Below are 57,671 nucleotides of genomic sequence, written 5' to 3'. Positions count from 1 at the left end.
ACCTCCTGCTCGAAGTCGAGCGTGCGCCAGGCCAGCTCGCCCTCGGCGTAGTTGAAGTAGCGGTCGACGGGCCCCGTATAGACGACCGGCACCGTGCCGACCACGGCCGCCTTGTTGAGCGGCTGCGACTCGTCGAAGAAGTCGGTGTTCAGCCGCACCTCGATGTTCGGGTGATCGGCCATCTTCTCGAGCCACGCCGTGTAGCCGTCGACCGGCAACCCCTCGTGGGTGTCGTTGAAGTAGCGGTTGTTGTAGGTGTATCGAACCGGCAGCCGCGAGATGATCTCGGCGGGCAGCTCGGTCGTGGGCGTCTGCCACTGCTTCGACGTGTAATCGCGGATGAAAGCCTCGTAGAGGGGCCGGCCGATGAGCGAGATGCCCTTCTCTTCCAGGTTCTTCGCCGAGCGTGTGTCGAACTCCTCGGCCTGCTCGGCGATGAGGGCGCGCGCCTCGTCGGGGCTGTACGCCGCGCGGAAGAACTGGTTGATCGTGCCGAGGTTGATCGGCAGCGGGTAGACCTCGCCCCTGAAGTTCGAGTACACCTTGTGCTGGTAGTCGGTGAAGCTCGTGAAGCGGTTCACGTACTCCCACACGGTCTCGTTCGAGGTGTGGAAGAGGTGGGCGCCGTAGCGGTGCACCTCGATACCGGTCTCGGGCTCAGCCTCCGAGTAGGCGTTGCCGCCGATGTGCGAGCGGCGATCGATCACGACCACCTTCTGACCCGCGCTCGCGGCGCGCTCTGCAATGGTGAGGCCGAAGAAGCCGGAACCGACAACGAGAAGATCCATACCGATCAGTCTACGTAAGGCGCGGCTGAGTCTTCGTGCTGACGCGTCGCGTCGCGTGCTTCGGAGCGCGTTCACGTTTCCGTGAGAACATAGGCACGACCCGAACCAGATCGAACCGAATCGAACCACCAGGGGCTCATGTCTTTCTCCGTCACGACCGCAGGGGTCATTCTCCCTGTTCTGCCGGAGCACGTGCGATCGGTCGACCTGTGTTTCGGTGAGGATCGCATCTGGTCACTCGATCTCAGCGTCGAATCGCCCGGCATCCGTGGTCGCTACCGATGGCCGGCGCCGCTCGTTCCGTACCTGCGCGGGCACACCGAAGTCGTGCTGCGCGACTCGGGCGACGGACGCGAGATCGCCCGCACCACCGCGACGTTCAGCGACGACGACACCGTCACCCGGGTCGTCGACGGTGAGGGGATCCCGCTCGCCATCAACAAGTGGGGGCGCCTCGGCAAGACGCTCGAAGCCGGCAACGCCGGGGTGCAGCAGCGCATCCTGGATCGCACCGAAGAGCTCGTCGATCACCTCACGGGCATGGGCCTGCGCCCGTTCGTGGTCGGCGGCACCCTGCTCGGGGCGGTGCGCAGCAACTCCTTGCTTCCGCACGACGACGACGCCGACCTCGCCTACCTGTCAGAGCACACGAACCCCGCCGATGTGGCCCTCGAGGGCTTTCGCGTCGGGCATCGGCTCGAAGCCCTCGGCTACGAACTCGTGCGGCACAGTGCGACGCACATGCAGCTCTACTTCCGCGGCGAGCACGGTCAGCTCGACCACTACGTCGATGTCTTCGCCGCCTTCTTCACCGAAGACGGTCGCATCAACCAGCCGTTCCACGTGCGCGGCGAGATGCGCGAAGACCAGATGCTGCCCTTCTCGACCGTCACGATCGAAGACCGGCCCTTTCCGGCCCCCGCTGACCCCGGCCACTGGCTCGTCATCAACTACGACGAGAACTGGCGCACCCCGATCCCGGGCTACCGCCTCGCGACACCGCGGGCGACGATCCGCCGCTTCCGCAACTGGTTCGGATCCTTCCACTTCACCCGCGACTTCTGGAACGAGCGCTACGCGCAGGACGGTGTTGGCTCTGATTCCGATGTTGGCCCTGGTGCTGGTGCCGCCGGGGTTGGCGTCGCCGATCAGCCATGGCGCACGGGCGCCGCGTGGATCCTCGCGCAGGAACGCACGCTCACCTCACCGTGGCTCATCGATCTGGGCAGCGGCAGCGGAGCGCTCTCCGCCGAGCTCGCCCGCGACCCGAAAACCGGTGAGCGTCGAGACCGCCGAGTCATCGCCGCGGACTACTCCGTGTACGCGCGTGAGGCCGCGGAGCGCCGCGCCGGCGGTGTCGATCGCGGCGGCAGTACTGCCCGCGGCGGCAATATTGATCGTGCTGACGGCGCAGATCGGGCCGGCAGTACCGATCAGGCCGGCGGCGCCGACTTCGCACTCGCGCACGTGAACCTGCTGCGCACGCACTCGCTCGGCCTGCCAGTGTCTGCGGGCATCGACGGACCATTCGACCTCGTCGCCAATCACGTGATCGACCATCTCGGGCCTCAGGCGATCCCGAATGCCCTGCGGCTCATCAGGATGGCCCTGCGTTCAGGAGGATCCGCCGTCGCAACGCTCTACGGCGCACCAGATTTGAGCGCAGACCCCGGTGAGCCCACTTCCTGGGGGTTCGCGCCCGATGTGCTGCAGGCTCGCGCCGCCGAGTTCGGGATGGATGTGCGGCTTCAGAAGCTCCGCCCGGCATCCCACGAGAGGCGCCGCGCACCCTACGGAGCCGTCTTCACCCCGTCACGCGGGGCCTTCACCGACAAGGAGTCCTCATGAAACAGCGATTGAAGCGGATCGCTCGCCGCCTGTTGAACGCGCTCTCTTCCGGGTCGACGAAGGAGCTGCGGGCACGCGTCGACAACCTCGAACGAGAGCTCGACGAGTATCGCCGCGACAGTCTGAGGGTCGCTGAGCTCATGGATCTCGTTGAGCAGCAGCTCACCCCGGGTGCCGGGCAGCAGCTCACCCCGGGTGCCGAGCAGCGGCTCCCGCCGGGTGCCGGGCAACGCCTCACGCCTGGTGCCGAGCAGCAGCCGGCCCCGAGCACTGGGCAGCGTTCCTCGGGCGGCGCCCAGCACGCTGCGCATGGCACCACGTCAGATACCGAACCGTCGACCCTCGAAGACCGGTAGGAGTACCCGCGCATGGCAGAGTCATTCGACGAACAGCACCCGGACACCCACCCGGTTCCCATCATCACCGGCCCCGCCGCGAACCGTGGTTCGGATGCGCGCGTCGCCGCCGTGATCGTCACGTTCAACCGTCTTGCGAAGCTTCCCAAGACCATTGAGACCGTGCTCGCTCAGTCCCACGGCTGCGAGTGGGTCGTCATCGTGAACAACGCGTCGACAGATGGTACGCAGGAGTACCTCGACGGGCTCGATGATCCTCGAATTGTCGTCGTGAACCTGTCCGAGAACCTCGGTGGTGCCGGCGGGTTCGAGCACGGCATGGCTCACGGCTATAACCTAGGCGCTGATTTCGTCTGGATCATGGATGACGATTGCTATCCGGCACCCGACGCCCTCGAGATCTTGCTCGAACAGCGCGAAACTGCGTCGCACCACCTCGGCTACGAGGTGCCGTTCGCGTGCTCGCTCGTGAAGTTCATCGACGGGTCGCTCTGCGAGATGAACAACCCGATCACGACCTGGGATTGGCCGCGCGCCTACCTCGCGGGTGTGAACGCGCTGCTCATCGACGAGTGCACGTTCGTCTCGGTGCTTATTCCGCGCTGGGCGCTGAAGGAGCAGGGGCTTCCGCTTGGCGAGTACTTCATCTGGTTCGACGACAAGGAATTCACCAAGCGGCTGCAGCGCGCCTACGGTTCGGGGATCGTCTCGCTCGACAGCGTCGTGGTGCACGACATGGGCGTCAACGCCGGGGTGAACTACCGCATGGTCGACGAGTCGAACATCTGGAAGTTCGAAAAGGGCACCCGCAATCAGGCGTCGTACCGGCGTCACCACGAGAATCTGGCGTCATACTTGTTCTACGCGATTCGCGTGGTGCGGGAGATGCGGCGCGGAGGCGTTTCACGGCCAGTGCGCCGACGCATGCACCGAGCGCTGAGGGCCGGGCGCACGTTCAACCCGCAGAGGCGGTTCCCGAACGATCCGCGGTACGCGCAGCACGGATCGCACGGCCGCGCCGCCGAGTAAGCCCTTGGCCGGGACGTCGCCCGCCCGAGGGACGACCCGCTCAGAAGTTTCCCGCCCAAAGATCACCCGCCCAAAGATCACCCGGCCAAGGATCACCCGGCCAGAGTTTGGTGAAGTTTGGTGCATTATCCCGAGGGATGACGCACCAAACTTCACCAAACTCTGCCGCACCAAGACGACACCTGCGAGAACTTCCCTAGCCGCGGCGACGTCGTCGAGCGCGCGACCACGCGCTCGAACAGCACCTGACGCCTACTTCGTGATGTAGGTGTCCAGTCGTCGCTCGTTCGCCGTGCTCACCGCGCCCGTACCGCCCAGGATGACGATCTTCTTCGGCTTCATCCGCTTGAGGGCCGCAGCGGTCTGGGCAGGGACACCGTTCTGAGTCACGAGAAGCAGCGGTGAGTTCCCCTTCCACGCAGCCGGACCACCAGAGAGCGCATCAGGGAAGTCCATGCCGTTCGCGATGTACACGGTGTTCACCGTGCTCGGGTACTTCGCCTGGGCCGCTTTCACAGCGGTGCCAAAACGATCACTGTCGGCTCGCCGCACGACCTTCCCATAACTCCCCAGGGCTTTCGCAACGCTCGTATTGATGACACCGGTGCCACCAAGGATCACGATGTTTTTAGGTTTGATCCGTTGCAACTCTGCTCTCGTTGCCGCAGGCAGGGAGCTCTTGCCGGTCAGCAGCAGAGGAGCGGCATCCTTCCCCGCGATGGGAACGCCTGCGAGCGCATCTGGGAAGTCTGAGCCGCTCGCGATGTAGACAGTGGTGGCCTTTGGCGCCTTTGCTCGAGCAACCTTGGCCGCGGTCTCGTAGCGGTCTGCACCTCCGTACCTGGTGACCTTGCCATAGCTCTTCAGCTGCGTCGCAACAGTTCCATTCACCGAGCCGGTGCCGCCGAGAATGATGATGTTCTTTGGCTTCAACTTCTTGAGTGCGCTCACCGTCTGCGCCGGCAGGCTCTTGGTCAAGGTCAAGAGCACGGGGGCGTCATCGACTCCCGCGGCAGTTCCGCCGGCGAGCGCGTCGGGAAAGTCCATGCCGTTCGCGATGTACACCGTGTTCGCGCCTTTCGGGTGGGAGGCAAGCGCGACCTTTGCTGCCGTGCCAAAGCGGTCGTTGTCCCAGTACCGCTTCACCTGCCCCGACAACGGCGGGTACATGTACGACGCAACTTGACTGCGAATCGCAGGGAGCTTCGGGTAGAAGTACTTACCCGGGCAAGCCGTCGCCCAGGCGGTCCCGCTACCAATGTCTCTGTGGCCGGAGATCACTGGCACGCTGCGGCCGCGACCGTCACCCCCTGATACGCGGATATTGCCAGTTGCCGAGGTGATCCCCCATTTATTGAACATCCACGCGATCGCCTGCGCGGTTGAGTCCTGAGCAGCCTTCGGCAATGCCGCAGTCTCATAGTTGCCGAGCACGGAGATACCGAAGGTTTCGTAGTTCGCCCCATACGCCTGAGCCCCGACGAGCTGTCGCGACAGGGAGCCGTAGCGGCCTTCCCAGACTCCGCCGAACTTATCTACCAGCAGCTGGTAGCCCACGTCACCAAAGTTGACTGAGGGAAGCACGTGGTAGTCGTAGATGCCCTTGATGATGGCGGGAACGTCTTCGCGAGTGTAGTTGTTGTGACCTGCTGTGTGGTGCACCACCGCACCCCGGTAGGTCGTGTTCGGCGAAACCCACTTCCCGTTGGCCTTGGTGTGCGCGGGGCCGCCCCAGGAGCTGCGCGGATGAATCTTCAGCCCAGCAGCCGAGGCAGCCGCGACGACGTTCGCCTCGTCCTGATAGTAGGCGCTCGTGCGAACGGTCAGGTCAGAATCGGCAAGGACGTTATCGGATTCCGCGCCTTCTGAGGACTCCACCCTCTCCGCGGCCTCATCATCTGGGATCACCGGATCCGACACGGAGGGATCCTCGCCGTCTGGAGAACCCTCACCGGGTTCTTCGGTGGCATCAGGACCATAAGGCTGACCCGGCGTCGGCACCGGAACTTCTGCGTCACTCTCCTGCGGAGCCGGGGTCAGCAAGTTCTCGACCGGTGCCTCGCCTCGCGGGTCGACGACGGTGAGCGTGAGCCCTTCAACCGGGTCGCCTTCGTTCGTCAGAGCCAGAACCTCGACTGACTCACTGCCGGTCACAAAGACAGGCTCGGTGGCTTGAGAGGATGTCGGATCAACTTCCACCCCACTGCTTTGCGGCACCGAATCAGCGACCGGAGCAGCTTCGAGCTGATCCCACTCCGACCAGGCCCCGTCAGTAAGTGAACGATAGGTGATTTCAGTCGGGGCTGCGGCGTTGACGTCCCAGGTCACACCGATAACAGCGACTTCGGTGTCCAGATCGACTCGCGCTGCTCCATCGGCATCGTCATGATCCGCATCACGCAGTTGCTTCTGCTGCGCATCTCCAGTGGGTCCGGGAACTTCAGCCGAGGCCGTGTAGCCCGCCGGAACTTCAACCGGGATCAGTTCGACTTCGCTGATGGTCGACTTCTCGCTGATGCCCTCTGCTGGCTCTTCAGAGAGCACAACGTCATCTAACGAACCTTCGTCAGCGATAGCGGGCGTCGCAACAGGGACAGTCGCAACTAGCGCAGTGGCGACGAGCCCCGCAACGGTAACCCCAGTGATCCATGTGCGCGCTGCAGACATTCTGTGTTCCCCCGACTTTCGCCGCGAGCGGCGACATGACCTGCGTATCTTCGTGCCCATCGCACAGGTATTTTTTAGCATGATCTCCCGAAGTCATGCGCCGCGATAAGTGCCTTCCAGCATCTACTTCCGCACATTTCGCCGATTGTTCAGTCGCGCTTGATCGGAAGCTCCGCCCTTCACTTCTCATTCATGCAGTCGCGCCAGGCTGCCCGCACGGCGGGCGCACTGGCACCCGCCCAGACTTTGGTGAACTTTGGTGCGCCATCCGCCGGGATGCGACACCAAAGTTCACCAAAGTCTGCCGCCCGCGGCGAGCGCGCGGTCCACGCGCGGCAAACTTACGCGCGGAAGCAGCGAGCGCGCCCGGCCGATCCCGGAACCTACGCGCCGAGCCCGATAACGATGCGGGGCACGCCCGCCCAGGCTGCGGCGTCGGTGTAGTTGCGGCCGTCGGCGAAGAGGCGGAGGCCGGGAAAATCGGCGGGCCTGAGCTCCCGGTACTCGGCGTGGTCGGCTTGCAGGATCGCGACGTCGGCAGCGTCCCCAATGGTGTGGGCGGTGAAGCCGTAGCCGGCGAGCTCGTCATCCGAGAAGACCGGGTCGTGCACCGTGACGTCGGCGCCGCGCCGCTCGAGCTCTTCGACGGTAGGGAAGACGCCGGAGACTGCGGTCTCCTTGACGCCGCCACGGTAGGAGGCGCCGAGCACGACGACTCGCAGGCCCTTCAGGTCGCCGATGACCTGCTCGACGCGGTCGACGACGTAGGCGGGCATGGTCGCGTTGTAGTTGCGGGCCGTGCGCACGATGTCGGCGTCGGGGTCGGTCGAGAGGTACAGACGGGGGTAGACGGGGATGCAGTGGCCGCCGACCGCGATGCCGGGGCGGTGAATGTGGCTGAAAGGCTGCGAGTTGCAGGCCTCGATGACCTTGTAGACATCGATGCCGGCGGTGTCCGCGTAGCGGGCGAACTGGTTGGCGAGGCCGATGTTCACGTCGCGGTAGGTGGTTTCGGCGAGCTTCGCCATCTCGGCGGCTTCGGCGGTGCCCATGTCCCACACTCCGTTGGGGCGGGGTAGATCGTCGCGCTCGTCGAAGGTGAGCACGGATTCGTAGAACTCGATGGCCTTCTGCGTGCCGGCTTCGTTCAGTCCGCCGACGAGCTTGGGGTACTTGCGGAGGTCTTCGTAGACCCGACCCGTGAGTACGCGCTCGGGTGAGAACACGAGGTGGAAGTCGTCGCCCTCGGTCAACCCGGAGACCTCTTCGATGAGCGGCTTCCAGCGCCCGCGGGTGGTGCCGACGGGCAGAGTGGTCTCGTACGAGATGAGGGTGCCGGGGGTGAGGTGTTCGGCGAGGGATCGCGTGGCCGCATCCATCCATCCGAAGTCGGGCTGCCAGGTCTCCTCGTCGACGAGCAGCGGCACCACGAGCACGACGGCGTCGGCTCCCGGGATCGCTTCCGCGTATTCGGTGGTCGCGCGCAGCTTGCCGGCTGGCACCTGTTCGGCGAGCTTCTCGGCGAGACCGTGCTCGCCGGGGAACGGCTCTTCGCCACGGTTGATGCAGTCCACCAACGCGCGGTTCACGTCGACGCCGACCACTTCATGGCCCATCGATGCGTATTGGGTGGCGAGCGGGAGTCCGATTTTGCCGGTGGCAACTACTGCGATCTTCACCCGGTGAAGTCTACCCGTCGCAGCAGACGAAACGGCTTCGCCGTGCTAACTTTCACTCCATGATCGACAGTAGACCAAGATCTGCGCAGCGCCGCGCGATCTCAGGAGTTCTTCTCGCCTTCGGGCTCATTGTGAGTGGGCTCAGCCCGGCTTATGCAACGGATGATCTGCAACGTCAGGATCCCGGTGGCAATCGCGTCGACGGCATGGTCGACAACAACGTCAACGAAGGCGGTGTCGAGGACGGCAACGGCGATGTTGGCGGTGACGGGTCAGATGGTTCCGGATCCTCGACCGAATCCCCTGGCGGAAGTGGCGACGGTGATGACGAGACCGGCGGCAGCAGTGCCGGCGACGACACCAGCGGCGACGGCACTGCCCAGAACGGCGAAACCCAGAACGGCGGCACGCAAGACAACGGCACCGCACAAAACGACGCCCCCGCTGACGACGAGCCCCCAGCAGACGAGCACCAGACAGACGACGAGCGATCCGAAATCCCCCAGCCGGGAGAAGCGGCAAGGCTCGAGGTCGGAGCTGCCGCTGCCGCGCGGCCGCCGTCTGGCCGGCACCGCTACGCGGGCGATGACCGCTTCGCCACTGCCGCCGCGATCTCGCGCGGCGCGTATCCGAAGGGATCGCGCACCGTCGTCGTCGCGACCGGCATGGACTTCCCCGACGCCTTGGCCGCAGGCCCGCTCGCGGCCAAGTTGAAGGCGCCGCTGCTGCTCACGCAGCGCACGCAGCTGCCCGCGTCGACGAAGAAGGAGATTCGCCGCCTGAAGCCGAGTCGCATCATCGTGATCGGTGGCACGGGCGCGGTGAACGGCTCCGTGGCCAAGCAACTGCGCGCGCTCGCGAAGGAGGGCGTCATCAGGCTGCAGGGCAAGGATCGCTACGAGACGGCCCAGAAGATCGCGAGCTACGCCTGGAAGGGCGGGGCGAAGCATGTCGTCGTCGCGACCGGCACGAGCTATGCCGACGCGCTGTCGGCGAGCCCGTACGCGAGCCGGCTCGGGGCGCCGCTCGTGCTGGTGCCTCAGCGCAGCGGCAAGCTGCTCACGCCCGCGCGCACGGTGGTGCGCAGCACGAAGGCTGGCACTCTGCACGTTGTCGGCGGCTCGGGTGTCGTCCCGTCGAAGGTCGTGACCGCCCTCAAGAAGGGGACGAAGGTGACGAAAACGCCTCGCTACGGCGGGGCCGATCGCTTCGCGACGTCGGCGAAGCTGCTGGCGAAGTTTCCGAAGGGCACTCCCGCGGTGTACTGGGCGAATGGGTTCGGCTTCGCCGATGCGGTGGCCGGATCAGCGGTGGCCGGTGCCAACGGATCCGCTCTCGCGCTCTCCGCGCGGCACTGCGTTCCGGCTTCGGTGTCGAAGCAGGTCAAGCGCATCGCGCCTCGCAGCAAGGTCGCGCTGGGCGGCACCTACGTCATCACGAAAGACGCGCTCGCGGGTACGACGTGCAGGAAGAATGATCCTCGTGTGATCGACCCGGCAGCGCATAGCAACCCGCACAGCCCGCTGACGATCGTCAACAAGAAGCGGCCGCTCCGCCCAAAGGGCTTCGTACCGTCGAGCTTGACGTACCCCAAGGGGGTGCCGAACGCGAACGGGCAGCCGCTGAAGCCAGACGCGGCACGCGCGTTGGAGCGTCTGCGCACGGGTGGCAAGCGAGCGGGATATTCCTACACCTTGTCGAGCGGCTATCGCAGCTACAACACGCAGTCCGCCGTCTACAACGGCTGGGTGCGTCAGGATGGGCGCAAGGTCGCCGATACGTATTCTGCGAGGCCCGGCTTCTCAGAGCATCAGACGGGCTTCGCGGCCGACGTCTATGCCGCGGGGTACTGCCAGGGCACCTGCTTCGGCGGCACGTCAGCCGGCCGATGGCTGAACAACCACGCCCACAAGTACGGCTTCATCATTCGGTACCAGAAGGGCATGCAGAACGTCGTGGGCTACCAGTACGAGCCCTGGCACCTGCGGTACGTCGGAGTTCCGGTCGCCACCGACATGAAGAAGCAGGGATACCGCAGCATGGAGCAGTACTTCGGGTTCCCGGCGGCCCCGAATTACTGATGCGGCGCTACCGGGTCAGCACCACGACTCGGCGCTACTGCTTCGGCAGCGCCGACTCGTAGACCTGCTGGTAGGCCGCACGGCGCGCCTCATCGGAGAAGCGCTCGCGCGCATAGGCGATGATCTCCCGGGCGTTCCATCGCTCCGGATCGGCAGAGAGTTCTGCCACCGCTCCCGCGAGTGCTTCACCGCTGCGGGCAACGATGCGCGACGCTTGCGGCGGCAGAAACTCGAGATGCCCGCCCTCGCCGCTCGTCACGACCGGGAGGCCATGCCCGAGCGCCTCGGCGATTGCGACTCCGAAGGTCTCGCCGATGGTCGGCAGTACGAACACGTTGGCGCGCAGCAGAACCTCGGGCAGCTGCTCCGGGTCGACGTGGCCGAGCAGCGCGACAGCGTCTGAGACGCCGAGCTGCTCAGCTCGGGCCAGCACGTCGGCTTCCAGCGGCCCGGTGCCGGCCCATTCCAGCCGGGCATCATGCCCGCTCGTACGGAGCTTTGCCACCGCCTCGACTGTTTCGATCGGCCCCTTGCGTGAGATGAGGCCGCCGACCCCGACGATGCGGATCGGCCCGTCGGCACTCAGCGCCTCAACCGTGGGCACTGCGTCTTCGTCGGCGCAGCGCACGTAGTTCGCGATGAGCTCGGTCTGGTCGTCGCGGTATCGGTTCACCGCGGCGGCGAGCGCGCTGCCGACCGCCACGACGCGGTCGGGCTTCGCGAGCCCGCGGCGCAGCACGAAGCCGCCGACTCGGGCACGCAGGGTCGGGGCCTCGGTGACGAGCCCCGACCAGTGCTCGGTGTGCACCCAGGGCAGCCGCCCACGGCGCTCCGCACGACTCCCCGCACGACGCACACCACCCACCCGCGCGACCGACGCCGGCAGCAGCGCCGGAAAGGCCATCGTGTGCAGCAGGTCGGCGTGGGCCGACTCGGCCCTGATCCTGCGCACCGCAGCGCGCAGTAGGCCAGGATGCAGCGTCGTGAACGGCACCCGGAGCACCCGAATGTTCGGTGCGATCTGCTCGTCGCCACCTGCGCCCGCGAGGTCGGCTTCGCGCGCGGTGATGAGTGAGGGGGCGATGAGGTGGATGACCGCCACCTCGTGATCTCGCGCCAACAGTTCGACGTCGCGCAGGTTGAACACGCCCGACCCGGGGGCCGCCTCGCTCGGGAACCAAGGGGTCACTGCCAGCACGCGCATAGCGCTCATCGTATCGTCCGGCACGAAATAGGATGGTGGTGTGAAGATCATGAGCGTCGTCGGTGCCCGTCCGCAATTCGTCAAGCTGGCTCCCATCGCCGCGGCCCTCGTCGCCGCGGGCCACGAGCACGTCATCGTACACACGGGGCAGCACTATGACCCGATGCTGTCGGATGTCTTCTTCCGTGATCTCGGCATTCCTGAGCCTGATGCGCACTTGGGAGTGGGCTCCGGATCGCACGGTGTGCAGACGGGTGCGATGCTGGCGCAGATGGACGAGGTGCTCGAGCGCTTCACCCCAGACTGCGTGCTCGTCTACGGCGACACGAACTCGACGCTCGCGGCAGCTGTCAGCGCGGTGAAGCTGCACTATCCGGTCGCGCATCTTGAGGCCGGGCTGCGATCCTTCAACCGCGCGATGCCCGAAGAGCACAACCGCGTGCTCACCGACCACGCCGCTGACCTGTGCCTCGCACCCACGGAGGTCGCGATGGGCCACCTCGCGACCGAGGGGCTCGCGGAGCGTTCGGTGCTCGTGGGCGACGTGATGACCGATGTGCTGTTCCAGGTGCGCGACGCGGTGCTGGCCGGGGGAACCCCGAACCCGCTCGCCGACCTCGACGCCCCGAACGGGTACTACGTGGCGACGATTCACCGGGCTGAGAATACGAATGATCCGGATCGCCTGCGCGAGGTCGTCGCGGCGCTGGGCGCGGCGGACAAGCCCGTGGTGCTGCTCGCGCATCCGCGCGTTCGCGCGAAGGCCGAGGAGCACGGCATCTCGCTCGACTCGGGGGCGCTGGTGACCCGTGATCCGCTCGCCTACCCCGAGCTCATCGCCGCTGCGCTCGGCAGCGCGGGCGTTGTCACCGACTCGGGCGGCCTGCAGAAGGAGGCTTTCCTGCTGCGCGTGCCGTGCACGACGGTGCGACGCGAGACGGAGTGGGTGGAGACGATCGAGCTCGGGTGGAATGTGCTCGCGAACACCGCTGATGAGATCACGGCGGCGCTCACCCGCCCCGCCCCCGAGAGCACGGAAGCTGCACCCTACGGTGATGGTCGTGCGGCGCAGGCGGCGGTAGCGGCGATCGCGGATCGCATCGGCACACGCTGATCGCGGTTCGCATCGGCGTACATCGCGTTTGAAGGTGTAGACGGTTCCTGAATCCTCCCGCTTCGAGCACTGAGCGTGCGATGGTGAGCCAGAAAAGGGGTCTGCGGCTCCATCCGGCAGGGCGACGGCGAGAGCCGTTCCGCGTCTCGCCCGGCACTGCACCGGTCGGTTGCGGCCAGCGAACCACGCCGAAGGTAGAAGAACTCATCGAATCCCGCGATTTTTCATCAGTTTTTCTTCCCTCGCCGCACGGAGCGCGGCGCGGATCACAGCTCGGATCGCCGCACGGAGCGCTGCTCGTGTCGCGGCGCTTCGAACTTGGCGGGGTCTTTCTCCGGGGCTCCTTGGCGTGGCAGTCACGAAGAAAAAATCCGAAGCTCAGGATCACCTGCGACTCCCCTGAAAGTCGCGCGAATCAAAGAGTGGTAGCCGTCTCGAACGGATGCGCCGAAACGAAAGAGGGACCACTCCAAGACGTCGTCGATATCGGCTTGGGCTTCCTCGCCGAACTTCAGGCGGTACGTCACGCGACCCTGGCTGCTACCCGCTCAGTGGCCAACCGACTTCGCGCCGCCAGGCAGTCGTCAAGCTCATCCATCGAGAGTTCGATGCCCCGACCCGCGTCAAGGCTGGCGATGCCCTCGCCCACGGCTGCACGGAGTACTAAAGCTCGCAGTCCTTACGGCGTGAGCTCCAGGGCCACTGCGCGCGCCCGTGCCTCCCAGGTGTGCTCGTCGCGCACCTCACGCGCGCGACGAACCTTGTCTTCGAGCAGCTGCGGATCCGCGGCGAGGCGTTCGAGCAGCGCCTGCAGCGCGTCGGCGTCGTAGGGCAGCGCCCAGCCGATGCCGTGGGTCTCGACGAAGTCGCCCGCAAGGCTGCCCTCGGTCGCGATGATCGGCTTGCCGTGGCCGAGGTACTCGTACAGCTTCATGGGAGCGGCGAACTCGCGGTACTCGAGGGGCTCCATGAGCAGCACTCCGAGGTGCGCATCGGCGTAGAGCGCTTCGAGCTCAGCGCCCGAGCGGTGCACCACGGTGGTGGAGTCGCCGAGCACCTCGGCGTAGAGCGGGGCCGATTCTTGCCACTCCCCTTCGCGGGTGCAGATCGTGAGCCGCCCGTTCCGTGCGGCTTCCACGCCGCGCACGGTCTCCTGCATCCGGTAGTAGCCGCCGGTGCCGCCGACGTAGAAGAGCGAGATGCCCGTGGCGGGATCGGGCGACGGCGCATCGACGCTGTCAGACCCAGGCGGGAGCGGCGCTGCTTGCGGCTGATTGGCCTCGGGCAGGTACTCCGCCATACGCATCGACGGCAGGTAGATCTTGTCGACGGCGGTGCGGTATCCGCGCAGGTCCGCGCGGTAGCGCCAGCGCAGCACGCTCGTATACGGCTGGCCGACCCGTTCGGCGTACTCGTCGAACTGCCAGTAGATGTCACGGTAGAAGAGGCCGACCGGAATACCGGCTCTGCGGCAGAAACGCAGGAAGCGGATGTCTCGGGTGAGGCTCGTTGCGGTCGTGATCTTCTCGCCGAGCCCGGTCGGTGTGGTCGATGCCTCGGAGTACACGAAGTCGACCTGCAGCCCGTCACGAATGCGGCGCTTCAGCTCGCGCATGCGCGCACGCCGCTCGGGGTGCCGACCCGAGACCTCGAGCACCTCGTAGCCGTTGGATTCGAAGGCCCGCCGCAGTTTGACGGGGCGGATCCCGCTCGCGCTCGTCGCCTCGGGGTTGAGCGGGAAGGGCACGTGGAAGATCATCACGGGTCTGGTCATCCTTCGCCTCCTGCAGCGTTCTCGCCCGCGCCGGCATCCGCGCTACGCACGCCGCCCCCGACGAGCCGCTCGATGGCCCGCCCCCAGACGGCGTTCTGCGGCTCGGCCGAGAGCTCTTCCGCCACCGCGTGAGCGTGCTGCTTGTATCGCGTCACCTGCTCTGCCGTGAGCGAATCGATGGCTCGCGTGAGCGATTCGACCTCGAAGTCGTCGGTCACGACGCCGAGGTCGTGCTGACGCAGCAGGTCGGCCATCGACGCGGTCGGGCCGATGACCAGCGCGAGCCTCGCCTGCACGTAGTCGAAGAACTTATTGGGCAGCGCGAGCGCGTTGTTCGTGTTCGTCGGCGGGAGCACGTGAAGGCCTGCGTCGTAGCCGTTGAGCACGCCGACGAGTTCGTCCGGCCGCACGGGTGGGAGGATGCGGATCCGTTCGCCCAGCTCCTCAGCGAGCGCGACGAGACTCTCGTAGTAGGCGGTACCGCCCCCGACGAGCAGCAGGTCGAGCGTCGCGTTCCGGCTCGCGGCAACCGCACGCATCATGTTCTCGATGCGCCGGCTCGGCTGGCTTCCCCCGGAGTGCACGAGCCTGAGCGGCTCGCGCGCCTCGCTCGGCTTGATCACCTGGTACGTACTCGCATTCGCGACGACGCCGCTGTCGATGCCGAACTCGTCGCGGTATCGCTGGGAGATGACGTCGCTCACCGAGGTCGCCGAAGCGGCCTGCGTCGCGTGCTTCCGCAACTGCCAGGTGTAGAACGGCTTGCGCAGTTTCACCCAGGCCGGGTTGTTGTCGTGCAGGCCGAGCCAGTACTCGTGCAGATCGAGGTGGATCGGCGCCCCGCCGGCAACAGCGAGCGCGAGACCGGCGGTGTCCAGGTCATTGGCGAGGATCGCGTCGAACCGTTCACCCCGCAGTTCCTTGCGGGCGGCGCGAACCGCGGGGGTGATCCAATATGCCGCTGTGTACATATGCGCGCGGATGAGCGCGGCGCGGAACAACACGAGCGGCTTCGCTTCGTGCTTCTCCAGCGAGATGTGCCGCTCGACACCCTCGGGCGCCGGGCCGAATCCGCAGGTGACCACGCGGTGGGTACCCGCGAAGTAGCGCACCTGCTTGAGCACGCGCGCATCCGACGCGATGTTCGACAAAGAGATGATGAGGATCCGCGGGAGTTCGCTCATGCCAGCCCCGCCAGTTCTGCCTGCACCCGGAAGTCGGGCACCTGCTCCATGAGCTCGTGGAAGTTGCCCTGGCCGCGCACCCGACCGCGGTCGACGTAGCAGACCGAGTCGTAGTCCTTGATCGTCGACAGGCGGTGCGCGATGGTCACGAAGGTCACTTCGCCGGCGAGGTCGTCCATTGCTCGGGTGATCTTGTTCTCGGTCGCCGTGTCGAGCGAACTCGTGGCTTCGTCGAAGACGAGCACCATCGGGTCTGCGTAGAGCGCACGCGCGATGCCGAGGCGCTGCTGCTGCCCGCCCGAGATCGACGTGCCTCGCTCACCGATCGGCACGTGAATGCCGCGGTCGGCGAGCAGGTCGCCGAGCTGGGCACGCTCCAGGGACTCGATGACGCGGCCCTCGTCGAAGTCGTCGGTCCAGCTGAGGGCGACGTTCTGCGCGATCGATCCGTTGAAGAGCGAAACCTTCTGCGGTACATAACCGACGCGTCCGCGCCACTGCTTCAGCAAGGCCTCGATCGGGGTGTCATCGACGGTGATCGACCCGCCGGTCGGAGAGCTGAGCCCGAGAATCAGGTCGATCAGCGTGGACTTGCCCGCACCCGACGGCCCGACGATCGCGACGCGCTTGCCGAACGGCACCTCGAGCGAGACGCCGTGCAGCACGTCTTCCTCCGCCTTCGGGTAGCGGAACTGCACGTCGCTGAGCACGAGTGCACTCGGAGACTCGGGGAACTCGACCTCAGGTCGCTCCGAGGAGCGCAGCTGCACGTCTTGCTCGGCTCGGGTGACCTCACGGATGACATCGCGTGCGTAGACGATGTTCGCGGACGCGTTCGTGAAGCTGGCCTGCACGTTGTTCATGGCGGGGATCATGCGGAAGCCGGTTGCGGCGAACAGCGAGATCGCGACGACCGCGGCCCCCATACCGCCGCCCGGGCGCAGGTAACCGACCGCTCCGACGATGATGAAGCCGCCGATGAGGGCGGCCTCGAATGCGTACCGCGGCACGACGCCGAGGAACGACATGTTCGCCCGGGCCTTCGTCGCGACTCGGCGATACCCTGAAACGACTTCGCCCGCCTCGCGCAGCCGGCCACGGAGCGTGACCTCTTTGATCGCGTCGACCATCTCGGTCATGACGCTCGCCGCCTTGTAGGCGTACTCGCGATTCACGCGCCCGGCCTGCCTGGCCTTGCGCGAGACCACGAGCAGCATGACGGCCGAGACGATGCCGAGGTAGCCGACCGCCACGAACGCCGAGAGCGGCTCGGCGATGACGAGCACGGCGAGCATCGAGACGAACGTCACTGCGTTGTTCGGCAGCTGCGAGATCGGCAGAATGAAGCCGAGGTTGGTGTTCGCCATCGAGCTGTCGACGATGCGGGTGATCTCGGCGGTCGAGAGCGTCGAGCGCACCTCCCAGCTCGAGTGCGTGTAGGCGCGGAAGAGCCGGTTGCCGACTTCGAGCTCGTACTTCGCGAAGCGTCGGGTCGCCCGCCAGTGCAGGGTGAGGGCGAGCACGCTCTTGAGCACGAACAGCCCGCAGATGGCGACGATGACCCACGGCACGTTCTCGTCGGGGATCGCGCCGATCACCGGCAGCGTCGACGTGCCGCCGGTTGCGATCGGCGTCACGAGCGCCGTGATGAGACCGAGCGCGGCGACGTCGAGAGTCGCGAGCAGGCTCGTGACGATCGAGTAGCGGATGTAGAAGCCTCGGGCGCCTTTCGGCAGGACGTCGAAGAGGCGGGCGAGCGTTGTCCAGATGTCTCTCACTCGTGCTCCTCCAGCCAGTCGGCGAGCACCGCGCCGCTTCGGGTTCCATCGTGCCAGGCCCGCGCGAAGGCCGGCCCTTCCGCTGCTCGGGCCCGCGCCGCGGATCGATCCCCCAGAATACCCGTCAGCACTGATTCCAGTGTGTCAGGGGTCGCTTCGATGATCGGCAGGTCCGCTCCGGTAAGTTCGCGGGTGCGGGTGCGCACCTCGTCTGAGACGTGGGAGACGACGACGCGGCCGGCGGCGAGCGCCTCGCAGGCGGCCACCCCGTAGTTGCCGACACGGAACTGGTCGATGACGATGTCGGCCTCGCGGTAGATGCCGGGCATCTCGGCGTGCGGCACACCGCTGACTGCACGGTACTCGATGGTGCCCGCGGCGTGCAGACGTTCGAGCATCGGCTGCACCAGCTCGGTCCCCTTGACATAGGAGTCGGACGGGACGTGCACGACCCGCGGAATCCGGCCGTCGGGCAACGGGGGTGCGTCGACCGTCCAGGCGTCGACGTCGATCACGACGGGCAACCAGCGCGCGCCGTCGACCTCGCTCAGCAGGTCTGGGGTCGAGACGAAGACGGGCAGCCCCGACTGAGCGATCACCCGTCTACTGCGGGCGGTGACCTGTCGCATGCGGGTGCAGAAGTCGGGGTCGGCCCCGAAGTGGGAGTGGGCTTCGTTCGCGAGATGCCGGTCGGGATCGCGCAGGTCGCTGCCATGGAAGAGGAGCGCGCATGCGATGCCGGCGTCGCGCAGTTCGGCGATCTGGGCGACGGCGTCGAGCCCACGGTAGCGGGAAAATGGCGGTTGGGCCGACTCGATGATCGCGGCCCGGTAGTCGCCGATGAGTGCCGAGTGCTGTCGTCGTTGCCAGGCCGGCGAGTGCGCGGCGTACGCGCTGGGCACGGCCTGGTCGATGGGGTACGCGAAGGGGTTCTGTGTGCGTTGGAAGGCCATGCTCGTGACCCGTGTTCCCGGGCGCACGGCTTCGAGGGCGCGGGCCCAGCGGTATCCCTGCCCGGCGCTGTTCGCGGGTCCGATGAAGACGCGTTCAGATCGGTGCTCTCCGAATCCGTCGTCCGACGTCACGGGTGCGACGGGTGGGAACGGTGCACCGGCCCGCTTGAGTCTCGCGATGGCAAGCGCATCGGCGATCCTGCGTCGTATCGCCGCGATCACTGGGGGCCCTCCTCAGTGAGGATCCTCACGGCGCGTTCAGCGACGGCGTCGAGGCTGACATTCTCGGAGGCCCACTCGGCGGTTGCCGTGCGCTGCTTCGAGGAGGGCGCTGCGGCGAGGAGGCGGCCGAGCGCTTTCGCGACCGCCTCGGCGTCGTACCGGCATCCTTCGCCGAGTGCGGCTTCGGTGGCGTGCTCGTCGATGAAGATGCGCACCGGCCCCTCTCCGGCGAAGACGACCGGGGTGCCGACGGCCCAGGAGGCGAAGACCTTGGTCGGAAATGCGAAGTCGTACCCGGCGTCGGGCCGAATCGAGGCGACGCTCGCCACGGCGCCGCGAATCCAGGCTGCGGCGACCTCGGGTGGCACGGTGGCGACGAACTCGACGGCGCCCTCGGGGAGCCGCGCCGCATGCTCCTGCAACGCGGGCCAATCGGAGCCTTGCCCGAGGAACACGAGCTTGATGCCGGGGTGCTGCGGGAGCACGCGCTCGAGCGCATCGATGAAGATGGCGGCTCCCTGCCACTCCGACGCGGTACCCGAGTAGATCAGATATGGGGCGTCGTCTTGAATCGGCCCGTCGGCAGTGAACACCGCGGTGTCGATGCCGTTGCCGATGGTGTGCACGAGTGCGGCTGGGGCGATCTCGCGAACTCGGTCGCTAACGCCTGCGTTGACGGAGAGCACCGCGCGTGCTCCGGAGAGGGCGAAGCGCTCCATACGACGCACGACCGAGACCACAAGCCCGGAGGCCCCCGTCGACTCGGCGGCATCAGACCAGACATCGGCCGCGTAGTAGGCGTAAGGGGTGCGGCGCATCGCGCAGGCCAGCCGTACGAAGAACCCAGTGGTCGGGGGTGGCTCAGTGATCACGAGGTCGCGCTTCGGCCCGCACAAGATGCGGAAGAAGAGGGGAATATCGAAGCTCATGTACTGCACGTAACCGCGCACGTACCCGGTTGAGTCGCGCAGCACCGGGAAGCGTCGCACACGGTATCGGCGCTCGCTGTCAGCGTTCGGGGTGCCTTTCGGGGGCTTGACGGTGAGCACGGTGGCTTCGTGCCCGGCCGCGGTGAGGGTTCGCGCGAGCGCTCCGAGCCTGAACGAGGCCGCGCTCGGCTCGGGCTCGAAGATGCGACTGGTGATCGCGACGCGCATGCTGCCCCGTCTACGCGCCGGCGCGGGCGACCGCGGCGACTCCCGCAACGATGCGCTCGAGATCCCCCGCGCTCAGTGAGGGGTGCACCGGCAGCGAGAGCACCTCGCTCGCGGCGCGTTCAGTCTCGGGCAGTTCGAGCCCCGGCGCGAAATGCGCGAGCGAGGGGAGGCGGTGGTTCGGGATCGGGTAGTACACGCCCGAGCCGATGGCGTGCTCCTCTCGCAGCGCTTCCCTGATGCGGTCGCGCTCGGCTGCGTCGACGCGGATCGTGTACTGGTGGTACACGTGCACGGCTTCTTCTGCCACGGCAGGGATCCCGATCCCCTCGATGTCGGCGAGGCCCGCGTTCAGCACCGCGGCATTGGCCTGGCGCGTGCTCGTCCAGGCATCGACCTTCGAGAGCTGCACGCGGCCGATGGCTGCGTGGATGTCGGTCATGCGGGCGTTGAAACCGACGACCTCGTTCTCGTACTGCTTCTCCATGCCCTGGTTGCGCAGCAGGCGCACACCGCGGGCTAGCTCTTCGGTCGCGCAAACGACCATGCCGCCCTCGCCCGAGGTCATGTTCTTCGTCGGGTAGAGGCTGAACATGGCGAAGTCGCCGAGCGTGCCGACGGCGCGACCGTTCCAGCTGGCGCCGTGCGCCTGGGCCGCGTCTTCGTAGATGGCGAGCCCGTGCTCTGCGGCGATCACACCGATCTCGTCGGCGAGGAAGGGGTGACCGTAGAGGTGCACCGGCATGATCCCCTTGGTCTTCGGCGTGATCGCCGCGCGTACGGCTTCGGGGTCGAGAGTGAAGTAGCGGGGTTCGATGTCGACGAAGACCGGTGTCGCACCGGTCAGGGCGACGGAGTTGCCGGTCGCGGCGAAGGTGAAGGAGGGCACGATGACCTCATCGCCGGGACCGACGCCTGCCGCGAGCAGGCCGAGATGCTGGCCACTGGTGCCGGAGTTCACGGCGACCGTGGTGCGGCCGTTCGCGAAATGCTCCGCGAACTCCGTCTCGAAGGCCGCTACTTCCGGCCCCTGGGCGATCATGCCGCTGCGGAGCACGCGGTCGACTGCTTCGCGCTCGTCGTCGCCGATGATCGGTTTGGCCGCGGGAATGAACTCGAGAGTCATGCAAGACCTTTCACGGTGTCGCGCCGGTGTCACGTCGATGCCGACGCTCGACCAGGATACCGATCGGGTTCTCCACACCGCTCACTCCTCGGAAATAATTCCGAAATGACATACTGTGAACGACCATCTCCGCTCATTCCGGGAGAACGAGAACTTGCAACACCCAGTTCAGTCCCTCATCAAACTCGCTCTCGCTACGCTACTTCTCGGCGCAACCGCCTCCTGCGCCTCTCCCAGAGTCGATGAGGCGACCGTGAAGGCTGCCCCCGACGACGTCTCAACGATCTACGACACAAGCTGCTACGCCCAACGCGACAGCGCAGAGCTGTACGCCGACCCTGCTGAGTGCGTGCTTACCCACCCCGATTCGGACTTCAGCGTGTACCTCGTGGGCGACTCCCACGCGGCCCAGTGGGTTCCCACGGTCACGCCGATCGCGCAGGAGCACGGTTGGAAGCTCACCTTCATCGGTAAGCGCTCCTGCCCGATTCAGGCGGCCAACCCAGACGAAGTCGATGTCAGCACCTACCCGAGCTGCATCGAATGGCGCGAGAACCTTGAGAAAGAGCTGCTCGCTCAGCAGCCGGACGCCATCATCAGCGGCATGTACAACAACAGCAAGGGCCTGAACGAGTTCTTCGGAGTGGATGAGCTGCAGACCGGCAGCCCCGAGGAGGCCAGCATCGCAGAGGGGCTTGTTCGCGCCTGGAAGCCCCTGCTCAAGAACGGCACGCAGGTCGTCGCGATCGTCGACAACCCCCGTCTGCAGGAGAAGGGCCCCAAGTGCCTGGCGGAAAACCTCGCTGCCCCCGAAGCCTGCTTCATCACATTCAGTGAGGGCGTGACGGACCGGCCACAGCCTGAACTCCTCGCTGCCGAACAGCTTCCCGAGGTGGACCTCGTGGATCTGAACGATTCCATCTGCCGTGACGACAAGTGCTATGCGTCCGACGCTGCAACAGTGATCTATCGCGACAAGCACCACTTGACCGAGACCTTCGCCGCTCAGCTGCAGGGAGAGTTCGCTCGCCAGCTCAAGTCCGTCCCCTTGTTTGCAGAGCACATGCAATGACGAGAACGACATGCCTCGCAGGAGTGTGACGTCTTCCTCTCACATGCCTGCTACTCATGTGCGCTGCTCTCAAACGCACGCCCATGGGGGTCTGTCAGAATAGGCCCCATGAAATCTGCTGCCGGAGCGCCGTCGTCCGCGTTCTCGGGCAACCCCGATACATGGGTCGTCATCCCCCTCTACAACGAGGCTGCGGTGATCGCAGATGTGATTGCCGGGCTGAAGCCCGTGTTTCAGAACGTGGTCTGTATTGACGACGGGTCGAAGGATGGGAGCGGCGCCATTGCGCAGGCAGCCGGTGCCGCCCTCGTCACCCACCCGATCAACCTCGGACAGGGGGCGGCGCTTCAGACTGGCTTCGATTATGCGCTCGAACAGGGGGCACGCTATGTGGTCACGTTCGATGCAGACGGACAGCATCGGGTCGAGGACGCGCTCGCCATGGTGTCTCGAGCTCGAAAGGAAGATCTCGCGATCGTTTTCGGATCGCGCTTCCTCGACGAACGCACCAAGCCCGGCATTCTCAAGAAGATCGTCTTGAAAACAGCCGTCTGGGTCACCAACGTGACGACAAAGACTCGACTTACCGATGCGCACAACGGGCTGCGGGTCATTCGCAATGACGCGCTGCGTCTCGTCCGCCTCAAGCAGGATCGGATGGCTCACGGCACCGAGATCGTCGCCAAACTCGCAAAGACACGGCTGCCCTACGCTGAGCAACCCGTCGAAGTCATCTACTCCGACTATTCGAAGGCGAAGGGCCAGTCGCTGCTGAACTCGGTGAACATCCTCGTCGATCTGGTCATTCGGTAGGAGCGCAGATGTCAGTATTCCAGTTCCTGCTCATCGCAGCGGTCGTCATCGCGGCCGCGCTCGTTGGCAAGTTCATGCCGGGTGAGCGATCGCTCGCGCTCAAGCGGATCTACACGATCCTCTTCGTCATTGCCGCCGTGCTGGCGATCATCTTCCCCTCGATTCTCACGATCATCGCGAACTTCTTCGGCATCGGCCGCGGCACCGACCTGCTGCTCTACGTCTTCATCATTGCAAGTCTCATGTTCGCGGTGGCATCGGTGCGCAGCAAAGCCCGGAGCGAGGCGAGAGTCACCGAGCTCGCGCGCTCGGTTGCCCTCATCGAAGCCCGACTACTCGAACGACAAACGCAACAGCCTGACGACGATGGAGACGAGTCGACCCCGTGATCTCCTGGCTCTCCTTGATCGTGCCCGTTGCTGTGGCACTCGCCGTAATCGCGGTGCTCGGCCTGCCCTCTGCTCTGGCCCTTCGGTTGCGTGGTTTCGCGATCGTGATCGTGGCGGTTCCCGCTGCCTTTGCGGTTCTGGCCCTCTCCGCGATCCTGGCGGGCTTGGCTGGCGTGCCCTGGGGGCTACTGCCTCCGCTCGCCATCGCACTCGTGCTCGCCGCAATCCTGCTGGTCGTGCGCCGCTGGATCGGTGCCCCGGCCCCCGCTACCCCCTCTCGCAAAGCCTCTGCACGGAACCGCGGTTTCTGGATTCCAGTCGGGAGTGCTGCCATCGGCGGCGCCGCGATCGCGATGGCTCTCGTGATGAGCTTGAAGACCGCGGATGCGGTATCCCAGACGTACGACGCGGTGTTCCACCTGAATGCGGTGCGGCTGGTGCTCGATTCAGGCAGCGCCTCACCCTTCGAACTCGATCTCGCCACCCCCGGCAAGAGCACCTTCTACCCGGCCCTGTGGCACGGGCTCGTTGCGCTCGTCGTGCAGCTCACGGGCACGTCGATTCCCCTCGCGACGAATGCAGTTCTCTTTACCGTCTGCGCTGTCGTGTGGCCTCTGGGCGCCGTCGCACTCGGGCGCGCCATCGCAGGCCCCGGCCGCATCGCAACAGTCGTCTCTGGGGTCATGGTCGCCGCCTTCCCCAGTTTCCCACTGGCTCTGGCCGGCTTCGGTGTGCTCTACCCGAATCTGCTCTCGACGGCACTGCTCCCCTACGTCTTCGTCGCAGCGCTGCAGCTGCTCAACTTCGGGCAAGCGCGCCGCTCAGATCCATTGCCCTCGGGCACCCGGTGGTTGCTGCTCATCGGCGGGTTCGGGGCCGCAACGCTCGCTCACCCCAACGCGCTGCACGTCGCGTTGCTCTGGACAGCTTTCCCCGTGCTCTTCGCCGCCGTTCGCTCCCTTCGTGGCGCACCAACGCTCCAGGATTCGGGAGTGCTGGGCAACCCTCGAAGCCCCGGCCCTGCGCGGCGTATCGCGGTCGTCCTCGGGTTGGGTATTTTTGCGGTCATCACACTTGTCGCCTGGTATCTCGGCCGAACGAGCGACAACTCCTGGGAGGGGCGACGAGGGCCTCTCGGAGCTCTCATCGATGTGCTCGGTGCGACTCCGCATCTGGAGGGTCACGCATGGCCGGTCTCCCTACTCGTGCTCGCCGGCGTGATTGTCGCCTGGCGTCGCGCGTCTCTGCGCTGGACCGTCGGCACCGCGGTACTGCTCTCCCTCGCGTTCATCGTCGCGTTCGGCTTCCCGGGGAGCTGGTGGCGCACGCTGCTGCTGAGCCCCTGGTACAACGACCCGTGGCGTCTCGCTGCGCTCGCTGCGCTCGGAGCATTGCCGCTTGCCGTTCTCGGCGGCACCGCCGTCGCTTCTTGCTTCGCCTTCGGGCAACGCCGTCTGATCGTCGCGTCGGCATCGCCCCATCGCACACGTATCGCCTGGGTCATGACGGCATTCGGCATCGCCCTGCTTCTCGCAATGACCCAGGGCGCTGGCGCACACGCAGGCATCCAGTACGTGAGCACGAAGTACACGGCCAGTGACAAGTCGCAGCTGCTCAGCCCCGACGAACGCGCCCTGCTCGAGCGGTTGCCTGAGCATGTACCCGCAGGCGAGACGTTGGCGACGAACCCATGGAACGGTGGCTCACTCGCCTACGCCATTGCCGGCTACGAGGTATTGGTTCCGCACACCTCCGGCTCCTATGACAGCCGCTACACAGAACTGACGTCGGAACTTGGCGACGGGTCCGCCGAAGCCTGCGCGCTTGCAAACGAACTCGAGGTGAACTTTGTGCTCGACTTCGGCACCCGCTATGTGTTCAGCAAGACTCCTCGTGCCGAACCGTTCTCGGGCATTTCAGGCCTCACAGACCCTGATGTGCTCACAGAAGTCGACCGTGAAGGCGATGCCGTGCTGTACGAAGTCACCGGATGCGACTGAGGTGCTCCCGTCGAACTGACAGGGCTTCGACCGTAGACTGGCTGGGTATTTCGAACTTCTAGATGACCTGATAGGCGGGGAACAGCTATGAGCATCACGTACGGCCTGATCGGCCTCGGCATGATGGGACGGCACCATGCCCGGGTGCTGCGCGAGGTCGAAGGCATCGACCTGGTCGCGGTCGCCGACGCCATGGGTGATCCGCACGGCGTCGCCGGCTCAACGCCGATGTTCGACTCCGTGCAGGGGCTCATCGACGCCGGCGTCGATGCGGCAGTTGTCGCGGTGCCGACGAAGTTTCACGAAGAGGTTGGCCTCGCGCTCGCCGAGGCGGGCATCCACACGCTCATCGAGAAGCCCGTCGCACACAGCATCGAGGCGGCGACCCGTCTCGTCGAGGCTTTCGACAATGCCGGACGTATCGCTGCGGTCGGGCACGTTGAGCGCTTCAACCCCGCGCTCATGAGCCTGCGCAAGCGCATCTCGAACGGAGACCTCGGTGAGGTCTACCAGATTCAGACCAGGCGCCAGGGCCCCTTCCCCGCACGCATCGCCGATGTCGGAGTCGTGAAAGATCTCGGCAGCCACGATATCGACCTCACGGCCTGGCTCGCCCAGTCGCCCTACGCCTCGGTAGCCGCACAGACCGCATACCGCAGTGGCCGCGAGCACGAAGACATGGTGGCGATCACGGGAAAGCTCGCGAACGGCATCGTGGTCAACCACGTCGTGAATTGGTTGACCCCGTTCAAGGAGCGGCTCACGGTCGTCACCGGAGAGCGTGGCGCGTTCATCGCCGACACGTTGACCGCAGACCTCACGTTCCACGAGAACGGCACCACGCAAGGCACGTGGGAGGCGATGACGACCTTCCGGGGGGTGAGCGAGGGTACTGTCACTCGGTTCGCGCTCGATAAGCGGGAGCCGTTGCGGAGCGAGCACGAGGCTTTCCGTGATGCGATCCTCGGTACTCGCCAGGAGGCTGTCACGCTACACGAGGGACTCGAGACTCTGCGGGTTGCCGAAGCCGCCCTCGAGTCTGCGCGCACGGGTGAGACAGTTCACCTTGATCGAGTGAGCTAAGACGGTGCCCGAGAACCGCATCAGCCCCGCTGCATTCATTGGCGATGGCGTCGAAGTCGGTGAGAACGTCGCCATCGGTCCAGGGGCGGTAATCCTCGGTCCGTGCACCGTTGAAGACGACGTCTGGATCGGCCCCGGCGTCCAGATCGGAGCACCACCCGAGATATCGTCGCTGCCACAGAATGCAGCCTGGCATGGCGACCTGGCCCACGCAGGCGTTCGTGTTCGCGAGGGGGCCGTGATTCGCGAGGGCGCAATCATTCATCAGGGCAGCCACCGAGAGACTACGGTCGGGGCACGCAGTTGGGTGCTGAACCGCGCCTACCTCGCCCATGATGTGCTGCTCGGCGACGACGTCACAATCTCGGCCGGTGTGTCAATCGGCGGACACTGCACGATCGGCGATCGAGTGAACATCGGCATGAACGCGGTTGTGCACCAGCGCCGCGTGATCGCCCCCGGCGCGATGGTGGGCATGGGCACACCGGTCACTCGCGACGTGCCGCCGTTCTCGAAGGTCTATGGGACTCCCCCGCGTCTCACTGGCATCAACGCCGTCGGCCTCGAACGCGCCGGGTACGCCGAGAAGGTCGCGGAGTGGCTTTCCTTGCGCTATGCCGCCGGCGACCTGCTTATCGATAGTGTTGGAAGCTCGGAGCTTCCCGAAGAACTTGCTGCATTCCGCCCTGTGATCGCCTGGTGGCGCTCGCACAAGGGTCTCCGACCGGTCACTTCGAGCTATAGGCTGTTCTCGTGAGCGAGAACTCGGTGCTGCACGATCCGGAGTACACGACACCAGGCACCAGTAAGGGCCTGTTCGGCGTATTCCGGCATCGATATCTACTCAGCCTACTGCTGAGGAAGGGCATCACCACTCGCTACTACGGGTCGGCCCTGGGTTGGATATGGTCATACATTCGCCCCGGCGCCCAGTTCCTGATGTACTACATTGTCATCGGTGTGATTCTGCAGGCCAACCGCGGCCTCGAGTGGTTCCCGATCTACCTCTTCTCGGGCATCGTCGCGGTGAACCTCTTCAGTGAGGCACTGCGCAATACGACCAGCTCGATCGTCGACAACAAGTCTCTTGTGCGCAAGATCTACTTGCCCCGTGAGCTCTTCCCAGTGTCAGCGCTGGGCGTCGCATTTATTCACTTCCTTCCGCAGACCGCTCTGCTGCTGGTCGTGACGATCCTCTGCGGGTGGACCCTGAGCTGGTTGCAAGTGCTGACTTTCGTCGCTGGAGTGGCAATGATCCTGACATTCGCTCTCGGCCTGGGTCTCTTTTTCGGAGCAATCAATGTGGCCTACCGTGATGCGAAGAACTTCGTGGACATCATCCTCATGTTCGCGACTTGGGCTTCTCCCGTGCTCTATTCATGGACGATGCTCGCAGAGCGCGCTCCCGACTGGCTGATGCGTATCTATATGTCTAACCCTATGACCGGTGCCGTCGAGCTCTTCCACACCACCTTCTGGCAGTCGCTCCCCATGACGTCGGAGCCAGTTAGACCAGATCTCTTGACCTACGGCTCGATCGGCGGCGCGATAGCGATCGGCACGCTCGTGATCGGCCAGTTCGTCTTCCGAAAGTTGGAGGGTTCCTTTGCCCAGCGACTCTGACGCACACCAGTTCGACCAGAGGACGCCGGAGAAACCCGCGATCGTCTTCCATGATGTGAGCAAGACCTTCCAGATCAAGCATGCCCACTCCTTCAAGCAGGCGTTCATCGGCGCGATCAAGCGGAAAGAGTCTTCCTCCGACTTCCATGCAGTCGACCACGTCGGCTTCGAGGTGCCTCCTGGGCAGTCGATCGCGCTCATGGGGCGTAACGGATCGGGCAAGTCGACCACGCTGAAATTGCTGTCAGGGGTTATGGAGCCCGACACGGGATGGATTCGCACACGCGGCCGAATGGCAGGTCTGCTCGAGGTCGGCGCCGGCTTCCACCCCGACCTCACCGGCCGGCAAAACGTTTACCTAAACGCCGCCATTCTCGGCATGTCGAAGGAGGAAACCGACGCGCGCTTCGACGACATTCTCGAGTTCTCCGAGATCGGTGAGTTCATTGACACCGAGGTCAAGCGGTACTCATCGGGCATGTACTCTCGGCTCGGATTCTCCGTCGCCGTCCACACAGAGCTCGACACGCTGCTCGTCGACGAGATCCTCTCCGTGGGCGACGCTCAGTTCCGCAAGAAATGCGAAGCGAAGATGCTTGAACTGCAGAAGCAGGGAAAGACCATGTTCATCGTGAGCCACAACGCCAGCCAGGTGAAACGGCTCTGCCAGAGAGGCATCGTTCTTGAGCACGGTCGCGTCGTCTTCGACGGGCCGATCGATGAGGCCGTCGGCGAACTCCAACGCGTGAAATCTGATTTCTTGCAAACGCCCTTGGGTGATGAAGTTCGGGTAGCCGGGGTGATCCGCAAGACATACGACAAAGTTCCTGCAAAATTTGGTCGTCCACTCGGCAATGAGGTTGAAGTTACTGAGAACGGTGGGGGGAGCTACCAGGAGTTCGAGAAGGGACTCATCATGGTATCGCGCTCTTCCGGTCAAACTACCTCGTTGTTCAATGGCCCGTTCTTGCGCGTCTACAGGCTGTCAGGCGGGCCAGCCGGGCCCTGGGGCTTTCGTATGGGAAGGTCGTCGGGATCCGCAGACGAGGGCGGCATCAAGGAGATGCCATTCCAGAACGGCATTGCTGCCTACAGTGACCTCACTGGTGTCTACTTCGAGCAGACCATGAACAGGTAGAACGCTTCCGCCGGGCTCTCGATTCGCTAGTGAAGTGAGACGAAACACAAACGGAGTGTCACTTCTTACTGGGCGCCACCCCTAGGGACCTCCTGTTACCCTCGACGATGCGCACGAACGCGTCGATTTGGATCACGGGCTAAGGAGAACATGCATAGCGGACAGTCGACCACAGGTGCTTGGGGCCAAACTGCACGTCTAGTTGCCGTCATCGGCCTGCTCACCGCTCTTACTGCTTGCGGGACGACGGCAGATCCACTCACTGAAGATCAAGTAGATTCAGCACGCGACGACCTGCCTGAGATATACAACTCGGAGTGTTACGCGAGCTACGACAGTTCTGCACTCGGCGACTGCGTCCTCACAAATGACGACGAAGCGTTCGATGTGTATCTAGTGGGAGACTCGCATGCCGCTCATTGGGTACCCGCGCTTCAGGAGATTGCCGATGATCACAACTGGCGACTCACGTTCTATGGGAAGCGCGCTTGCAGTTTCTCAATCAATGAACAAAGCGACAATCAAGGCAATGATTACCCTTCATGTGAAGACTGGAACGACAAGCTACAAGACAAGATTCAGCAGGAGCGCCCCGAGGTCGTCATCACGTCTAACTACTCTCGCAACTATGTGATGGAAGGGGACGAGATACTCGAACGCGGGCCCGGCACACCAGGAGAAGCCGAGCTTGCAGATGGAATGGTTGCTGCTTGGGAACCGGTACTCGACGCCGGTTCGGAACTAATCGTCATCCGAGATACCCCGAAGCTAACCCACGACGTTCCCGACTGCCTTCTTGAAAACTTGAGTGATCCAGCCGGATGCGATGTCAGCTACAAGGAGGCCGTTGAGAATCTCCCACAACCAGAGCGTATGGCGGTTGAGAGGCTTCCCGGAGCCGAGACCATCAACCTCAACGAGGAACTGTGTCCAGGCAAGGACGGGTGCCTGCCAGTGAATGACGGCGCAGTCGTATGGCGAGACTCACATCACTTGACGGCCTCCTATTCCAAACAACTGCATGACGAACTTGCTGATGACCTATCTGGAATTCAGGTGCTCTCCGAACACATGTGACAACTCGGAGTAAAGTTCACGCCGCCGGGACTCGGAATCAGGCCAGGTCAGGCCCTCTTATCGTCTTGCGAGCTGTCGGATCTTGCGAATCAGCTTTCCAGGAATCTCGCGCGGCTTACTCAGAAATGCCTTCGCGCGCTTATCAAATGAAGCCTTTGGTACCCAACGTGCCGTAAGCACGGCAACACTCACATGGTTAACTGGGAGATGCGGCAACGCACCAAGTTCCTCAATAACAAGCTTCCGACGTTCAAGTCGTTTACCGTACTCGTCGCCTACGGCAATAGAGCCATCTTTGAGAACCCAGAACCACCGGTTGTCAACCCTGAAGCGCACTGTCCAACCTTCGAACCGGTAACCGGGAGCTACAAACTGGTTCGATAGCTTGACTCTTGAGGCCCCGTCATTGACGTAACGCACGCCGGGCTGCATATACTCGAACGAGCCATCCTCAAAGTGCTGTAGCTCAACACGCTGTCCGTTTCGGCGAGAATCGACTAAAGAAACGGCTTCGCCGCCATATCCGCTATGGAACAGGGTGGGGAACCGCAATGAATGACGACGCCTCTCATGCTTCTCTGCAACGAGACCATTCTCGGTGGAAAGCATGCTTTCTTCGGCGCGCCCCAGTGCTGACAGGATGAAATCCCTAGATACAAGTCGTTCCTTCTCAAGAACCTTCTTCGCAGTTCCGAAGTCCACATCTAGAGAGAACTCGCGTACATCACTGTCAGAACCGAAGCGTCGATCTGACAGCCCAAACATCGACAGGAAATTAGGCACCTTCTGCCCGTTCCGTGGTCCTGCAAAGAATGGAGTCTCGAATAGCAGCGAGAAGCAGCAACCATGAAACGAGTTCGTGAACACGCATTCCGCGTTCTCAATATACCCGAGCCATTCCTCAAGCCCCACGTCATATCGGGAAACATGCTTAACGTCAGGATCAGTGACCTTGCCGTGACGGAACGGCCGGTCAGAAAGCTCAACAATCGTTAGGTCATGCAGCTTCGCATAATCCACAGCCTTCTGAATCGTGTCCTTCGCCTGTTCCATTACGTAATAGAGTAACAGGTAGCGTTCCTCTTTAGGCTTAGTGGAAACTCGCTGCCAAAACTGCTTATCATGCAATAGGGTGGGATCGGCAACGACAGGTGCAGATAGACCGGAATTGTCTTCAATATATTCACTAAAATCGTGTTCACGTATACTGATGTCATCTATATCGGACAAATACTCGAAGAACAACTCGGCCTCAGACTCGGAGAAGTCCTTGGAAGCTCCTCGACTCGCCGCGTACGCGATTTTTTGCTTTCCTTCGAAAGCCTTGCTTCCAAGCAGAAAGGCTCGATCAAAAACATACTTTGGAAGCGACTGCCAAATGACATCAGTCACGCAAATATAAACGTCAAAGCCCGGATCTTGAACCTCGAGCAGATCAGAATCATAGACTTCTTCAGTGAACGACAAATGCTGATCGATGAAAGCTTCGAATTTATCATAACGTCGCTCTCTTTCAACATAAGCGCTTCGATAGCCCATAGCCAAATTTGCCCATTTAGCAAGGTCCTTACGTCGCGCCCGCTTTTCCTCGGGAGTTTTGGGATCACGAAGTAAAACCTCACGATAGGCAGCCTCAGCACCGCGAGCAGGATGCTTCATGTCGAAGTTTCCATAATACACGGGCTTGTAATCCAGGATCGTCGACTCGTACCCGTTCTCGGCGAGGAACTGCTGAAATGCGTAGATATGCAGATTACATGCGAAGTTTAGAAACTTCGCATATCGATTAATCCCGATCAAGCCAATTCTCATTAGATTCCTCCGCGGGGAGCCAAAGTCTCCACCAATATCGTTATTCAGATTGGTTTCCCAGCGACCGCCCCTCGGAGGCTGATGGGCGCCAGAGCTACATACATCCTACATGCTAGTTAAGCACGAGCCTCATGCACCTTACCTTCCGCATGCGCAAAGTATCCGAAACAAATACACCATTACTTATGCAGGTAAAGTGACACCCCACATCATCAGTGCCGCATTCAAGTAGATAACAGAAGCCTAGTTCAATGCTTCTTCTCTAGGCTCTTGACATGACTCCGATATAGCTTCTGATAGTTTTCATATGTACGCCGCATCTTTCGCCGCGCCTTCTCTTGGTACTCGGCGGGAGTTGTGCCTGGGTAAGGCGGAAGCTTTTCCCTGAGCTCGGCGTACGAGTAGGCAGTGCGTGAAGATTCCGGGGAAATGATTGACTTAAGTCCCTCGAACAGGGAATCATAAACAGTCATCATGAGGGCTTCATTCTTCTCCACTCCCTCCGACATTGCGGCTTCGAGTGTCGGCACCACGGAATCGGCAGTCCAGCGCTCCGACTCAAGGGCGCGTCGTCCGTAACCTACCGCTTCATAGAAGTACGGAACCTTAAAGTTCCAATTGAGGCCAACAGACGGAATACCGTAGGCAAAGGCCGTGATGTTCGCGTGAAGGCGGTATGCAATCACTCCGTCGCATGCAGTGAGTTCCTTGATCAGTCCCTCAGGTGTGTTAATGACTACCGCTGCTTCAGAGGCTGGCAGCCCCTTGTCCTTGACAAGAGAGTCAAGGAATACTTCATCTGAAAAGTGGCCTGTAGTAAGAAGCCTTACTTCGTAGCCCCTCTTAAGAAGCACCTTCCTCGTCGCGAGCCAGAATCTGCGCTGATCACTCTCCGAGAAGTCGATGCCATTGTCCTTGAAGATTCCCGCACGGGTGACCACTAGACCGATCCTCTTACGCTTCTCTGCCTCGGCGCCAACTATGTCCGCGCTTTGGGACGGTTGTGCCGTTGATCTGCCTAGAACTAACTTGACTATCCTAATGAGGCTCCGTTTGACACGTGACCGCATTCGAAGGATCGGCTCTGGCCGTTCACGGAAGACGATGTCTGCGAATACTGCAGGATCTGCTACATGATCAATCGGAGTGCCCGTTCCTTCGACGTATTTCTGCAGCGACTCAAAGTCGTCGCGCGTGGTGATCTGCTTCACGCAAGACATGGAAAGAGCCTTCTTCAGCTCAAGGCACTTCGGATTGTTCTCTTCGAACGCTTCAACACCGATGCTCGAGAAGATCACCGGAACCCCGTACTCTTCGGCGAGCTCGAGGGTCTTGATCGTTCGAAGGTAGAAATTCTGGTACGAATAATTAAACAGAGGTGCCCCGCCGAAGATCACAACATCGGCTTCGGAGATCGCCTTTCGAGCAGGCGCCAGCAACTCGGGCTCACGGGTACGCATGTACTTCTTCGAGATGATTCCCGCCGCACGACTATTGATCGAATAGCCATCGTCAGGTATCCCAAGATTCTCCATGACTCCCTTGATCAGAGATATCACAGTCGCCTCGATGATCTGGTCACCGATATTGTCCGAGTCTCGATTGGTCAGTAGCAGGATGCGAATCTTTGACACTATTTCTCCATTCATCGCAAAGATACCGCGATCGATTCATCTACGCCCGTTGCGCGAAGGGGGATACTTCCCATCGCCGCGATCACTCAACTAAATCAGCACTCCATCCTCATACGACCGAATCGCGCGGTCGACGCCCTGTGCGAGCGTCGTCGACGGCTTCCATCCAATCGACTCCAACCGCCTGGCATCGAGGCCGAGCGAAGGTACCGGTGAGAACGATCGGCTGTCATCAGGGTTCACGAAGTTGAGCTCGAGGCACTTGTCTGGTCTCGCGGCAGCGAACACCTCGGCAAGTTGCCTGATACTTACGTTACCCGCAGGGTCTGCGACGTTATAGACGGGCTGATCACCAAGCAAGTGCGCAGTAAAGGCTCCTAGGGCCGCGTCTGCTACGTAGGTATAGGTACGAGTCGCTGCGCCAGCGCTCATCATGCGCACGTTGCGTCCGTTCACCACATCGGCAAGAAAGTCCGCCTGTACGCGGCCGTCATCAAGGGCCATGCCTGGTCCATAGATGTGCCCGAATCGGAGCACCAACGGGGCAATTCCGAACTCCGCCTGGTACGCCGCGAGAGCTGTCTCCGCCACTCGCTTGCCCTCGGAGTAAGCTGCGCGCGGTGCAAAATGCTGAAGCCCGCCGATCGCATCCTCGTTGATCAAGTCGACGTGAGACACCGCCCCATACACCTCTGATGACGACAGCAACACGAACGAGCCACCGCCGGCCGCAACTTGCGCGTCGAGGAGGTTGATCGTGCCTAGCACGTTCGCCTTCAATGTGGTTGTCGGGGACTGATTGTGCAGCGAGGGGCGTGCCGGGGAGGCTCCATGAAATACGGTTGCGTACTCTGCATCGAAGCTACGGACCTCGCTGACATCTCCGACCTGCAGGGAGAAGTCTTCCCGTTGCAGAGCGCTGCCGAACCGCTGCTCAGCCTTGGCGCGGTTACGAACGAGACCTGCAACATGCAGGTCGAGATCGTACAGCTCGTTCGCGGCCAGAAGGGCTCCTACAAGGTACATCGGGATCATGCCCGATGCGCCCGTTACGAGGATGCGTTGCCCACGGTACTTCTCCCAAGGAAGCTCAGCATCGGCAATAGCCCGCACATCTTCCTGGAAGACCTGCGATTCGAAGAGGACGATGTCATTCGCCACCGAAGGCCTCCCGATCTTCAACCAAGGTCATGAAGGTGCGGCAGACGTAGTAGTCAGACGCCGTCGTGATCTTGATGTTCGTGCGGGGTCCCTCGACCCGATGCAGCTGATGACCGTAGTTACGCATGAGCGTGCACGAGTCGATGGAATCGTTCTCACCGTCAGCGACTGCCTGATCGTATACACCCAGGATATCTGCCAGCTTGAAGCTCTGCGGAGCCTGAGCCGTCCAGAGCGGATCGCGGGGAATCACCTGACCGATCCCCTCACCATCTTCGACCACCACGGTCTCCGTCATCTTGGTGCACGTGATCGCTGAACCGTGTTGTTGCACGGCGTGAATGTTGCGGGAAACGAGATCCGCGTCGATCAACGGCCTCACGCCATCATGGATCAGCACGACCGCGTCTTGTCCTTCGTCCGCAGCAACCGCGCTCAACGCTTTATGACGGGATTCCTGCCCCGTGGCTCCACCATCGACGATCCATCGAACTTTGTCGAGTTCGTAGCGGGAGAGGAGCCGTTCAAAGTAAGAGCGGTACTCGGGAAGGATTGAAACTGCAATCGCATCGATCTCAGGGTGTTCCTGGAACACCTCGAGCGTGTGCACGATCACCGGACGACCATGAATCTCGAGGAACTGCTTCGGGCGGGTACTGCTCTTCATCCGGGACCCTACGCCGCCCGCGAAGACTACTGCGATGTTCGTCATGCTCTCAATTCACCTGCGATGGGGTCGGATCTGACAAGATGAGCTGGTCGATCACCCGGTCCGAGTTGTTCGTATCAATGTAGTCGAAGTTCTCTGCCAAGAATGCTTCGGTCTTATCCAAGGAAAGATTCGGATCAGCAATCAGTTCCAAGAACTGCCCGAAGTCAGTCGCGATCTCTCCCGGCGCGGCCTCACGATAGTCACGATGCATGCCACGCGTGGCCGAGTACACCTCGAGGTCAGGCGCGAAGAACACCATCGGGCGCCGCAGCAGTGCGTATTCGTAGATGATCGAGGAATAGTCGGTAATGAGCACGTCTGAAACCAGAAGCAGATCATTGGTGTCAGGGAACTCAGAGACGTCGATAAGTCGATCCCGGAACTTCTCAGGGATCGGAGCCGGATCCAAGATGAAGTGATGCTGCCTGAACAGCACGACACTGTCCTCGCCGCAGGCGGCGTACAGGGCGGCGAAATCAAACGCGGCATAGGAGTAGTGAGCATCCCCCGCACCGCGGCCTCGGAACGTCGGAGCGAAGAGGAGCTTCCGCTTTCCGACCGCGGCAGGGTAGGACTGATCGAAGATCTGCCGTACCTCTTCCTCGCGCCCTTCTCGAAGGAACCCATCGATACGCGGAAGTCCGGTAGCAATTACCGCCTCCCGCTCGATGCCGAAGGCCTCACTGTAGACATCTCTGAGGTGCTGAGACCCGCAAATCGCGTAACTGTACAGTCGATGCGAGTTAGTGAGGTGCGGCGAGCCGTACTGCCCGAATCTGCTGTACCCGATGGATTTGAACCCGCTGCCGGCGTGCCAGAGCTGAATGACCTTCTGCTTTGAGGTGTCCGACAGGTCCATGAGCACCGGGAAATAATCATCGACAAGCACGATGTCGGCCTTCCCCATCTGCCAGCCGAGCCGAAACGCTGACGAACGTGATGTGGAATGGTGCGTTCGGAAGGAATACCGGAAGTCGAACTGCTGATCCAGGCCACGCTCGACCATACGATCGTGCACGGCTTTCAGGTTGCCCTGCATATTCGGCCGGGCTTCGGAGGCAAAGAGAATGCGCTTGCTGTCTTTCTTGCGCAGCCTCTGACCAAGCCGGAAGATCCTCCGCAGGACCGAACGCTTCCGCTTCCTCCACCATTTGCGAAGCTTCGCGATCCTCTTGGCACGCCAGTTGGGGGCCTTCGGACGTCCCCGCCCGAACGCATACGTCCACACCATGAGATCAGGAGCGTCTTCATCGTCGGAGATTCCAAACGTCACCGTATATGAGGAGTACCCCTGGTTATACACGAAGGCTCGTGATTGATCATCGAGCTCGCGCACGCGCGTCAGGTCGAAACGCGCTACCAGTTGCGTCGAGTCGTTCCTGGCGACGAGGCGCCATGCGCCGTTCGGAACCTGCTTGCGCTCATGAAATCGAGTGACGTTGAGGCGACCTTCGTAGCGTCCCGATGCAAGTACCGTGGTGTCGATCGGCAGCAAGGGCGCATCTGGGTCGTCAGCTGACATCAAGTAGAAGACGAAGTTCTCGTTCCGCGGCAGCTCTGCTTCGAAGCTCAGCATGACACGGTCCCATCGGAACCCTACGACCTCAAATGAGTCCTTCACCGACGCACCTCATCCCTACTTGGTTCAAGCGACAGCAGGGCTCTTCGGGTACGCCCAACTGCACCAACATCTGCCCTAGATTACCAGCGCAGCTTCTGCCCATACGCCCGAACCCATCTCGCGCACAGTTCAGAGCTTGTCGTATCTGTAGAGGAATGCGGCCATCGCCTGCCGCGTCACCTTACTCCCCGTCCGATAATCACGCGCACCCGAAGAATGCTTATACCCATTCGCCAACCCCGTCGAACGCATCCACGAGATCTCCCGATAGAACTGATGACTCTTCGGCACATCCCTAAACGGAGACGTCGCCGGCGCCTTATACCCCGAAGACCCCGAATCCAACCGGAACAAGAACGCCGCCATCGAGCCACGATTCACCTGACTCATCGGCCGATACTCCGGCTTACTCCCCGCCTTCTTATAGCCCTTCGCCAAACCCTCCTGATGCATCCAGACAATCTCCTTGTAAAAGGAATCGCCCCGCTTCACATCAGAGAACGGCGACTGCGCCGGCAACTTCACCGAAGGAGAACCACTCGCCCGATACAAAAACGCCGCCATCGCACGACGCGTCGTACCATCCATCCGGTTAAATCGGGCCGCTCCCCCAGCCTTCGGCACAGTACCGTTCGCGAGACCCTTGCTGGCCATCCATTCGATCTCGGTATAGAACTGGGAGGTCTGTGGCACATCTGGGAACGAAGTATTCGGCATTCCGAACCAAGACTTGTACAGAATGAAGAAATTGATGTTGCCGTAGGTTGAGCACTTATCGGCAGCGCCAAGGCCATCTTTGTAACGGATCGCTGCAGCGTTCGGGGTGTACGGCGTGTAATAGTAGAGCGCCGCAGTGGCCTTGTTCTCAATCGTGACACGCTTGGTTCCGCAGTTCTTCGCTGCCACGTTATAGCCGATGTTGAGAGGCTTCCCCAGGGGGAACCAATTGAAGGTCGCGGTATCCATGCCGTAGCGCTTGAGTCGCTTCGTTCCATGCCACACCTGATTGAAGAAGCCGTAGTAGGCCTTATCGCAGTTCGCGCTTCCGCCCTTGCCCGTGTCAGGGCAGGCGTACCCCATCGCACGGTCGTAGTTCTGTTTCGAAGGTGACGTAACGCTGACGAGACTCTGTTCCTTCTGCAACATCACGAGTACGACTTGCGGACTGATGCCGCACGCCTTTGAGACCTTGGCGATGATCTGAGCCGCCGTTTCGCCACTCCGACCTGCGTAGGCTGCGCAGTACTTATCCGCAGCCTTCTTCGTGGTGGTCTCCTTGTAATTGCGCAGGCTCTGGGCCGTCGGTTTCGGCACCCGCTGGTTCAGGAACTGCTGAATCTGCGCGGCCGACATCGCAGTTCCGTTGTAAAAATTGGCATCCGAAATGATGTAGCCGGCCTTAAAGCCCGTGGAGGGCCGACCTGCTGAGAACACTGCTCCGATTCCGGACAACGCAGTATCGGGAGCGTCGATCTGCTTGCTCTCCAGAGGCTCCCCAGGAGCCTCGCTCTCTGCTTTCTCGACCGGTTCGCTCTCTTCTCCCCCATCCACCGGTTCGCCCCCATCAATTGGAGGATCCTCTGCGTCCTCCGAGGGGTCAGATCCATCGGAGTCCTCTGCGCCGGTTTCGTCCTCCTCATCAGGTTGAGGAGTTTCCTCCGGAGCGGGAGTTTCGATAGCCGAATCGTCAGCGGATAGCGGTAGGGCGGCGACCGATACTCCTGCATCAGTCGCAATGAAACCGACAAGCAGCAATACGGCAGCGGAAAGCATGCCAAGTGCCCGCCTGATAACTCTGCCCTGTGTCATTCTGTTCTCACTTCCAGCCTCCAATGGCGAGATCTAGCGATGGGCGTCGCGGTAGAGGAATGCGGCCATCGCCTGCCGCGTCACCTTACTCCCCGTCCGATAATCACGCGCACCCGAAGAATGCTTATACCCATTCGCCAACCCCGTCGAACGCATCCACGAGATCTCCCGATAGAACTGATGACTCTTCGGCACATCCCTAAACGGAGACGTCGCCGGCGCCTTATACCCCGAAGACCCCGAATCCAACCGGAACAAGAACGCCGCCATCGAGCCACGATTCACCTGACTCATCGGCCGATACTCCGGCTTACTCCCCGCCTTCTTATAGCCCTTCGCCAAACCCTCCTGATGCATCCAGACAATCTCCTTGTAAAAGGAATCGCCCCGCTTCACATCAGAGAACGGCGACTGCGCCGGCAACTTCACCGAAGGAGAACCACTCGCCCGATACAAAAACGCCGCCATCGCACGACGCGTCGTACCATCCATCGGCGCAAAATAGGTGCCGTTTGCTTTCTTCGTGCCTTTCGTGATGCCCTGCTTAGACATCCAAGCGATCTCCGTTGCGAACTGATCTGTGGTCCAGACGTCGGAGAACGGTGCGACCAGTTTGCCTTGCAACTTCGACGCGTACGTGGCTACTTTGTTGCGGATCGCAGGAAGCCTCGCATAGAACGCGTCGCCCGGGCATACTGTGGGCATCGTCTGCCGGTGCCCCATGATCTTCGGAACCGTACGGCCCTTGTTATCGGCGTGCGGAATCCAAGTTGTGCCCTTCGGATCCTTGATGCCGTGCTTCTTGAACATCCATGCGATCGCCTTCGCGACGGAGTCCTGAGCCTTCGCCGTCGGCGCGGAACCCGTGTAGGTGCCGAGAACGGAGATGCCGAACGTCTGCCAGTTCGCGCCGATCGCCTGCGCACCGAACGGGGACTTCGTCAAGGAACCGTAGCGGCCTTCCCAGACCCCGCCGTACTTGTCGACGAGGAGTTGATACCCCATATCGCCATAGTTCTGCGTCACCGCATGGAAGTAGTAGATTCCGCGCAACAGTCCTGGAACCTGCGCCTGCGTGTAATTATTCGAGCCTGCAGTGTGATGCACGACCGCACCTGTGTACTTGATCTGGCATTTGTAGGTGCCGTAGGTGCACTCACCGGCGGAGTTCCCGAACTTCAGGCCTTCGTCGGCTCCCCAGGCCGCACGGCTCTTGATCGTCAAGCCGAGACCGGTATTCACGTTCGCAGCCGTGGTCACCGACGGTGCCGTGGCAGGTATCGCATCCTCCGACGCGTTCTCGCCCTTCACAGCGAGTGCGGGGTGCGCTGTCGTGCCATTCGTCAGCACTGCACCATCCGCCGTAGTCCCGGTGCCCTCAGTCACGGGCTCGTCACGGAACTCTTCGGTGGGAGCCTCGCTTCCATCCTCGGCCGGCTCCTCCGGAGCGACTTCTTCATCAGCCTCGGTACCCGGGGCGGAATCGGCATACGGGTCGGACGGCGGCGGCACCTCTGCCGGCCCACGATCCTGCGCAGCATCATCGTCGACGCCTTCGATCGCGTTCTCGACCGGATCCTCACCCCGCGGGTCGACCACCGTGACATCGAGATCTCCGACCAGCTGGCCGTCAGCAGTAAAAGCGACAACTTCTAGGGCCTCAGCATTCGCGATGAACACCGGCTCCGTGCTGCCTGCAGGCGCATCAGCGACCTCGGCCGGGCGATCCCCCATTGCCTCGCCGGTCGCCTCAGTCTCGATCTCCTGCCAGGCAGTCCACTCGCCCGCAGCCAGCTCACGGTACTCGATACGCACGGGTTCCGCGTCGCTGCGAGCCCAGGTCACACCGAAGACCGCAATGTCAGAGTTGAGATCGACCCGTGCAGCCCCCGCAGACGCAGCGTCGTCGCTCGTCACCTCTTCGGCGAGCGACTCCTGCTGCAGCTCACCCTCGTGCTCGGGAACCGCGGCGCTCTCCGTGTAACTCGCGGCCACATCGACCGGTGCGAGGCTCACCTCACTGGTGGTCGGATCAGCAACCGAACTCTCGACCGGCGCGTTCTCGATCTTCGCGCCATCGATGCTCTCGGCACCGCCTGTGCTGCTCTCGGCGAATGCCGGTGCGGCAACCAATGCCGACGCCAGCATCGCTGCGCTCATGACCCCCGCCAGACCTGCAGCGCGTACGTTCCGCTTCCCCATCTCTCCCCCGATCGACATCCCTCAACCTTACAGGGAGCTGAACGGCGCGCCTCAAGAGGTTTCGCGATTGTGATGCTAGGGCAAATGAGACTCACCTGTCGCCTGGGAGGCCTCCTCCGATGAAGCGCCGGAAGAGCACACGCTTCACCCAGGCCGGCATCAGGCGGTACGCGCCCTTCATCACGACGTTGCGCAGATACTGGCCGCGCGAGACGAACCCCATGCGAAGCAACTCGCGTTGCAACCGCCATTCGGTGCGCGCTTCACGCCACCCTCCGCGTCGGGCAAACGCCCCCGCCCCGACCCGATACGCGAGCAACGGATCGGCAATATTCTCCACTCGCGCTCCCGACGCGATCATTCGCACCCCGAGCCAGTAATCCTCCATCTTGCCGAACGCCTGGTAGTCGCCGATGCGCGCAAGCGCCTCCCGACGATACATCATCGTGGGATGGTTAAACGGGTTATGCGTGCGGGCATGCTCGCGGATCCGCTGGGCACCCACCGGAGGAATGCGGCGGGCGGCCGGTCGGTCAGGATCGTGCTCGAACTCTTCCATGCCCGTACCCACCAGGTCGTACCCCTGCGAGATCAGCGCCCACTGGCGCGCGAAACGATCCGGGCGCGACACGTCGTCGGCATCCATACGAGCGATCACCGGCTGCGAACACGCCCCCAGGCCGGCGTTGAGCGCCTCGGTGAGCCCGCGATTCTCGGGCAGGCGAACGATGCGGACCGGAATCAGACTTTCTGCCTCGATCCTGCCCAACTCTGCGGCGAGCGCCTCAGCCACCGGACCGTCCTGCACGATGACCGCCTCTGCCGGACGCAGCGTCTGCGCGTCGACTGAGCTCGCGAAGGCCTCCCGCAAAAACCGGGGATCGTCTCCCGCGTAGACGGGCAGCAGCAGCGAGAAGGCTGGTTCCACTGGGTCGGATGCGCTCGTCATAGTGCTCTCAGCCTAGCGAAGGCTTCTCGTCGTTCTCCGCTGTCGCAGATTGCTGCACCGGCTGCTTCCAGTCACTTCGGCTGTCGCAGATCGAGGGGAAGGGGCCGTCATGAACTTCATCTGCGCCAGCGGAAGGCTCGATCCTGCGAGAGACCAGAAGCAGTACTGCGCATTGCACCCGCACTGCCGACGCCCCTGTCAGCGAAGGATCGCGCCCGCTCACCCCGACCACCCGCGCTCTCGCAGAGCCCTCACCAACCTGCCCCGCAACACCGAAGCTCGGCGATACTGGAGATCGGCAGTCACCCGCACCACCTTCCAGCCGACCTCCTCGTAGTCGCCGTACTTGTCGATGTCACGGTTCCACTGCCCGACCTCACTGCGGTGCTGGTCGCCCTCGTACTCGGCGACCACACGGTACTCCGGCCAAGCGAGTTCGGAGCACCCCAGCAGGCGCCCCCTCGTATCGAAGATGTCGACGTCGAGCTCGGGCGCGGGCAGCCCCCAGTCAGCGCAGAGCAACCGCAGATGACTCTCGGGCACCGACGCGCTCGCTGTTGTCAGCTGAGGCAGCGCCTCTGCAAGCCGACGCGACCCCATCCACCGCATGGACGTCGCTGCTTCTCGCAGCTCGGCAATGGTGGCGAACGGAGGACGCTCCAGACGATTCGTGCCCGGGATCCGCGGACGTCTGATCACCGCATCGCCCAACGCGATCAGATCGTGAAGCGCCAGCTCGGAAGCGAGCATCGCCCACACCGCCGCCGGCGCGGGAACCGGCACTCCTCGACAGGTTCCCAGCGGCACCGCACTCTCGCGAAGCTGCCGCCCCCGCACCCCGACGCCTCGCGGCGCTCGATTCGGGGCAAAGCACGCAATATCGAGGTGATCCGTGTTGCGCGATGGTACTGGCAGACCGAGCAGCGCCGCAGCGGTACGGTGGCTGAAGAACTTGCCCTCGCCCAGTGCACGGGCAACGTCGAGCGCATCGCGCACCTGCTTGCGACGCCACGCCTCAGCCGGATGGAGTGGTGTCGCTGCGTTCGGGGTCGAGTTCGACCGCGGGACGACTCGCCGATACACCCCGTAGAGGATCCGCTCGACATCAGGATGCCGCAGACGCCAGGCCTGTACCCCCGCCGCGCGAGCCTCGGCACTCGTGAACACACGCCCGAGTACCGTGGGAAGCGGCGCGAGGGGTTTCGACATGAGTACAGCGTGCATCGCCCAGCGCCCCTGCGGGAGACCGAACGGTGAATCTGTGGATGACTCGCCAGATCTCAGTGCTTAGCGCATCGAACGACGGTACCCCGCATGACGTGCAGCAGCCTCGGTGCGGAAGCAATCCTCGGGAATCGTCCGCGTGTAGTAGGCACCTCCACGCACGTGATAGATCATCGAACTCGCGTTCCCCTTGATCGGCGCCCAAGCCGGGCAGTCCCACAGTGAGGCGGGCGCCGCGCGGTTCGGGTACTTCACAACCTTTGTCTTCGCCGACGTGCGCACCTCAGAGGCGTAGCCCTTCTTCATGCCCTTCACGGTCAACGTGATGCGCGCGTTCAGGTCGGCTGCCTTGACCTTGTAACTGGACTTGGTCGCGCCCTTGATGCTCTTGCCGTTGCGCTTCCATTGATACGAGAACTTGGTACCCGACGTCCAGGTTCCACGCTTCGCGACCAGCTTCTTACCGACCGCTACCGATCCGCTGATCTTCGGCTTCGCGGCCTTCAGCACCTTCGGCACCTTCTTGGCCGCCGACGTCTTCGTTACCGAGACATACCCGCTCTTTGCGCCACGCACCTGCACGGTGATCTTCTTACCGGCATCGGACTTCGTCAGGCGGTAAGTCGACTTCGTCGCACCCTTAATGGCCTTACCGTCGCGATACCAGCGGTACCCGAGCTTCACCGGTACCGGCTTCCAATTGCCCGGCTGCGCCTTGACCACGCTGCCCGCTCTGACCGTGCCAGTCACCTTGGGCTTCGGAGTCGCAGTCAGCGTACGCAGCACCGCTGCGGTGGCCTTCGACGTCTTCGCAGCCGTCGTGTAGCCGGTGAGCTTGCCCGTGACCGTAACGGTGATCTTGGCCTTTGCGTCGGCGGACTTCAGTTTGTAGCTGGACTTGGTCGCACCCTTGATGCTCTTGCCATTGCGCTTCCACTGGTACGAGAACTTCGTACCCGCGGTCCAGCTGCCCGCACTGGCCTTGACGGTCTGGCCGACGATCGCTTTGCCACTGACCTTGGGCGTAGCTGTCTTGAGCACTCCTGCGGCGATCGCCTTCGTTTGCGCCGAGACAACTGTTCGCTCTGCATACCCGGGGTGAGTACCCGTGACCCGCACCGAGATCTTCTTGCCCAGATCACTCGCCTGCAGTTTGTAGGTGATCTTGATGGCGTCGGGGATGAGCGCCCCGTTGCGCAGCCACTCGTAGCTCAGCTCAACTCCAGCAGGCTGCCACCCTTGGGTTTCCGCCTTCAGCGTTTGGCCGACCGTAGCCGTAGCCGGGATCTTGACAGTTCCAGCGATAATCTCGGGGGCCGGAGGTTCTGTTTCATCGGGGGCTTCTTCGTCGGGGACCTCTTCTCCTGGTGCTTCTTCGCCCGCGCCCTCTTCACCGGAGTCATCTGCATCGATGTCATCTGTGTCGGCGCCGCCACCTGCCAGGTCGTCAGTGCCGATGACTCCGATGCCCTCGCTTGGCGCAGCATGGGCCGGCGTGGCTGCACCCGTTTCGACAGCGACGGCGCCTCCCAGCACCATCGCCGCAGCCATCAACAACCCCAGTGCGCGCCGCATCAGTTCTCCCCGTGGTTCCGTCGAAGCATTGAACCGTCACGCTCGTCGCAATAGTCCACACTCGTTAATGACAATAGTCGATAACTGTCGATTATTACACGAGTGTGGAATCGATGGCACGCTCAGCTGACGCAGAGTGCACTCATTCAGGCCTTTTCGTCACACTCTGCGACAGCGGAACCGTTGATCGTGGCCGACAGGACAAGAGTGACGATAGCTGCCACCCCGTGAGCAAGCCGCAGCGTCAGTGCGAAGCACCCTCAGCGTCAGCGCGAGGCACCCAGCATCAGCGCGAAGCACGTTCAGCATCCGCGCGACGCGAAGCTTCACGGCCAAGAGCAGCGAAGCCCGCTCAGGCTCAGCGCCGAGTCTCACCAATCGTGAGGTCATCGATCGAGACACGCACATCCACCGGAACACCGGCTTTGCGCAGCACCTCGCGAGTCGGCCTCGGTGGTCGACCCCAAGCTTCCTTCCACCCTCGCCGCAGGCAGTCGCGCAACTGTGCCCGATCATCAGATGCCCGGAACGTGCGCAGCCAGCGACGTGCCGTCGCAGCGCTATAGAGGATCTTCTCCCAGGGGTAGAGCGCAGAGCTGCGGCGGAACACCCAGAGCTTGTTGCGCACCTCGAAGAAGAAGCGCGGGCCCGGGTCTGCGTCGCTCGACCCGCGCTTCGCGGTCTTGTGCATGACGACCGAGGCAGGCGCGTACAGACCGCGCGCACCTCGCAGCAGTCGAGCCGAATACTCGAAGTCGTCGTTCCAGAGGAAGTAGTCGGCGAGCGGCAAGCCGAGCTCGCGCACCCGCGCCGCACGCAAGAAGGCCGACACGAACGAGATGGAACGAATCTCCATCGCTCCGACCGCTGCAGCACGGTCGCGTTCGCCCTGCGAGGCACGAATTTTCGCCTTCGGCGTGTTCATCGGGTGGTCTTCACCGTCGGTCCACACCACACGCGACCCCATCACGGCGAGGTCGTCGGGCCCGGTCGCCCGATAACGCTCATGGGTCTCAAGTGCCCCGGCGAGAGCGTCAGGGCCGGGCACGGTGTCGTCATCCATGACCCACACCCAGTCAATGTCGGGGTCGACCACGGCAGCGGCGATCCCGACAGCGAAACCGCCTGCACCGCCGGTGTTCTGCTCCAACCGAATGAGCCTCGCCCGGGTGCCCCACGGTTCGAGCAGCGTCTCGGCCACCTCGGCCGACCCGTCAGTCGACGCGTTATCGACGACGATGAGGTGGTCGACCGGACGGCTCTGCGCAGCGAGCGCAGTCAGCGCCTCACGGAGCAGTTCCTGCCGGTTGTAGGCGACCAGCACCGCGGTCACACGCATTCGGGACTCCCATCCGGGCGCCGCTCAGACGCCCACCCCAGTGTAGAACAGCCGATTTCAGCACGGCGGCACAGAGCCGCCACTCAGCGCAACACTGTGGGCACGCTCACGACATTCCGGTCGTCCGGCGAGCCCAGTATCCGGGTCGGCGCTTCTCGTGTGCGTAGGCGATCAGGGCCACTACATCGCCTCGGGAGTAGTAGACGACACGGTAGGGGAAGTTCCCGATTCGACGGCTGCGAATCAACGGCGGGGGCTCCCAATGCGCGACCGGTGGCCATGCGTTCGGAGTCTCGCCTGCATCGTTGCGGGCCCTCTTCGCGGCAACAGCGAACACTTCCCCAGCTCCGGCCCGATCTTCATAGTGCTGGATCGCGTCAAGAAGTTCTTCTGCCGCCTCGGGATGCACGCGAAGCAGAGCGATCAGCCCCGGAACTTCGCCAGCAGGTTGTCCACTCGAGCGTCAACGTCGTCAGTGGTCAGGAGCTCGACTTGCCCCGACTCCACCTCATCGATGCGACGGCGGAACTCCGCATTCCACGCCGACTCGACTTCCGTCTGCGATACTTCCGTATCGCTCTCATCGAGAGCCTGAATGCCGCGATGGATCAACGCCGCGAGGTCGCGCTTGTCCAGCGCGAGCATCGCCTGCTCGACCTCGGCAACATTCATGGACATGCCCCCAGTGTACGCCGGAGGTTTCTCATCTGCCCAGGAACCCGGGCACAGCACGACCGCTCTCGCCGCCACTCAGCGCAACACAGTAGGCACGCTCACGACATACCGGTCGCCCGGCGCCCCCAGATGTCACGGAAGAAGTCCGACGACCGCGACCGCACCAGGTCGAGGTACTCCCTGTCAGAAAGATCGAGCACGGTGCCGGAGCCGATCTCCTCCTCGGTCGCGAGCGCGGAGACGCTGATGCCGGCCCGGTGTCCCTCGAGCTCGAAGCCGAGCAGTTCGATCAGCGTCGGGTAGAGCGCAAACTGATCGAAGTCGTCGCGCGCGAACTCCGTCCCGTTTTGCTGCAGCCCTTCGGGCACGTGAATGCGATTGAAGATGGTGCGACCCTCGCGGTCTTCCAGTTCATCTTGGAACGCATTCCAGTCGGCGAGCGTCTTCAGGTGGTCTCCCATGACGACCACGACGGTGTCATCGAGGTAGCCCTTCTCATCCATGAAGCCGAGAAAGCCTGCGACCTGCTCCATCGAGCAGTAGGTGATGTCGACCATGTCTTCGGACTCGGCGGGCCCGCCCGATCCCTCATCATCGACTGCACCGTTCGCCGCTCCTGTCGGGCAGTACCGGTGGCGGTAGGCGCTCTCGTGCGTGTCGAGCGTGAGCATGGTGAGGTTGAAGGGCTCCCCCGACTCATGCAGCTGCGTGATCTTCTTGCGGGCCTGCGCCATGAGCTTCCGGTCGCTGAGCCCCCAGTCCGACCGCACCTCGGTCTCGCCTTGCTCCCGCCACTCCTGCAGCCCGTTGACCTCGTCGTAGCCGTGCTCTTCGAGGAAGTCGCGCTTCGACGCGAACGAGGTGTCGGCACCGCCCAAGTAGACGTTGCGATACCCCTGGTCGTGCAGCACCTCTCCGAGACATGTCGCACCGGGCATATAGCGCGCGTCGCCGATGCCGAGATTGAGCTGACTCCGATCTGAGAGCGATTGCGCCGAGCGCAGCGGGATTCCGCACTGGGTCGCGACGATGCCGGCCATGGTCCAGCCGCCGCCCTCGTATTCCCGCAGGGCCGGGATCTGCTCCCAGTCGGTCGTGGCCTGCTGCACCGGCCGCAGCATGTTGCTCCCGAAGAGCTCTTCATCAGCGAAATCGTTCTCGATGGACTCGAGATAGATAAGTACGAGATTGGGGCGGTCGATATCGGGGCCGCCGGGATCGGAGCGATCACGCTCACCGCCCGCAGGACGCTGCCCCTCGGCATCGCTCTCCACGACTCGCGGCGCGACATAGACATCGGAGAGATCAGCGTCGGTGGTGAGCGATGCGATGTACTCCTCGACGCCGGTGGCATCACTGAGGATCGCGCCGCCGCCGAGAGGCACCAGCACTGCGAGCAGCATCGCACCGCCGCGCAGCGCCCACCGCTTCCAGCCGCGCAGCAGGTCGGCAGCATGGAGTTCGCGTCGCGACTTCTCGACGAGCAATGCGAGCAGCAGGGTGATCACGAGTGGTACGACCACGATCATGACGACCGCGCCGCCGACGAGACCACCGCCGCCCGCGCCTTCCCCACCGACACCGTCGAGATTCGCGAGCGCCTGATCGACGCTCACCCTCCCGAACGCGCTGCGCACCCAGATTCCGGCGCCCGCGAACATGAGGCCGGCGAGCACCAGCACCCAGAGGCCGACGATCGCGACCGCCCACAGCGCGCGCCGCAGCTGACTGCTCGTCATGGCCTACTCGCCCTCGGTTTCCTCCTGGGGCGACGACGAGGCGACGCCCTCGGCGACCAGCTCTCGCACGGCCGCATAATCGGGGCTCTCAGGGTCGACCGCGGGAGGCGTCAGCTCGACCGTCACCGGCGTGTGCTCGCGGGCATCGTCGGCGAGGTTCACGAAGGCACCCAGCATCGAACGGGGAATGTCGGTCTGCACGAGCGCCGTACCGGCTTCGAGGATGTCTTGGAAGCGCAGCAGCACGTTCTGCGGGTTCATTTGGGCGAGGATCGCCGCCTGCAATTCGCGCTGACGCTCCATACGGTCGTAGTCGCCGTTCGCCGACCCGTAGCGCGAGCGCGCGTACCAGAGGGCGTGCCACCCATCGAGGTGGTGGTCGCCTGGCTCGATCCACTCGTCGACGTTCACGAGCTCGCCCGTGTACTCATCGATGTTGCCGCCGACGGGCAGGCGCTCCTTCACCGTCATGTCGACGCCTCCGAGGGCGTCGATGAGCTTCGAGAAGCCGTCCATGTCGATGAGCACGTAGAACTGCACTTCAAGTCCTGTAGCTCCGGTGACAGCATCCTTCGTCGCTTCGATGCCAGGCGTCGAGCCGCGTGACACCGCGTCGGGGTAGAGCGGGTTGCCGTACTTCTGCGATGCGTCGTTCGGCGACAGGAACTCCGACATCTCGGTGTTCAGCGCGTTCAACCGGCAGAACGGAGCATCGCCCACGTTGCAGCCACCCCATTCGCCGAACTCGTTGGGCGCGACGCCGTAGCCGTTCGGGTGGATCTCATGCATCGGCGAGCTCTCGGGGAACGGCATGGAAACGAGTTCACGAGGAAGGCCGACGATCATCGACTGGCCCGTCTCGGCGTCGACGCTGATGAGCGAGATGCTGTCGGGGCGCAGACCCTCGCGGTCGTCGCCCGCGTCAGCACCGAGCAGCAGAATGTTGTAGCGACCATCGACCGGGTCGACCGGGGGCGCCCCTGCGAAGAGGTCGAGGGCCGGGCGTGCGGCGGAGATCACCGACGAGGCCCACGCGGCACCGGCGACGGGCACCAGGGTGAGAATCGCGGCGAGCATGGCAACCGGCACGCGCCAGTTCTTCGAGACGCGCACGAGCCGCGTGATCACGAGTGTGTTGAAGCCGAGCACGAGCCACAAGACGGCGTAGGCGAGCACGAGCCACTGGGCGACCAGCAGCACGATGCCGTTGGTCAGTACCGAGATGGTGAATGATCGCGCGAACACCACGCCGAGCAGTGCGAGGATCGCGATCCCGATCAGTGTGAAGGTGGCCGCGAGACCGAAGCGCCCCAGCTTGCGGTTGCCCGCAAGCACCTGGGCACTCCCTGGCAGCAGGAACCCGAGCACCACGAGCCACCGTGCCCGCTTGCTCATCAGCGGAGGCGACTCGAGATCGGGGTTGCGCAGCGGCCGTTCGAGGTCGAGGGTCATGCGCGGTAGCCTTCCGGGTTCGCGGACTGCCAAGTCCAACTGTCTCGGCAGGCATCGGCGAGGGTGCGCTCAGTGCGCCAGTCGAGTTCGGTGTTCGCCAGTGACGGATCGGCGACGACTTCGGCCACGTCACCATCGCGGGGTGGAACAACGTCATAGGGTACCGGCTTGCCCGAAGCCTCTTCGAAGGCGCGCACGACCTCGAGCACGCTCGAACCCGTGCCCGAGCCGAGGTTGTACGCCGCGACCCCCGGGGTGAGCCGCTCGAGCGCGGCCACGTGCCCCTCCGCGAGATCCATGACATGAATGTAGTCGCGTACCCCCGTGCCGTCGGCAGTGGGGTAGCCGTCACCGAAGACGCTCAGGCGCTCGCGCTTGCCCACCGCGACCTGTGCGATGAACGGCATGAGATTGTTCGGGATCCCTGAGGGGTCTTCACCAATGCGCCCTGACGGGTGCGCCCCGACCGGGTTGAAGTAGCGCAGCAGTACCGCTGCGAGCTCGGGACGGGCGCGCTGCGCGTCACGAATGATCTGCTCGTTCATGAACTTGGACCAGCCGTACGGGTTCGTGAGACCGACGCCCACCGGGTGACTCTCGTCTTGCGGCAGGTACTGCGGGTCGCCGTAGACGGTCGCCGACGAGCTGAAGACCATCCGCGTTACACCTCGCCGACTCATCTCATCGAGCAGCACGAGCGTGGAGGCGAGGTTCACCCGGTAGTACCGGGTCGGCTGCGCCACCGATTCGCCGACCGCCTTCAACCCGGCGAAGTGGATCACCGAATCGAATTCGACGTCACTGAGCGCTGCCTCGGCCGCGACGCGATCCGCCAGATCCGCCTCCACCACCGGGATCTCTCGCCGCGTGAGCTCCTCGACTCTGCGCACCGCTTCGACGCTGCTGTTCGAGAAATCATCGAGCACCACGACCTCGTGACCGTGCTCGAGCAGCACGAGAGCCGTGTGAGATCCGATGTAGCCGGCACCGCCGGTCAGGAGAACACGCATGGAGACAAGGTTACGTCGACCCACCGGCTCAGGCTCGGAACCCGCCGAGAAGCGCGAGGTGCAGCCCGTCTGAGACGCGGCCGAAGGATGTCAGCTTCGGGGTGGCCACCGCCCTGACCATCGACCCGAGCATCGACGCCTGACGAATAACCATCGTTCGCGTAAGAACCGGAGCGAATGTGTGGCTGATTTATCGTGTTTTCGCCTATTTCCCAAGCTGGGGTTCAATAGACTCTCAAACAACACTCGAAGGCGACGGGAGGTGGCACGTGACGACGCTCACTCTGATCGGCGAACCCTTTCCCGACTGGGAAGCCTCCTTTCAGCGTTCAGCTCTCGAGGACCTCACGACCGCACTCGCGGAGACGGCCCCCCGTGCCTGCAGCACACGACTGCTGATCGGACGCGGCAGCGAAGAGCCCACCGGCATCACGAACCCGCGCGCCCAGGTCGCCGCCCTGCCGATGGCCGCCTCGGTACTCCCGGTGATGTGGCAGAGCGGCACCACCGCCCGTCCTCTCGACGGCGAGTTCGTCCACTCGCTCACCCCGATGATGCCGCTCCGCGCCCGCGCCGGTGACGACGGCACGCAGACCTCCGTGACCGTCACCCACACGCTCGCGTGGGAAGCGCCGGCGCTGCTCGGCTCCACCCACGCACGGCTGTACCGAGCGTTCGTGCGCCGTGCCATTAAACATGCCGACGTCATCGTCACCCCGAGCTACGCCGTCGCCTCAGTACTGCAGCGGCGCTACGGCTCCGACATTCCCGTGCAAGTGCTGCCGCTCGCCGCACCGACTGCCCTGCTGCGCCCGGCGGATCATGCGGAGCGCCGCGCAGCCCTCGGCCTGCCGGAGAAGTACTTCGTCACCACCGCGACGCCGAGCGAGACCGGGCGTCTCGACTGGGTGCTCGAGGCTCTGCGCGCCGATCCCTTCGGCCCGCACGTCGTCGTGCTCGACGGCTGCAGCCCCACGGCAGTCGCACAGGGCAGCAGCTCGAAGGATTCCAAAGAGTCCAAGGACGCGAAAGATGCGAAGGGCAAGACCGAGTCGCAGACCACCTCGAACGTGACCGAGGCCATTCCGGAGGAATTGCGTTCGCGCGTCACCGTCGTGCAGCCCCGCGACCTCGCCGATATCGGCGCCGTCATCGCGGGGGCCGATCTGCTGCTGCAGCCCGAAGCCCTCGCCGACAGCGGATACCTGCTGCACGCCGCACTCGCGGCGGGAGTACCGGTGCTGCACGCCGACTGCGCGGTCGCCCGCGAGATCACGCTCGACGCCGGTGTCTCAGCATCGACGCCCGAGGAGTTCCGCACGGAGTTCGCGCGGCTCTCGGGCGACGGCGCGCTCACCTGCCTCTCGGTGCAGGCGAACGACCGCAGCCGCTCGTTCGGGTGGCGCAACACCGCCTGGCAGCTCTGGGAGCTGCACGCGAACCTCTAGGCGGATCGAGCTACTCGACTCGGTCGGATCTCCACGCAGTCGGGTCTCCACACAGTCAGGTCTCTGCACACACGCCCTACTAGACCGCAGCCATGCCGAGTTCTTCGGCCAGATCACGCTGCTGCCGGGAGCGGATCGCCTCCCAGTTCTCTCGAACGGTCAGCGATTCCAGGAAGTTGACCGTGTCGGGCACGTTCAACACCTCGATTCCTCCACGGCGAACCGAGAGGTACTCCCGAACCGGCAGCTGTTCGCGCACGATCAGCCCGGGAACCCCCCGTGCCGCACCCTCCAAGAGTGCCGACGACCCCACTGACACCGACGCGTAGACCGGGTTCGGCAGGGTCAGCCGCATCGGATGCGCAAGCTCCCGCTCCCAGTCGGCAGCACGGCCCACGATCTCCTCGAGCCAGCCCTCGAACTCTCCCGAGAGCCCCCGGGGCTTGAAATACACCCTTACTTTCCCTGCTCGCACGAGGCCTTCCAAACCGGTGAAGAGGTCACGATACGCCTGCTCGTGCCGCTCGATCGAGAGGATCGGCAGGTTGCGCATGACCGGCCTTCCGCCCATCACCACCAGTGAGACGGGCGCACCCTCCTGCCACTCCACACGTTCCGCCTGTTGCGAGATCATCAACGACGACTCGTGCCGCACATCGAGGCCCGAAGAGCTCTCGCGCCAGATGCTCGCCCCGCTCTCAGTGATGCAGTGCACCGTCGCGAGCTCCTCCGGCGCGTGATACTTCACGTGCACCGGATTCGACGAGTGCGGCCAGACGTGCACGCGGCCGCCACGTGATCGCATGCGATCTGCGATGAGCGACGGCTCGGCGTACAGGTAATCGCCGATGTGCACGTCAGTGACCCCGTGCCGCTCGAAGAGCTCGTCGGCACCCCGCACGAGCTCAGCGAAGTACGGGAGCATCGCCTCGGCGAACAGCTTCTCCCAATCGCGCGTATCGACGGTGCCGACCGAAAGCCAGGCATCCATCATCGCCCCCGGCGTCGGGTCGATGCGATTCCAGGATCGCCGCAGCTCGGTCTCGAACACGAAACCCGGCAGCGTCGAAGTCGCCGGGTGCAGCGAGGTGTGCACGTCGTACGAGATGCGATGGGTCTTCGTGCGGTCATAGGCGTACTCCGAGATCACGGCGCCGGAGTTCAACACGATTGGCGCTTCGTCGAGGCGGTCGATGAGCCGAGTCACCGAACGAATGCCCGAGGGCACGATGAGGTGCTTCGACGTTTCGGGCGGTTCGACGAGGGGGGTTCTGCGCGGGCGTATCTCGGTCACCTGCGGCTTGGCGCGCAGGGCCATGGGAACCGGCTTCTCCTGCACGAGACGCCCCAGCCCCTTGTGCTTTGCCTGATGCACGAAGTGAACGAACTGCACGTTCGCGCCGAGTGCGCGGAGCGCGTCGTACAGGTAGAAGACCTGCATCGGGCTGCTCGGGTAGCTGACGAGGTAGCGCAGGGTGAGCGACTTGAGTTCGATCAGGATCGGCCGACCCCCGCTCTCCGCAACGATCTCGCGGGCGAGACGATCGACTGGCAGTCTCAGCACGATCTCGTGCTTCACGAAGTGGAACACTGCCCGGGCGAGGGCATCGTCGCTCACCCCGACCTCGCGACCGCGCCCACGGGCGAAGCGGCGGGAGGCGAGCCAGGCGGCATCGCTCACCCGATCGGTGGGAGACTCGCGTTCCGGCCAGTTGTCGCGCTCCGCGAGCTTGCGAGTGGCGTGCCTGATGCGATGCTCGCCCCAGATGTTCCCCGCGCGCACGATCGTTTCGTACGAGCTGCCCTTGCGAACGGTCAGCATCCGCAGCTCGGTCTCGGAGGTCGGCCCGGCCACTTCGAGGTCGTCGAGCAGGCGCTCGGCGGCGTCGAGGCGTGCCAGCAGGTCTCTCGGGAGCGGCGAGGTCATCCGCTTCTGCGCAGCGTCGATGACGGCCCTGATCCCGCCTGCCCCACTGTGGTCTGCGAGGCTCGGGAGCATCTGCAGCAGGAGTTCGTGGTTCTGCGGGTAGTCGCGGAAGGCGAGGAGCGCGATCTCTGCCGCTCGCCGCTCATCGCCGCAGACCTGGAGCACCTTGAAGACACGGAGGTAGGTCACCGGGAGTGGGCTGGCCGCGGCTTCCTTCCACCACTGATCCCAGCCCGCGACGATTCTGCGCCAGGCCAGTTCGTACCAGTCGAAATCGGTGCCCCGCTGCGGCAGCGCGCCGACCTTGCTGGATCCTGTGCCGTTCTGTTCCGGGGCGTCGAGCGCACGTTGCCAGTAGCCGAGTGACTCGCTCCACCGTTCGCGCGACATCGCGAGCTCGGCCGCGCCGCGCAGCAACACCTGGCTCCAGGGGAATCGTGCGATCCCCGCCTCAAGCGTCTTCGCCGCGTCAGGGTTTCGTCGCAGCCTCGCGTACCCCTGCGCGAGCCGCAGATAGTTTCCGGGGTTCGCCAGCGTGATCGACGTGCGCATCGCCTCCGGCACGATATCGACCACGCGCTCCCAGTCGCCCTGGAGATAGGCCTGTTCGATCTGCCGGCGCCACTCGGTGGCGCGAGGCTGAAATACATCAGCGACGATCCGCACGTAGGTACGCACGGTGTCGTTGCGGATCAGGTTCGACAGGCCCGCTTTCACTGCTCCGCCTCGGTGCTGCTCGGGTGCTCGGTGCTGCTCGGGTGCTCGGTGCTGCTCGGGTGCTCGGTGCTGCTCGTATGCTCGGTGCTGACCAGGTGGTCCCACGCCACGGGCGTGCCCAGAGGAATGTCATGACGGGCGGTCATACCGAGCACGTCTTCGAGGTGCTTCGGTGGGAGCCCCCGGTTCGGCCGTATGCTGCGCACGTGCTCCTTCGTCAGTACCGTGCCTGCAGCGACATCCGCGACGAAATAGAGCGAGCGGCGGCGCTGCAGCGCACCGGCTTCACCCGCAGTCGGGCCGTAGCTCACGCCTCCGAGCGCGGTGCCGGCGCGCTCGGCTTCTTCGACGAGCGCGCGCAGCTCATGCGGCTCCAACGAGAACGCCGCATCCACACCTCCTGCGTCGCGGGAGAGTGTGACGTGCTTCTCGATGACCACGGCGCCGAGCGCGATTGCCGCGAGCGGTGCCCCGATACCGAGCGTGTGATCCGACAGGCCGACCTCGACACCGAAGCGCTCGCGCATATCCGGGATCGTGCGCAGGTTCGACTGCGCGGGGTCGGTCGGGTAGCTGCTCGTGCACTTCAGGATGACGAGTTCGTCGCACCCGCCGTCCCGCGCCGCGGCGATGGATTCCGCGATCTCTTCTTCGGTCGCGAGCCCCGTTGAGATGATGAGCGGCAGTCCGGTACGTGCCGCGTAGCGCACGAGGTTGTGATCCGTGCTCTCGAGCGAGGCGATCTTCAGGCAGGGAACGCCGAGCTCGACGAGAAAGTCGACGGCCTCCTCGCTGAACGGCGAGCTGAAGCACTGGATGCCGCGCGCAACGGCCCGCTCCATGATGGGTGCGTGCCATTCCCAGGGAGTGTGCGCCTGTTCGTAGAGATCGTGCAGTCGGCGCCCGAACCACAGCGACTCGGGGTTCTCGATCACGAAGTCTGGGTGGTCGAGGTTCAAAGTCATCGAGTCGGCCGTGAACGTCTGCAGCTTGATCGCATCGGCACCGGCCTCTGCTGCCATGTCGACGATTGCGAGCGCGGTCTCGAGTGAACCGTCGTGGTTTCCCGACATCTCGGCGATGATGTAGGGCTTCTCATTCCGACCGATTCGGCGATCTCCGATATTCATTGCCCGTTCTCCTGATCCTTCCATGCCGCGGAAGCGATGTCCTCGGCGCTGATGCGGGGTTCCCACTTGAGGATCTCCCGCGCTACTTCTTGCCGGAGGGCGTAACAGCTGCGATCCTCGCCCGCCACGGACTCGTGCACGACGCGTACGCGATCCGGGCCGGCTGCGACGCACACCGCTTCCGCGAGCCCCGCGATCGTCACCGGCTCGGGCCCCGCGATGTTGATCGGTCGCCAGGCGCCCCGATACCTGAGCGCCCGCACGAACGCTTCGACGACCTCGTGCACGTGCACGAGGTGACGCACCGCCGCCCCGGCCCCATGCACACGGATGAGGCCGTGGTTCGCCGCCTGCCGCACGAAGGCGTTCACCACCCCGAGACCGGGATGGTCTCTCCCGGTCACCTGGCCGAGCCGCAGACTCAATCCAGGTGTGCCGGTGCGCTCGCAGTGCCAGCGCACCACGTCCTCCGACCACAGCTTCGACAGCCCGTAGGGCGTATCCGGTCGGGCATCCGCCTCGGCCGCAGGCTCGGTCAACGTCGCCGGGTACACGAGTCGGGTCGAGGCGTGCACGACGACGCCGACCCGCGCCTCGGTCGCGGCCCGCATGACCTCGTCGGTGAGCACCACATTCGCGTCGAGGTAGTCCCCGACCTGGGCCCGAGGGTTGCTGACCAGCATCCCCGCGAGGTGCACCACTCCGTCGGCGCCGGCCATATGTTTTCCGAGCGCGCCACGCTCACCGCTCTCCCGACACACGAACTCGCCGGCCACGTCTCCTCGCGAGAGCGCCACGACACCCATTCCGAGCTCGCGCAGTCGGCGCACGAGCTCGGTGCCGATGTACCCACTCGCTCCCGTGACCACGACCCGCATCACGGTGTTCCCTCCACAATCTCGTAACCGAGCCGGGCAACGATCGGGTTGGTCCGCCGCGGCAGATCGCCGGGTTCGAGCTGCCACTCGACGTACGCTGCGCCCGGCGTCTGATGGGAGGCGCGGTACGCGGAGTCGGCCTGCATGTCGGGGGAATCGAGGAAGAACCGCAACGAGGTCGGACGGACCTCGAGCTGCGAGGGAGCCTGCGGCGGCGTGTGCGGGGTCTCCTGTGTGGCTACCTGCAGTTCCGTCTGCCTGGCAGCCTGCCACTCGTCACCGCACAGCCGCCCGAGCACATCATCGAGCAGGTCGTAACCGGTGGCCTCGCGCACCATGCGCCACAGGTGGCAGCCGTCGAGTCGCGAGGCGATCTCGATGATGCGCGGGCCGTTGTCGGTCAGCATCATCTGGAAGTAAAGAGGTCCGTCGTGAACGCCGAGCGCAGCGACGGCCGCTCGCACTAGTGCGTTGATCTCGCCCGTCGCGCTCGCGGTCTCGGGCC

44 protein-coding genes (2 of these 44 running past the window's edge) are annotated in these 57,671 nt (G+C 63.8%); 15 read left to right on the top strand and 29 right to left on the bottom strand.

The annotated features are described in order from the left end of the window. On the bottom strand, positions 1 to 788 hold the 5' portion of the coding sequence (gene glf / locus ACUYV6_RS02635; protein WP_449277089.1) for a UDP-galactopyranose mutase. It extends 352 nt beyond the left edge of the window; 788 of the gene's 1,140 nt are visible here — the first part of the coding sequence; the start codon lies at positions 786 to 788; its stop codon lies beyond the left edge, outside the window. A 138-nt stretch (positions 789 to 926) separates the two neighbouring features. Here glf and ACUYV6_RS02630 point away from each other — a divergent pair, with 138 nt between their 5' ends. The 3 genes from ACUYV6_RS02630 to ACUYV6_RS02620 are packed head-to-tail and all read left to right on the top strand — an operon-like array spanning position 927 to position 4,021. Then, the gene (locus ACUYV6_RS02630; protein ID WP_449277088.1) at positions 927 to 2,636 is read left to right on the top strand and encodes a hypothetical protein; all 1,710 of its coding nucleotides are present in this window, start codon (positions 927 to 929) and stop codon (positions 2,634 to 2,636) included. Further along, complete coding sequence (locus ACUYV6_RS02625; protein WP_449277087.1) at positions 2,633 to 2,992, top strand: DUF6752 domain-containing protein; 360 nt, start codon at positions 2,633 to 2,635, stop codon at positions 2,990 to 2,992. Before ACUYV6_RS02630 ends, ACUYV6_RS02625 begins: the two co-directional genes overlap by 4 nt. Before the next feature lie 12 nt (positions 2,993 to 3,004). Next, positions 3,005 to 4,021 (top strand): glycosyltransferase family 2 protein, encoded by a 1,017-nt coding sequence (locus ACUYV6_RS02620; protein ID WP_449277086.1) that lies wholly within the window; start codon positions 3,005 to 3,007, stop codon positions 4,019 to 4,021. A 252-nt stretch (positions 4,022 to 4,273) separates the two neighbouring features. Here the strand turns inward: ACUYV6_RS02620 and ACUYV6_RS02615 are convergent, their stop codons facing one another. Both ACUYV6_RS02615 and ACUYV6_RS02610 read right to left on the bottom strand, forming a co-directional pair. Next, positions 4,274 to 6,688: a cell wall-binding repeat-containing protein gene (locus ACUYV6_RS02615; RefSeq protein ID WP_449277085.1), complete on the bottom strand. Its 2,415-nt coding sequence runs from the start codon at positions 6,686 to 6,688 to the stop codon at positions 4,274 to 4,276. 383 nt (positions 6,689 to 7,071) lie between these two features. Then, complete coding sequence (locus ACUYV6_RS02610; protein WP_449277084.1) at positions 7,072 to 8,367, bottom strand: nucleotide sugar dehydrogenase; 1,296 nt, start codon at positions 8,365 to 8,367, stop codon at positions 7,072 to 7,074. 59 nt (positions 8,368 to 8,426) lie between these two features. Here ACUYV6_RS02610 and ACUYV6_RS02605 point away from each other — a divergent pair, with 59 nt between their 5' ends. Next, complete coding sequence (locus tag ACUYV6_RS02605; protein ID WP_449277083.1) at positions 8,427 to 10,448, top strand: cell wall-binding repeat-containing protein; 2,022 nt, start codon at positions 8,427 to 8,429, stop codon at positions 10,446 to 10,448. Positions 10,449 to 10,482: 34 nt separating this feature from the next. Here the strand turns inward: ACUYV6_RS02605 and ACUYV6_RS02600 are convergent, their stop codons facing one another. Further along, positions 10,483 to 11,652 carry a glycosyltransferase gene (locus ACUYV6_RS02600; protein ID WP_449277082.1) on the bottom strand — a complete coding sequence of 390 codons (1,170 nt, stop codon included), beginning with the start codon at positions 11,650 to 11,652 and terminating at the stop codon, positions 10,483 to 10,485. Between the two features lie 40 nt (positions 11,653 to 11,692). On the opposite strand from ACUYV6_RS02600, the gene wecB reads away from it, so the two are divergent. Continuing rightward, positions 11,693 to 12,766: a non-hydrolyzing UDP-N-acetylglucosamine 2-epimerase gene (gene wecB / locus ACUYV6_RS02595; RefSeq protein ID WP_449277081.1), complete on the top strand. Its 1,074-nt coding sequence runs from the start codon at positions 11,693 to 11,695 to the stop codon at positions 12,764 to 12,766. A gap of 679 nt (positions 12,767 to 13,445) precedes the next feature. On the opposite strand, the gene ACUYV6_RS02590 is transcribed toward wecB, so the two are convergent. From ACUYV6_RS02590 to ACUYV6_RS02565, 6 genes are read right to left on the bottom strand one after another with little or no spacing between them, the layout of a single operon-like run. Further along, complete coding sequence (locus tag ACUYV6_RS02590) at positions 13,446 to 14,540, bottom strand: glycosyltransferase (protein WP_449277080.1); 1,095 nt, start codon at positions 14,538 to 14,540, stop codon at positions 13,446 to 13,448. After that, the gene (locus ACUYV6_RS02585; protein WP_449277079.1) at positions 14,537 to 15,724 is read right to left on the bottom strand and encodes a glycosyltransferase; all 1,188 of its coding nucleotides are present in this window, start codon (positions 15,722 to 15,724) and stop codon (positions 14,537 to 14,539) included. Before ACUYV6_RS02585 ends, ACUYV6_RS02590 begins: the two co-directional genes overlap by 4 nt. Continuing rightward, complete coding sequence (locus tag ACUYV6_RS02580; RefSeq protein WP_449277078.1) at positions 15,721 to 17,502, bottom strand: ABC transporter ATP-binding protein; 1,782 nt, start codon at positions 17,500 to 17,502, stop codon at positions 15,721 to 15,723. The genes ACUYV6_RS02585 and ACUYV6_RS02580 overlap by 4 nt, the downstream gene beginning before the upstream one ends. Next, the gene (locus tag ACUYV6_RS02575) at positions 17,499 to 18,677 is read right to left on the bottom strand and encodes a hypothetical protein (protein ID WP_449277077.1); all 1,179 of its coding nucleotides are present in this window, start codon (positions 18,675 to 18,677) and stop codon (positions 17,499 to 17,501) included. The genes ACUYV6_RS02580 and ACUYV6_RS02575 overlap by 4 nt, the downstream gene beginning before the upstream one ends. Next, the gene (locus tag ACUYV6_RS02570) at positions 18,674 to 19,834 is read right to left on the bottom strand and encodes a glycosyltransferase family 4 protein (protein ID WP_449277076.1); all 1,161 of its coding nucleotides are present in this window, start codon (positions 19,832 to 19,834) and stop codon (positions 18,674 to 18,676) included. Before ACUYV6_RS02570 ends, ACUYV6_RS02575 begins: the two co-directional genes overlap by 4 nt. Before the next feature lie 10 nt (positions 19,835 to 19,844). Beyond that, the gene (locus ACUYV6_RS02565) at positions 19,845 to 20,957 is read right to left on the bottom strand and encodes a DegT/DnrJ/EryC1/StrS family aminotransferase (RefSeq protein WP_449277075.1); all 1,113 of its coding nucleotides are present in this window, start codon (positions 20,955 to 20,957) and stop codon (positions 19,845 to 19,847) included. A gap of 253 nt (positions 20,958 to 21,210) precedes the next feature. On the opposite strand from ACUYV6_RS02565, the gene ACUYV6_RS02560 reads away from it, so the two are divergent. The 9 genes from ACUYV6_RS02560 to ACUYV6_RS02520 all read left to right on the top strand — a co-directional run bounded on the left by ACUYV6_RS02560 (position 21,211) and on the right by ACUYV6_RS02520 (position 30,152). Beyond that, the gene (locus ACUYV6_RS02560; RefSeq protein ID WP_449277074.1) at positions 21,211 to 22,029 is read left to right on the top strand and encodes an SGNH hydrolase domain-containing protein; all 819 of its coding nucleotides are present in this window, start codon (positions 21,211 to 21,213) and stop codon (positions 22,027 to 22,029) included. Positions 22,030 to 22,137: 108 nt separating this feature from the next. Then, positions 22,138 to 22,842, top strand: a complete 705-nt coding sequence (locus ACUYV6_RS02555) for a glycosyltransferase family 2 protein (RefSeq protein ID WP_449277073.1) — start codon at positions 22,138 to 22,140, stop codon at positions 22,840 to 22,842. A gap of 8 nt (positions 22,843 to 22,850) precedes the next feature. Then, the gene (locus tag ACUYV6_RS02550) at positions 22,851 to 23,231 is read left to right on the top strand and encodes a DUF2304 family protein (protein ID WP_449277072.1); all 381 of its coding nucleotides are present in this window, start codon (positions 22,851 to 22,853) and stop codon (positions 23,229 to 23,231) included. Further along, positions 23,228 to 25,231: a DUF6541 family protein gene (locus ACUYV6_RS02545; RefSeq protein ID WP_449277071.1), complete on the top strand. Its 2,004-nt coding sequence runs from the start codon at positions 23,228 to 23,230 to the stop codon at positions 25,229 to 25,231. The genes ACUYV6_RS02550 and ACUYV6_RS02545 overlap by 4 nt, the downstream gene beginning before the upstream one ends. Before the next feature lie 87 nt (positions 25,232 to 25,318). Continuing rightward, positions 25,319 to 26,314, top strand: a complete 996-nt coding sequence (locus tag ACUYV6_RS02540) for a Gfo/Idh/MocA family oxidoreductase (protein ID WP_449277070.1) — start codon at positions 25,319 to 25,321, stop codon at positions 26,312 to 26,314. 4 nt (positions 26,315 to 26,318) lie between these two features. Beyond that, entirely contained in the window at positions 26,319 to 27,071 is a 753-nt protein-coding gene (locus ACUYV6_RS02535; RefSeq protein ID WP_449277069.1) for a DapH/DapD/GlmU-related protein, read from the top strand. Beyond that, complete coding sequence (locus tag ACUYV6_RS02530) at positions 27,068 to 27,937, top strand: ABC transporter permease (protein ID WP_449277068.1); 870 nt, start codon at positions 27,068 to 27,070, stop codon at positions 27,935 to 27,937. Before ACUYV6_RS02535 ends, ACUYV6_RS02530 begins: the two co-directional genes overlap by 4 nt. Beyond that, the gene (locus ACUYV6_RS02525; protein WP_449277067.1) at positions 27,921 to 29,075 is read left to right on the top strand and encodes an ATP-binding cassette domain-containing protein; all 1,155 of its coding nucleotides are present in this window, start codon (positions 27,921 to 27,923) and stop codon (positions 29,073 to 29,075) included. The genes ACUYV6_RS02530 and ACUYV6_RS02525 overlap by 17 nt, the downstream gene beginning before the upstream one ends. Positions 29,076 to 29,225: 150 nt before the next feature. Beyond that, positions 29,226 to 30,152, top strand: coding sequence for an SGNH hydrolase domain-containing protein (locus ACUYV6_RS02520; RefSeq protein ID WP_449277066.1), 927 nt, complete (start codon positions 29,226 to 29,228; stop codon positions 30,150 to 30,152). 57 nt (positions 30,153 to 30,209) lie between these two features. Here ACUYV6_RS02520 and ACUYV6_RS02515 read toward each other — a convergent pair whose 3' ends face one another. The 15 genes from ACUYV6_RS02515 to galE form a co-directional block, all read right to left on the bottom strand. Continuing rightward, the gene (locus ACUYV6_RS02515; RefSeq protein ID WP_449277065.1) at positions 30,210 to 31,964 is read right to left on the bottom strand and encodes a polysaccharide pyruvyl transferase family protein; all 1,755 of its coding nucleotides are present in this window, start codon (positions 31,962 to 31,964) and stop codon (positions 30,210 to 30,212) included. A gap of 248 nt (positions 31,965 to 32,212) precedes the next feature. Continuing rightward, positions 32,213 to 33,598 carry a polysaccharide pyruvyl transferase family protein gene (locus tag ACUYV6_RS02510; protein WP_449277064.1) on the bottom strand — a complete coding sequence of 462 codons (1,386 nt, stop codon included), beginning with the start codon at positions 33,596 to 33,598 and terminating at the stop codon, positions 32,213 to 32,215. 90 nt (positions 33,599 to 33,688) lie between these two features. Next, the gene (locus ACUYV6_RS02505; protein ID WP_449277063.1) at positions 33,689 to 34,759 is read right to left on the bottom strand and encodes an NAD-dependent epimerase/dehydratase family protein; all 1,071 of its coding nucleotides are present in this window, start codon (positions 34,757 to 34,759) and stop codon (positions 33,689 to 33,691) included. Beyond that, positions 34,749 to 35,471, bottom strand: a complete 723-nt coding sequence (locus tag ACUYV6_RS02500) for an IspD/TarI family cytidylyltransferase (protein ID WP_449277062.1) — start codon at positions 35,469 to 35,471, stop codon at positions 34,749 to 34,751. The genes ACUYV6_RS02505 and ACUYV6_RS02500 overlap by 11 nt, the downstream gene beginning before the upstream one ends. 4 nt (positions 35,472 to 35,475) lie before the next feature. Continuing rightward, the gene (locus ACUYV6_RS02495) at positions 35,476 to 37,092 is read right to left on the bottom strand and encodes a CDP-glycerol glycerophosphotransferase family protein (RefSeq protein WP_449277061.1); all 1,617 of its coding nucleotides are present in this window, start codon (positions 37,090 to 37,092) and stop codon (positions 35,476 to 35,478) included. A 129-nt stretch (positions 37,093 to 37,221) separates the two neighbouring features. Beyond that, complete coding sequence (locus ACUYV6_RS02490) at positions 37,222 to 38,901, bottom strand: S-layer homology domain-containing protein (RefSeq protein ID WP_449277060.1); 1,680 nt, start codon at positions 38,899 to 38,901, stop codon at positions 37,222 to 37,224. Between the two features lie 33 nt (positions 38,902 to 38,934). Further along, positions 38,935 to 41,121 (bottom strand): N-acetylmuramoyl-L-alanine amidase, encoded by a 2,187-nt coding sequence (locus tag ACUYV6_RS02485; protein WP_449277059.1) that lies wholly within the window; start codon positions 41,119 to 41,121, stop codon positions 38,935 to 38,937. Between the two features lie 73 nt (positions 41,122 to 41,194). Beyond that, positions 41,195 to 42,052: a glycosyltransferase gene (locus ACUYV6_RS02480; RefSeq protein ID WP_449277058.1), complete on the bottom strand. Its 858-nt coding sequence runs from the start codon at positions 42,050 to 42,052 to the stop codon at positions 41,195 to 41,197. A gap of 219 nt (positions 42,053 to 42,271) precedes the next feature. Continuing rightward, positions 42,272 to 43,261, bottom strand: a complete 990-nt coding sequence (locus ACUYV6_RS02475) for a hypothetical protein (protein WP_449277057.1) — start codon at positions 43,259 to 43,261, stop codon at positions 42,272 to 42,274. A gap of 78 nt (positions 43,262 to 43,339) precedes the next feature. After that, complete coding sequence (locus tag ACUYV6_RS02470) at positions 43,340 to 44,851, bottom strand: sunset domain-containing protein (protein ID WP_449277056.1); 1,512 nt, start codon at positions 44,849 to 44,851, stop codon at positions 43,340 to 43,342. Positions 44,852 to 45,209: 358 nt separating this feature from the next. After that, positions 45,210 to 46,190 (bottom strand): glycosyltransferase, encoded by a 981-nt coding sequence (locus ACUYV6_RS02465; RefSeq protein ID WP_449277055.1) that lies wholly within the window; start codon positions 46,188 to 46,190, stop codon positions 45,210 to 45,212. 423 nt (positions 46,191 to 46,613) lie between these two features. After that, positions 46,614 to 46,868: an addiction module protein gene (locus ACUYV6_RS02460; RefSeq protein WP_449277054.1), complete on the bottom strand. Its 255-nt coding sequence runs from the start codon at positions 46,866 to 46,868 to the stop codon at positions 46,614 to 46,616. Between the two features lie 95 nt (positions 46,869 to 46,963). Beyond that, positions 46,964 to 48,604 (bottom strand): LTA synthase family protein, encoded by a 1,641-nt coding sequence (locus tag ACUYV6_RS02455; RefSeq protein ID WP_449277053.1) that lies wholly within the window; start codon positions 48,602 to 48,604, stop codon positions 46,964 to 46,966. A gap of 3 nt (positions 48,605 to 48,607) precedes the next feature. Continuing rightward, positions 48,608 to 50,056 (bottom strand): LCP family glycopolymer transferase, encoded by a 1,449-nt coding sequence (locus ACUYV6_RS02450; RefSeq protein ID WP_449277052.1) that lies wholly within the window; start codon positions 50,054 to 50,056, stop codon positions 48,608 to 48,610. Further along, positions 50,053 to 51,066, bottom strand: coding sequence for a UDP-glucose 4-epimerase GalE (gene galE, locus ACUYV6_RS02445; protein WP_449277051.1), 1,014 nt, complete (start codon positions 51,064 to 51,066; stop codon positions 50,053 to 50,055). The genes ACUYV6_RS02450 and galE overlap by 4 nt, the downstream gene beginning before the upstream one ends. Positions 51,067 to 51,335: 269 nt before the next feature. Between galE and ACUYV6_RS02440 the strand changes: the two genes are divergently transcribed. Then, positions 51,336 to 52,514, top strand: coding sequence for a glycosyltransferase (locus tag ACUYV6_RS02440; protein ID WP_449277050.1), 1,179 nt, complete (start codon positions 51,336 to 51,338; stop codon positions 52,512 to 52,514). Positions 52,515 to 52,593: 79 nt separating this feature from the next. Here ACUYV6_RS02440 and ACUYV6_RS02435 read toward each other — a convergent pair whose 3' ends face one another. The 4 genes in view from ACUYV6_RS02435 to ACUYV6_RS02420 are tightly spaced (each overlapping or abutting the next) and all read right to left on the bottom strand, a layout consistent with a single transcriptional unit that may run on beyond the window. After that, positions 52,594 to 55,158 carry a tetratricopeptide repeat protein gene (locus tag ACUYV6_RS02435; RefSeq protein WP_449277049.1) on the bottom strand — a complete coding sequence of 855 codons (2,565 nt, stop codon included), beginning with the start codon at positions 55,156 to 55,158 and terminating at the stop codon, positions 52,594 to 52,596. Continuing rightward, on the bottom strand, positions 55,155 to 56,288 hold the full coding sequence (gene pseI / locus ACUYV6_RS02430) for a pseudaminic acid synthase (RefSeq protein WP_449277048.1): 1,134 nt from the start codon (positions 56,286 to 56,288) through the stop codon (positions 55,155 to 55,157). Before pseI ends, ACUYV6_RS02435 begins: the two co-directional genes overlap by 4 nt. Then, entirely contained in the window at positions 56,285 to 57,166 is an 882-nt protein-coding gene (locus ACUYV6_RS02425) for an NAD-dependent epimerase/dehydratase family protein (protein ID WP_449277047.1), read from the bottom strand. Before ACUYV6_RS02425 ends, pseI begins: the two co-directional genes overlap by 4 nt. Further along, a protein-coding gene (locus ACUYV6_RS02420; protein WP_449277046.1) for an ATP-grasp domain-containing protein crosses the window boundary here: on the bottom strand, positions 57,166 to 57,671 show its 3' portion. 718 nt of this gene lie beyond the right edge of the window; the window shows 506 of its 1,224 coding nt (coding positions 719-1,224); the start codon falls outside the window, past its right edge — the gene reads right to left on this strand; it ends in the stop codon at positions 57,166 to 57,168. The genes ACUYV6_RS02425 and ACUYV6_RS02420 overlap by 1 nt, the downstream gene beginning before the upstream one ends.

The organism is Leucobacter sp. GX24907 (assembly GCF_053567335.1).
Note: the sequence above shows the minus strand (reverse complement) of the source record. Positions and strands in the feature narration are given on the sequence as shown.

Coding starts and splice junctions, on each gene's coding strand:
- ACUYV6_RS02630 (WP_449277088.1), top strand. CDS start 927: ATGTCTTTCTCCGTCACGACCGCAGGGGTCATTCTCCCTGTTCTGCCG.
- ACUYV6_RS02625 (WP_449277087.1), top strand. CDS start 2,633: ATGAAACAGCGATTGAAGCGGATCGCTCGCCGCCTGTTGAACGCGCTC.
- ACUYV6_RS02620 (WP_449277086.1), top strand. CDS start 3,005: ATGGCAGAGTCATTCGACGAACAGCACCCGGACACCCACCCGGTTCCC.
- ACUYV6_RS02615 (WP_449277085.1), bottom strand. CDS start 6,688: ATGTCTGCAGCGCGCACATGGATCACTGGGGTTACCGTTGCGGGGCTC.
- ACUYV6_RS02605 (WP_449277083.1), top strand. CDS start 8,427: ATGATCGACAGTAGACCAAGATCTGCGCAGCGCCGCGCGATCTCAGGA.
- ACUYV6_RS02600 (WP_449277082.1), bottom strand. CDS start 11,652: ATGCGCGTGCTGGCAGTGACCCCTTGGTTCCCGAGCGAGGCGGCCCCC.
- ACUYV6_RS02590 (WP_449277080.1), bottom strand. CDS start 14,540: ATGACCAGACCCGTGATGATCTTCCACGTGCCCTTCCCGCTCAACCCC.
- ACUYV6_RS02585 (WP_449277079.1), bottom strand. CDS start 15,724: ATGAGCGAACTCCCGCGGATCCTCATCATCTCTTTGTCGAACATCGCG.
- ACUYV6_RS02570 (WP_449277076.1), bottom strand. CDS start 19,834: ATGCGCGTCGCGATCACCAGTCGCATCTTCGAGCCCGAGCCGAGCGCG.
- ACUYV6_RS02565 (WP_449277075.1), bottom strand. CDS start 20,957: ATGACTCTCGAGTTCATTCCCGCGGCCAAACCGATCATCGGCGACGAC.
- ACUYV6_RS02555 (WP_449277073.1), top strand. CDS start 22,138: ATGAAATCTGCTGCCGGAGCGCCGTCGTCCGCGTTCTCGGGCAACCCC.
- ACUYV6_RS02550 (WP_449277072.1), top strand. CDS start 22,851: ATGTCAGTATTCCAGTTCCTGCTCATCGCAGCGGTCGTCATCGCGGCC.
- ACUYV6_RS02540 (WP_449277070.1), top strand. CDS start 25,319: ATGAGCATCACGTACGGCCTGATCGGCCTCGGCATGATGGGACGGCAC.
- ACUYV6_RS02520 (WP_449277066.1), top strand. CDS start 29,226: ATGCATAGCGGACAGTCGACCACAGGTGCTTGGGGCCAAACTGCACGT.
- ACUYV6_RS02515 (WP_449277065.1), bottom strand. CDS start 31,964: ATGAGAATTGGCTTGATCGGGATTAATCGATATGCGAAGTTTCTAAAC.
- ACUYV6_RS02500 (WP_449277062.1), bottom strand. CDS start 35,471: ATGACGAACATCGCAGTAGTCTTCGCGGGCGGCGTAGGGTCCCGGATG.
- ACUYV6_RS02490 (WP_449277060.1), bottom strand. CDS start 38,901: ATGACACAGGGCAGAGTTATCAGGCGGGCACTTGGCATGCTTTCCGCT.
- ACUYV6_RS02485 (WP_449277059.1), bottom strand. CDS start 41,121: ATGTCGATCGGGGGAGAGATGGGGAAGCGGAACGTACGCGCTGCAGGT.
- ACUYV6_RS02480 (WP_449277058.1), bottom strand. CDS start 42,052: ATGACGAGCGCATCCGACCCAGTGGAACCAGCCTTCTCGCTGCTGCTG.
- ACUYV6_RS02475 (WP_449277057.1), bottom strand. CDS start 43,261: ATGTCGAAACCCCTCGCGCCGCTTCCCACGGTACTCGGGCGTGTGTTC.
- ACUYV6_RS02470 (WP_449277056.1), bottom strand. CDS start 44,851: ATGCGGCGCGCACTGGGGTTGTTGATGGCTGCGGCGATGGTGCTGGGA.
- ACUYV6_RS02465 (WP_449277055.1), bottom strand. CDS start 46,190: ATGCGTGTGACCGCGGTGCTGGTCGCCTACAACCGGCAGGAACTGCTC.
- ACUYV6_RS02460 (WP_449277054.1), bottom strand. CDS start 46,868: ATGTCCATGAATGTTGCCGAGGTCGAGCAGGCGATGCTCGCGCTGGAC.
- ACUYV6_RS02455 (WP_449277053.1), bottom strand. CDS start 48,604: ATGACGAGCAGTCAGCTGCGGCGCGCGCTGTGGGCGGTCGCGATCGTC.
- ACUYV6_RS02450 (WP_449277052.1), bottom strand. CDS start 50,056: ATGACCCTCGACCTCGAACGGCCGCTGCGCAACCCCGATCTCGAGTCG.
- galE (WP_449277051.1), bottom strand. CDS start 51,066: ATGCGTGTTCTCCTGACCGGCGGTGCCGGCTACATCGGATCTCACACG.
- pseI (WP_449277048.1), bottom strand. CDS start 56,288: ATGAATATCGGAGATCGCCGAATCGGTCGGAATGAGAAGCCCTACATC.
- ACUYV6_RS02425 (WP_449277047.1), bottom strand. CDS start 57,166: ATGCGGGTCGTGGTCACGGGAGCGAGTGGGTACATCGGCACCGAGCTC.